We start from the raw sequence: 57,671 nt of genomic DNA on the forward strand, positions 1-57,671 counted from the left end.
TCCGGTCGATGGACCCGGCGACCGCGAAGATCCTCGAGAACAAGGACCTGATCGCGCTCGATCAGGACTGGGGCGGCAAACAGGGGCACAAGATCCGCGACGACGGCGACGTCGAGGTGTGGGCCAAACCGATGTCGGACGGGTCCGCGGCGGTGGTGCTGTTCAACCGGGGCGGTGCGGCGGCCGACGTCGCGGTGCGGGCGGCCGACCTCGGCATCCGCCACTCCGGGCAATACCGGGTCCGGGATCTTTGGTCGGGCGAGGAAAGCCACAGCGCCGGCGACCTGCACGGGACCGTCGCGGCGCACGGCGCGGTCGTCTACCGGGTGTGGCCGGGCGGCGGCGCGCGAACGCCGTTGACCACGCTGGCGCTCAGCGCGCCGGAGGTCACCGCGACCGATCACGCGTTCACCGTGACGACGACCCTGCACAACGACGGATCGCCTGCGCTGCAGGGAGGTTCGGCGCGCCTGACGGTTCCGTCCGGCTGGGCCGTCGACCACGGCGCGACTGTGCCGGTTCCGCGCACCACCAGTGCCTGGACGCACCAGTGGACGGTCCGGCCCACGGGTGCCCAGCCCGCCGGTCCGCTGGCGCTGAGCGCTGAGGCAACCTTCAGCGTCGCGGGCGAGACCGTCACGCGGACCGCGGCGGCCCCGGTCCTGGCCGCGACCGTTCCCCCGGCCGGGCAGTCGCAGGTTTCCGCCCTGCCGTTCGTGTCCAGCGACAATGGCTGGGGACCGGTGGAGCGCGACACGAGCAACGGCGAGACCGCCGCGGGCGACGGGCATCCGATCACCATCGCCGGGGTCCGCTATCCGACCGGGCTGGGAGCGCACGCTCCGTCGTCGGTGCGCGTCTTCCTCGGCGGAGGATGTCGTGCCTTCACCGCCAAGACCGGCGTGGACGACGAGTCCGGCGGCGGCACGGTGACCTTCGAGGTGTGGGGCGACGGCAAACGCCTCGCCTCGACCGGCGTGCAGCGCCACGGTGCGGCGGCCGCGCCGCTGACCGCGGACCTGACCGGCGTCACCGTGGCCGACCTGCGAGTCACCGATGCGGGCGACGGAAACACCTACGACCACGCGGACTGGGCGGACGCGGCGATCGACTGCTGACCGGACGCGGGGAGCTGGCGGCCGGACGGCCGTCGGCTCCCCGCGCCCGGTGCCGGTGACCGGTACGCGAAGGCGGCAACGGGGAACCGCCGAGGGGACTTCCGGGCACACTTTTGATCATGGGCCGATCGTGTGGGGTTAACTGCCCGGAAAGAGCAAATCTCCGCTGCGCCCGCTCGAAGCAGCACCGCCCCACCCGGAAAGGCCGTCCTCGATGCGCCTGTTCGCACCGTTGTCGTCCGGACAGCAGCGTCTTTGGACTGTTTCCCAGCTGGACGGGGCCGGCGCGGCCTACAACGAATCGATGGCCTTCGCCCTGCGGGGGCCGCTGGACCGCGAAGCCCTGCAACGAGCCTTCGCCGCGCTCGCCGACCGGCACGAGGCGTTGCGCACTCGGATCGTCGTGGAAGACGGCAGTCCGGTCCAGGTCGTCGAACCGGCCGGGCACGGGTTCCCGCTCATCGTCACCGAGGTCGCCGGTCGGCCGGAAGAAGTGGTGGAGCGGGAGCTGACCGCGCCGTTCGACCTGACGCGGGCTCCGCTGGCCCGCGCCCGGTTGCTCGTGCTGGGCGAAGCCGACCACGTCCTGCTCATCACCGTGCAGCACGCCGTTTTCGACGGCTGGTCCCGAAACGTGCTGCTGCGCGAACTGGGCGCGTTGTACTCGGCGCAGCAGCCTGGCGATCCGGCGCGGCCGTATCGCGAGCATTCCCAGGTGCAGCAGGACTGGCTCGCCGGCGACGGACCAGCGCCGCACGAGAAGTACTGGCGGGAGCAGCTCGGCGAAGTCCCGCCGGTGCTCGAACTGCCCGCCGACCGCCCGCGCCCGGCTCAGCAGGACTATCGCGGCGCACGGGTACCGGTTTCCCTTGGTCCAGACCTCACCGCCCGGCTGAAGACGGTGGCACGCGAGCACGGCGTCACGCTCTACTCCACGATCCTGACCGGCTGGTTCATTCTGCTGTCCCGGCTGTCCGCGCAGAAGGACCTCGTCGTCGGCGTCCCGACTGCCAACCGCGGCGGCGAGTACGCGGAGACGATCGGCTTCTTCGTCAACACCCTGGCGGTGCGGGCCGAACTCGACCGGGCACCCACCGCAGGCGCGCTGCTCAAGCAGGTCCGCGCCACGCTGCGGGCCGCGATCGACCACGCGGAGCTGCCGTTCGAACGGGTCGTGGAGCTGGTGAACCCGCCGCGCAGCCCGGCGCACACCCCGCTGTTCCAGACGATGTTCGCCTGGGTGCCGACCATGCACGATCTGCTGGACTTGCCCGGAGTCGGGGCGGAGCCGCTCGACATCGAGCACGCTCCGGCGAAGTTCGACCTCGCGCTCGGTCTCGCCGACGAGCAGGGCGACGTCCGCGGGCACCTCGATTACGCGGTCGCGCTGTTCGACCAAGCCACCATCGAGCGGTACGCGCGCTATCTCGTGCGGGTGCTCGACCAGCTGGCTTCCCGGCCGGAAGCCGACATCACCAGCTACGAGCTGCTGAACGACGCCGAGCGCCAGGAGATCCTCACGGCCTGGAGCACCAGCCCGCGCGGCGAATGCCGTCCCGGCGGCCTGGCCGACCGGTTCACCGGGCACGCCGATGCCGCCCCCGACGCTCCTGCGCTGGTGTGCGACGGCCAAACTCTCGCCTACGGCGAGCTGGACCGGCGTTCCACGAAGCTGGCGAACGCTCTGCGCGAGCGCGGAGCGAAACCGGGCACCGTGGTGGGCATCCACAGTGGACGGTCGGTCGAGCTGGTGGTCGCGGTGCTGGGCGTGCTGAAGACTGGCGCGGCTTACCTCCCGCTCGACCCGGCTCAACCGCCCGCCCGGCGGGCGGCGATGGTCGAGGACGCGCGTCCGGTGCTGGTCCTGGACGGCGACATCCCAGCCCTGGAAGCCGACGGCGACGAGACCCGAAGACCAGTCGCGACCGGCCTCGGCGATACCGCCTACGTCATCTACACCTCCGGCTCGACCGGGCGTCCGAAGGGCGTCGCGGTGTCCCACCGCAGTGTCCTCGCCCTGTTCGACCAGTGGCTGGACCGGTTCGGCGCGACGCCCGGCGAGGCGACCTCGGCCTGGTCGAGCATCGGTTTCGACGCGTCGGTGCACGAACTCCTGCTGCCGCTGACGAGCGGCGCGGTACTGCACGTCGTGCCCGAGGCCATCCGCCCTGATCCGGCCGCGCTGATGGCGTGGCTGCGGGAACACCGGGTGGTGCAAGCGTTTCTGCCGCCTGCCTACATCCGATGGATCGACGAGGACCCGGGCCGGGCGGCCGGGCTCGCGCTGCGCCAGGCCCTGACCGGAGTGGAACCGCTGCCGGAGGCCGCGCTGGCCCGGTTCGCTGCCGCGTTGCCTGGCTTGCGGATCTGTTTCGGGTACGGACCGACCGAAGCCACGCTGTACGCCACCGCCTGCTTCGATCCGCAGCTGGTCGACCGGCCGGCCCCGATCGGACGGCCGTTGCCCGGGTCGCGGCTGTACCTGCTCGACGAGCGACGCCGCCCGGTTCCGCCGGGTGTGGCGGGCGAGGTGTTTCTGGCCGGCGAGTGCCTGGCGCGCGGCTATCTGCATCGTCCGGACCTGACGGCCGAGCGGTTCGTCGCGGATCCGTTCGTGCCCGGCGAACGCATGTATCGCACCGGCGACCTGGCTCGATGGCGTCCGGACGGCCAAGCCGAGTACGTCGGGCGTCTAGACGACCAGATCAAGCTGCGCGGTTTTCGCATCGAGCCCGGCGAGGTGACGGCGGCGCTGCTGGCCGTGCCCGGGGTCCGCGAGGCGGCGGTGCTGGTGGACCGCGAAGGCGAGCCGCGGCTCGTCGCGGGCGTGGCCGGCGGCGAGCGGACTCCGCACGAATGGCGCGCCGCGCTCGCCGGCCGGCTGCCGGATTACATGATCCCGTCGGTGTTCGCGGAGTTCGACCGGTTGCCGGTGAACCGCAGCGGCAAGCTCGACCGCGACGCGGTGCTGGCGCGGGCTCGGACGAACGCGCCCGCCGCCGTCAACACCGCCGCGCCGCGTGATCACGTCGAGCTGGCGCTGCTGCGGATCTGGCGGAATCTGTTGCTGCACCCCGCGATCGGCGTCTCGGACGACTTCTTCGACGTCGGCGGCACGTCGATCTCGGCGATCAAACTGGCGCACGCCATCGGCACGGAGTTCGGCCGCGAGCTGCCGATCCGCGACGTCCTCGTGCACCCGACCATCGAGGCGCAGGCGGCACTGCTGCGCGCGGACCGGCCGGCGGGCGACGACGGCAGCCTCATCGAGTTCCGCCGCGGGGCCGGCCAGGCGCGCGTGGTGTGCGTGCACCCGGCGGGCGGGACCGCGTTCTGCTACCTGCCGCTCAGCGCGCTGCTGCCCGAGGAGGCCGGCGTCGTCGGCATCCAGTCTCCGGGGCTGAACCCGGGGGAGGAGCTGCTGCCGAGCGTCGAAGCGATGGCGGAGGAGTACCTGCGGCTGGTCGACCCGCGGCCGGAAGAAACCCTGGTCCTTTGCGGACTCTCCTACGGCGGGCTGGTCGCCTACGAAATGGGACGGCGGCTGGCTGCCCGCGACTCCCGGGTCAGCGTCGTGCTGCTCGACACCAACGCCACCGACGACCCGGCCGGCCGGGCCGCGATCGCGCCGGTCTCCGCCGCCGAGTTCCGCGACAAGCTGGTGCGGTTCAACGGAATGTATCCCGGCATCGAAGACGCCCAGATCGAGCGTTACCACCGCACGTACAACCACAACCGGCTGACCGCACGCGAGCACGACCCCGGTGAGACGCGGGCGCGCGTCGTGTTCGTCCAGGCGGTCGGCGAGGACCCGCTGCCGGACGCCGCGCAGTTCTGGCACCGTCGCGCTCGCGGCGAGTTCGAGGTGATCCCAGCCGATTGCGGGCACTGGGACATGCTCGAAAGCGACGCGCTGCCGCTGGTCGCCAAGGTCATCACGGCCGAGCTGGCGGGCCGATGACCTCGATCGCCCGCCGCGTCCACGACCGGGCCTCGCGGCATCCGGACGCCCTCGCCGTGTCCGACGGCCCTCGCCGGCTGACTTACGCGGAGCTGGCGGGCGGAGCCGCCGCCGTCGCGGAAGCGTTGTCCCGCCGGGGAGTCCGGCCGGGGGACGCGGTCGCCGTCGGTCTGCCGCGCTCGCTGGACCTGGTCCAGGTCATGCTCGGCGTGCTCTATCTCGGCGGCCAGGTGGTGCCGCTGGACCGGCAGAGCCCGCCCGCGCGCCGGGACGTGATCCTCGCCGACGCGGGCGCGTTCGCGGTCGTCCACGACGGGCTGCCCGGCCTGCCTCCGCTCTCCGCGGCCGAACTCCTCGCCGAATCCGCGGAGCGAGCGCCCGCCGACCCCGCACCCGCGTCGTTCCTCTTCTACACCTCGGGAACGACCGGACGGCCCAAAGGCGTCGAGGTCCGGGACGCCGGCGTCCTTCGCCTGGCCGAACCGGGCTGGCTGGACCACGGCACGCGGTTCGCCTGCTTGGCCAACCCCGCGTTCGACGCGCTCAGCTTCGAAGTGTGGGTGCCGCTGCTGACCGGCGGCGCGTGCGTGATCCTGGACGAAGCGACCGTGGGCGACCCGCAGGCGTTCTCCGACGCCTTGGTCCGCGAACGCATCGACACGATGTTCGTGACCGCGACGCTGTTCAACGCGGTCGCGGAGACGGTGCCGGGCAGCTTCGCGACGGTACGCCGGGTCGTCATCGGCGGGGAGCAGCTGAACGCCCCGCTGATCCGCCGGTGGTACCAGGCCAACCCGGATTCGCCGACGACGCTGCAGAACGGTTACGGCCCGACGGAGACGACGACTTTCGCGCTCAGCTACGCCATTCCGCGCGACTTCGACGCCGACGTGGTGCCGATCGGCCGTCCGCTGCCCGGCACCGGTGCGGTCGCGGTGACCGCGGACGAGCGGGTGGCGGCGGAAGGCGAGGTCGCCGAGTTGTACCTGTCCGGGGCCGGGGTCGCACTGGGCTACCGCGGCCTGCCCGCGGAAACCGGCCAGCGGTTCGTCCGGCTGCCGTGGCTGGACGACGGGCGTGCGCGGTTCTATCGCACCGGGGACCTGGTCCGCGTGCTGCCGGGCAAGCGTTACGCCTACGTCGGGCGCACCGACCGGCAGGTGAAGGTCCGCGGGTTCCGGGTCGAGCCGGGGGAGCTTGAGCAGCGGCTCCTCACGCATCCGCGGATCCGGCAGGCGCACGTGGCGGTGCGCCGCGCGGCGACGGCCGAACTGCTCGCCTTCGTAGTGGCGGATCAGCTGACCTTCGAGGCGTTCGAAACCCATCTGGCCGAAACCGTTCCGGTCTATCTGCGGCCGCACCACGTGTTCCGGCTTGGCGAGCTGCCTCGGAACGCGAACGGCAAAGTGGACGAGACCGCGCTGCTGGCCGGGGGTTTCGCGCCGTGGCGGCCGGAAGCCGGCGGTGCGGCGACCGCGTGGGAGCGCGAAGTCCTGGCCGTCGTTTCGGACGTTCTCGGCATCCCGCAGGCCCGGCCGCTCGACACCTGGCTGCGGTCCGGCGGCGACTCGCTCAAGGCGTTGCGGCTGCGGTTCGCGATCCGGGAACGCTGGGGCGCGGACCTCGCGCCTTCGGTCGTGCAGCGGGGCACCTTCGCCGACCTTGCCGCCGCGATCTCGGAAGCGGGCCGGGCGGACTACCCGGAGCCCGCCGCGCCAACCACTGCCGCCACTGCCCCGGCTACCAGTGAACAGCAACGGCTTTGGCTGCTGCAGCAACGGAATCCGGCGTCCACTGCCTACCAGGTGCCGCTCGCTTTCCAAGTCACCGGCTCTCCGGATGTCGAGGCATTGCGCCGGAGCGTGCGCGACGTGGTCGAACGGCACCCGGCGCTGCGGACCGCGTTCGAGGCCGCCGCGGACGGCTTGCGGCAGGTGGTGAAAGCGTCCTACGACCCGTGGACCGAGGCGTCCGACGACTTCTTCACCGCCCCGTTCGACCTCGCCGGTGGCCGGTTGCTGCGCGCCGCGTGGCGATCCGACGGCACGTTCTTGCTGTGCCTGCACCACATCGCGGTCGACGGCTGGTCGCTCAACGTCCTGTTCCGCGAGCTGTCCGGCGCCGCGCCGGAGCCCGAGGCCCACACCCCGCTCGACTTCGCCGCCTGGCAGGCCCGCTGGTTCGCTTCCCCCGGTTACCGCGCTCAGCTGACCGAGCGCTCCGACGACGCAGAGCCGCTCGCCGAAGCGTCGCTGGCCGGACGGCTGCGCACGACCCGCATCGACCGCGCGCGGGTCGACGAATGGGCCGCGGAGCTGGGCCTGACCCGGTTCCAGCTCCTGCTGGGCGTGTTTTCCTGGAGCCTGTACGCGGTGACCGGGCGAACCCGTCCGCGAATCGCCGCCCCAGTGGCGAACCGGCCGGTCCAAGCGTTCGAGAACAGCGTCGGGATGTTCGCCAACACGGTGCGGATTCCGTTGTCGGTCGACCCGGACGAAGAGCTCGGCAGCCAGCTTCGCCGGCTCGGCGCGGCCTCGGGGGCGGCCCTGGACGCGCAGGATGTCGCGTTCGCCGACCTCGATCCCGACTACGCGGCCTTCGATTATTTGTTCGTCCTGGAGAACACGGAATTCGACGCTTTGCGGCTGCCCGGCTGCACACTTAGTCCACAATGGATTGAAGCTGCCGAAGCCAAGTGCGCGCTGACGCTTTCGGTGGTGGAGCGCGCCGGCGGTTTCGACTGCCTGTGGGAGTACGGGGCGGGGCACTTCACCGAAGCCGAAGCGGCGGTCCTCGGCGACGTCTTCGAGAGGGCGCTGCACGGCACCGCCCGGACCCCGGCCGAATTGGCCGAGCCGTACCGTCGCGAGCACGGCCGGGGCCCGGCGACGGATCTGGCTTGGGAAACGGTGGCGGACGGCTTCGCTCGTCAGGTCGCGCGGACGCCGGACGCCCCAGCGCTGGTCGGTGAAACGACGCTGACCTATGCCGAGCTGGACGCGCACGCGGCCCGCCTCGCCGCGACCTTGCCCGCCGATGCGACCGACATCGCGCTGTACTTCCGGCCGTCCGCCGAGCACGTCGTCGCGCTTCTCGCGCTGGCGAAGCGGAACATCACCGCCGTGCCGCTGGATCCCGGATATCCGCCCGGGCTGCTGCGCGACATGCTCGGCCAGGTTCAGCCGCGCTGCGTGCTGCTCGCGGCGGGGGAGACCTTCGAGACCGACGTCGAGCGGCGATTCGTGACGCTCGCGGACGGGCCGGTGCCGGACGTCCCGGTGCAGCACGCCGGCCGTCCGCTCTACACGTTGTTCACCTCAGGCTCGACCGGATCGCCGAAGGGCGTGCGCGTCCCGGACCGCACGCTGGCCAATTTGGTGCAGTGGCAGGACTTCCCGCCCGCCGCGACGCAGCAGTTCTCGATGCTGTCCTTCGACGTGTCGTTCCAGGAGATCTTCACGACTCTCTGCGGCGGCGGCGCCCTGCATCTGGTCCGCCCAGAGTGGTGCCGGGACGTCCCGGCTCTGCTGGACCAGCTGGAAACCGCCGGCATCGAACGGATTTTCCTGCCCTACGTGGCCTTGCAGCTGCTCGCCGAGCACGGTGCCCGGCTCGGCCGGTACCCGTCGCGGCTGCGTGACGTCGTCACCGCCGGCGAGCAGCTGGTGTGCACCCCGGCGATCCGGCGCTGGTTCGCCGGGCTGCCCGGTGCGCGGTTGCACAACCACTACGGCCCGACCGAAACCCATGTCGTCAGCGCGCTGACCCTGGACGGCGATCCGGCGGACTGGCCCGAGCGGCCCGCGATCGGCCATCCGGTGGCGAACGCGAAACTCCGGGTCGCGGACGCTGCGGGCGCGCCGTTGCCGCCCGGGCAGGTCGGCGAACTGCTGATCGGCGGTCTCGCGGCGAACCGCTGCTACCTCGGCGGCGCGGGTGCGGAGAAGTTCGCCGAACTGCCCGAGCTGCACTACCGCAGCGGCGACCTCGCGCATTTCGACCGGGCCGGCCTGCTGCACTTCGACGGCCGCGCCGACCGGCAGGTCAAGCTCAGCGGGCACCGGCTCGAACTCGGGCAGGTGGAGGCGGCGCTGCTGCGGCATCCCGACGTCGTCAACGCGGTCGTCGTCGCCGAGGACGAGCGGCTGGCCGCGTTCCTCGAATGCCGCCGGATGACGACCGCGGCGGAACTCGCGGATTTCGTCGCGCCGCTGCTGCCGCCGCACGCGCGGGTCGAGCGTTTCCGCGTCGTGGCCGCCCTGCCGCGCACGCCCAGCGGGAAGCTGGACCGCGACGCGGCGCCCGCCACCCCGGGGACAGACCTCCACCGGACCTCAGCGGCGCCGTCGAGCGAGCTGGCCGCACTGTTCGAGGAGGTGACCGGCGCGGCGATCGGCCCGGACGAAACGTTCTTCGCCGCGGGGGCGACCAGCCTGTCGCTGATGCGGTTCCACCTGCGGTGCGCGGAGGCGGGCTACCGGTTCACGGCTTCCGATCTCTTCGAACACGTCACCCTCCGGGACCTGACGCACCACCTCGAAAGCGGTCCGGCCCCGGCCCGGACTGGCGCGGAGGTCGTGCCCGACGAGCCGGTGGCAGTCGTCGGGATGGCGGTGCGGCTGCCGGGCGCGCCGAACCTGGCCGCGTTCTGGGACCTGGTCGTTTCCGGCCGCCGGGGCATCGAGGAGTTCCCGGCCGCCGATGGGCTGGTCGGTGCGCGCAGCCTGCTGGCCGGGCCGCTGGAATTCGACCCCGGGCACTTCGGCATCAGCCACCGCGACGCGGCGCTGATGGACCCGCAGCAGCGGCAATTGCTGATGGCGTGCGTCGAAGCCCTGTCCCACGCCGGGATCGCCGGGCGCGAGAGCCGGATCGGGCTCGTCGCGGGATGCGGCGAGAACACCTACCTGCGGCAGCTGCTGCGCGAGGCCGATCCCGCCGCGCTGCCGGACGACTTCCAGCTCGCTCTGCACCACGAAAAGGACTTCCTGGCCACCAAAGCCGCCTATCACCTGGATCTGACCGGGCCCGCGCTGACCGTCCAGACCGCGTGCTCGAGTTCGCTGGTCGCGGTCCACCAGGCCGCCGGGATGCTCCGCGGCGGAGAGGCGGACGTGATGCTGGCGGGCGGAGTGCTCGTCGACGTCACCCTCGCCGAGGGCTACCGATACCGGCCGGGGCACATCTTCTCGGCGGACGGCCACTGCCGCCCGTTCAGCGACGACGCCGATGGCACGGTCGGCGGCAGCGGAGTCGGCGTCGTGGTGCTGAAGCCGCTGAGCGCGGCTCGTCGTGACGGCGACACGGTGTATTCCGTGCTGACCGGCTCTGCGCTGACCAACGATGGCGCGGTGAAACAGGGCTACAGCGCGCCGTCTCCGGCCGGGCAGCGAGAGGCGATCCGGGCCGCCCTGCGCCGAGCCGGGCGCACCGGCGCGGAGGTCGGGTACGTGGAAACCCACGGGACAGGCACGCGGCTCGGCGACCCGATCGAGGTCGCCGCGCTGCGCGAGGCGATGCCGGACGCTTCCTCGTGCGCGTTGTCCTCGGTGAAGAGCCAGATCGGCCACCTGGGCGCGGCGGCCGGGGTGACCGGCCTGATCCGCGCGACGCTGGCCGTCCACCACGGCGTGCTCCCGCCCACGGTCGACTTCCGCGCCCCCAACCCGGCGCTGGACTTGGGTCCGTTCCGGGTGCCGACTCAGGCCGAGCCCTGGCCAACCGGACCTCGGGTCGCCGGAGTGAGCAGCTTCGGCATCGGCGGAACCAACGCGCACGTGCTGGTGGAGTCGGTCCGCCCAGCGCCGCCGGAACCTCCGGAACCGTTGCGGTGCATGGTGCTTTCGGCGCGCAGCTCGGCCGCACTGCGGATCGAGGCGTCCCGGGTGGCGGAGTATCTGACCTCGCACCCGGAGTCCTATGCGGACGTGCTGCGACACCTGCAAACCGGCCGCCCGGCCGGCCGCTGGCGTATCGCGGCGGCGTGCGAAGACGCTGCGGAGGCGGTCGCGTGGCTGCGCACGGCCGAGCCGCGCGAGGTGCCCGGAGAAGCGGCTGGGTCGGGCGTGGCGGCGGGAGAAACCGCGTCGAACCGCACCGATCCGGCCGCCGCCTGGCTGGCCGGAGAACCGGTCGGCTGGGGCCACTCCCATGCCCCCGCGCCATGGGACTTCCCGCCCCCGGCCTTCGCCACCCAGATCTTCGACTTCCCCCGGCCTCCGGCGATCACCCGGCTGCCGGAAAGCGAGTGGCTGCACCAGCCCACCTGGATTCGCCTCCGCCGCGCCGCCACCGCGATTCCGCGAAGCGACCGCCGCCTGCTCGTCATCGCCGGCGACGGCCCGCTGACCGCCCCCGCGCTCGACGCCGCGTACCCCCGCGTCGTCCGGGTCCACGCTGCCGAACGGTTTGCTCGCCTCGGTCCCGACGCTTTCGAAGCCGACCTGGCCGACCCGGCGTCCCTCCGGAAAGTCCTCGATACCTTGCCGGACGACGGAATCGACTGGCTCCATACCCTCCCTCTCGGCGTCACCGGTCCGCTCGGCGAAGCGTCCGTGCACCGCGCGACGTGGGCCTGTCTGGACACCCCGGCCGCCCTCCTGCGCGCGGCCCACGACCGGTCAGTCCGGACCTGGTGGGTTTCCTCCGGCGCAGCACCGGCGAACGCCGCCGTCACGCGCCCCGAAGCTGGGCTGCTGGCCGGAGTGACCGCGGTCGGCCCGCAGGAAAGCGGCGTGCCCGGCCACTGGATCGACCTCCCGACACCGGAGCTGGCTCCGCTCGCCGATCTCCTCACCGGGCCGACGCCGCCGGAACGCGTCGCCCTCCGCGCCGGGTACTGGTGGACGCCGGACAGCGCGCCGGTCCGCGCCGCCGAACCGGTCGCGACCGACGGGACCCACCTGGTCCTCGGCGGCACCGGCGGCATCGGCACCGCGGTCGCCGAAGAACTGCTGACCCGCACCACCGGCCACGTCGTGCTGCTTGCCCGCGACCCGCACCTGCCCGACGCACTCCGGCCTTGGGCGGATCGCGTCGAGCTGCTGGCCGCCGACCTCACGACCGTCACCGCCGACGAGATCGACGCCCGCCTCGACGCGCCCCTCGCCGGAATCGTGCACGCGGCCGGAAACCCGGACGGCAGCCTGATCGCGACCCGCAGCGAGGCCACCCAAACCGTCAAACTCGCGGGCGCGCTCCTGGCCGAACAACTCATCGCACGCCGCCAGCCCGCCTACGTCGTCTACTGCTCCTCGCTGTCCGCCCAGTTCGGCGGAACCGGCCAGCTGGACTACGCGGCCGCGAACGGGTTCCTCGACGCTCTCGCCCATCTGGAAGGCCCGACCGCTCGGCTCTCCATCGGCTGGGATGTCTGGCGCGACACCGGAATGGCCGTCACCGCACTGGAAGCCGACACCCGGCACCAAGCTCACCTGGCTGTCGGCCTGAGCGTCGAAGAGGGCCGCCGTGCCTTCGCACGAGCCTTGGCCGCGGGCCTGCCGCAGGTCCTGGTCGCGACAACCGGACTGGAAAACGCGCGCGCGTTCCACGAACGCGAGGCAACGGTCATGACCACCCCGGCCGCCGAGCCCGAGGCGGAGCTGGCCGAGGAAGTACGCGCCCTCCTGGGCGTCGCGGAGCTGGACCCGGACGTCCCGCTCTACGACCTAGGCGCGGATTCCCTGACGCTGCTGGACGTCGTCGACTCGGTGAAGCGGCTCTTCGGCGTCGACCTCGACCTCGCCTGGCTCGGCCCGGAAGTGACGGTGGCCGCGATGCTCGCGAAGCTCACCGAAACCGGCGACAGCGGCGAAGTGACCGTTCAGGTCTGGCGGCAGGGGACTGGCCGCGCCGCAGTCTGTCTCGTGCACCCGGTCGGCGGCGACGTCCACGCGTACCGCGCGCTCGTCGCGGCACTGGACCCGAGCCTCGGCGTCTGTGTGATCGCCGACCCGGCGCTGAGCTTGCCCGAACCGCCCGGGTGGTCGGTCGCGGACCGATCCCGGCGGTATTACGCGGCGCTGCGAGCGAAACTGCCCGGCCGCAGCTGGCAGCTGGCCGGCTGGTCGTTCGGTGCCTGGGTCGCTGCCGGCATGGCCGGCGAAGCCGAGGCAGCCGGGAATCCGGTGCGGCGACTGCATCTTCTCGACCCGCCGCCGCCCGGTGCGAGCGCCGCCGACTACACCGACGCCCAGCTGGAAGCGGTTTTCGAACGCGAGCTGGGCGCGTCCGGCGGCACCGCGGGCGAGCACGCCCGACGGCTGGCCAGCGCGTGCCGGGCCAACCTGCGCAGCATGGCCGGGCACCAGCTGCCCCGCCTGAACGCGACCCCGACCCAGGTCTGGCTCGCCGCCGAACCCGAACCGGGGCTGCCGGTCGCCGACCGAAGCGGCTGGCGCGCGCTGCTGCCCGACCCGAGCCAGTGGCACGAGCTGCCCGCGACCCACTACAGCATCGTGCGCGCACCGCACGTCGCCGCGGTCGCGGCGGCCATCGACCGGTGAGACCCGCCGGAGGAAAGGAAACCATGGAGCAGTACGAACTCGACGCCATCAAGCGGATCACTACGCGGCCGGCGCGCGACTACCGGACGCTGGCGGTGCGGGGACTGACCCCGGTGATCGGCGCGGAGGTCACCGGGCTCGACCTGACCCGGGAACTGACCGAAGACCAGCTGGCCGAGCTGAAGACCGCGTTCCTGGACCACCACGTGCTGGTGTTCCGAGACCAGGACATCTCGGTGGAGGACCACAAACGCCTCGCCGCCTGCTTCGGCGAGCTGCGCCCGGTCAATCCGCCGCCCGAGCACGGCGACCCGTATGTTCTCGAAGTCGCGACCGCGCCGGAGTCCGCCAACGTGTTCGGCAACGGCTGGCACGCCGACGGCACCGCGGACGCCGAACCGTCGCTGGGCTCGATGCTGCACATCACGCGGATGCCCGAGCCGGGCAGCGGCGGCGACACCCTTTTCGCGAACATGCACCTCGCATACGACATGCTGTCGCCGAAGCTGAAGGAACTGCTCGCCGGGCTGACCGCGATCCACGACGGCGCGCACGCCTTCCGCGGCCACCGGATCCCGGACGGCTACCTGCCGCCGGTCAGCGAGCACCCGGTGGTCGTCCGGCACCCGGAGACCGACCAGCCGCTGCTGTACGTCAACCCGGCCTACACCTCGCGCATCCCGCAGCTGTCCGCCGACGAAAGCCAGGCGGTGCTCGACCTGCTGTTCTCGGTCGTCCCGAACCGGCCGATGCTGGCCTGCCGGGTGCGCTGGGCGCCGAACACGCTGGTGTTCTGGGACAACCGCTGCGTCCAGCACCACGCGACCTACGACTACTACCCGCACACCCGCTTCGGGCATCGCGTCGCGATCAACGGCGGCCCGCTGAAGGGCTGACGCCGCCGGTGAAGGAGTTCTGCCCGATGCCGCCCGAAACTGTGCCGCCCGAACGCGTGCCACCCGAACCCGTGCTGGACGTTCGCGATCCGGCCGTCCTCGCCGACCCGATGCGCGGATACGACCGGATCCTCGCCGAAGCACCGGTCTGCTGGGCCCGCCTGCCCGGCGGCGAGGAGGGCTGGCTGGTGACCGGCAGCGCGGAAGTCCGCGCGGTGCTGTCCGATCCGGCCGTGCGCAACGACCCGGCCGGGCTGCCCGGACAGGGCGCGCGGACGCAGGAGGAGACGTTCCTCGCGCTCGGCACGCCTCCGGAGCACCTGCCGTACCTGCGGGCCAGCCTGCTGAGCCTCGACGGCGCCGAGCACCAGCGGCTTCGCCGCAGCATCAGCCACGCGTTCGGCGCGGCTCGGGTCGCGACGCTGCGCCCGCGGGTGCAGGAGATCGTCGACGGACTGCTCGACGACCTCGATGCCCGGCCGGGAACGGTGAACCTGATCGACGAGTACGCCTACCCGCTGGCGATGGCGGTGGTGTGCGAACTGGTCGGGGTGCCCGAGCGAGACTGGTCGGACTGGTGGCGCTGGGGCAAGACGCTGGTCGAAGGCGATCCGGCGCGGATCACTCCGACGCTCGGCGAGATGTTCGCCTACTGCCACGCATTGGTCGATCAGCGCCGGGCCGAACCGCGCGAGGACCTGCTGAGCGAAGTCGTCGCGCAGGACGACCTGACCGATGTCGACGCGGTCGCGCTGGTGGTGTTCCTGGTGCTCGCCGGGCACGAAACGATGGCGCACCTGCTGTCGAACGCGGCGCTCGCGCTGATGCGCGACCCCGCGCAACGGGAGTTGCTGCGCAGCGAACCGGAGCTCTGGCCGGCCGCGGTGCGCGAGCTGGCCCGCACCGACGGACCCGTGCAGTTGGCGCGACTGCGGTACGCCGCGACCGACCTCGAAGTAGGCGGCGTGCGGATCCGCGCGGGCGACCCGGTGCAGGCGGTCCTCGGCGCGGCGAATCGTGACCCGGCCCAGTTCGCCAACCCGCGTCACTCCGATGTGCGCTGGCAGGCCGAGCACGGCGGCCGCGAAGGCAGTGTCGGATTCGGCTGGGGACCGCACTTCTGCCTCGGTGTCGCGTTGGCGAAGGTGGAGGCCGAGGTCGCGCTGCGCACCCTGTTCGACCGGTTCCCGCAGGTGCGGCCAGTGGCCGAGCCGGAGTGGGTGCCGTTGCCGCGCGGCCGCCACCGGACCGGCCTGCAGGTGCGGCTGCGCTGAGCCGTCCCGCGTCCGTGCTCCCGACTGACCGAACTGCGAGGGCTCTCTCGATGGCTGTTCCCGCGCCTGACGTCTCGATCATCCTTCCGTGCGCCGGATTCGGCACCCGATTCGGCGCGCCGTACGCGAAGGAGCTGCACTGCCTGGCTCCTGGCGCCACCGTGCTCGACCGCAGCCTGGAGGCCGCGGTCGAGCTGGTGAAGAGCGGGCTGAACGTGCGCGTGGTCGTCGTGTTCGGCACGCACAAGCTGGACACCGTGAAGTACCTGGCGCGCTACGTCGGGACCTTCCAGCTGGTCTTCGTCTACCAGGACGACGCCGCCGGGCCGGGACTCGACGGCGCGATCCGGTGCGCGCTGCCGATGACCGAGGGACCGGTGGCTCTCGTGCTCCCGGACATCGTGGTGAGCGACGTGGGCAGCCTCCGCACTGCGCTGCGGCTGACCGAAGCGTCCGGCTGGGGCGTGGTGGCCGCGAAGGAGCGGGATCCCGGTGTGCTGCGGCAAATGGGCGCGCTCACCGTGTCCGGCGGGGAGCGCGTGGTGACCGTCGAGGCGGCCGCGGAGAAACCGGCCGATCCGGCCGGGCACAACGCGCTCTGGGGCATCGTCGCGGTCACGGCGGAAGAGGCGCACCGGTTGCCGGACGTGGCGCGGCGGGACGCGGACAGCCCGCTGGCCGGTGCGCGCGCTCTGTTGGTGGACCAGATCGTCAACTACAACACCACCGAGGGCTGAACCGTCCGTTGTGGACGACCTCGTGCGGCGCTGGACGCCCGGCGCGCGTGGCTGTCCGTGAAGGGCCCCTTGAGGGACTCAGATTCCCGCAAGGGGCCCTTCACGGACGGTAGCGATGAGACCCACTCTTGACCTGGCTAGGAGAGACATGCTCGACGACGTGATGGCGGCGCTCGAAACCGTCCTGCCCCGGCTGTCCGCGGTGACCGGCACGCCCGGCGTCGCCGTCGCGGTGGCGACGAGCGACGAACTGCGGACCGCCGCGACCGGGTTCGCGGACCTGGCCGCGAAGACGCCGATGACCGCGGAGACCGTCGCACCGGCCGGCTCGCTCACCAAACCCGTCACCGGCCTGGCTTTCCTCCAGCTGGTCGAAGCCGGAGCGGTCGAGCTGGACACTCCGGTGGACCAAGTCCTGCCCGCCGGACTGCGCGGTCCGGACGCGGGTCCTGTCACCGCCGCGATGCTCGCCTCGCACCAGGGCGGCTACTACAGCGACATCGTCACGGCCACCGCGCCTGCCGCGCCGGCAGAGCCGATCCTCGATTACGTCCGGCGCCGACACGAAATCGGCCGTGCCGTCGAGTACGGCGGAATGCTGCCGCTCACGAGCGCGCCCGGTGCCTACTCGTACTCCAGCTTCGGCATCGGCGTGCTCGGCGGCGTGGTCGAACACCTGGCAGGCGAGCCGTACCGCGCCCGCGTCCACCGCGACGTATTCGCCCCGACCGGCATGACGGCCACGAGCATCGACGACGGAACGCAACGCCCGCCCAGCGGAGCTGCCGGATATATGGCGTTCGGCGACTGGTGCCTGCCCAGCCCGCCGCTGCGCACGTCGGCCTATCCCGGGGTAGGGATGTACACCAGCGCCGCGGACTTCGCGCGCCTGCTGCAATCGCTTCTTCGTACCGGGCAGGGAAACCGGGGCCTCGTCGGACCGGATTCGCTCGCCGCGATGGCCGCCCCGCGCGTCGAACGCCCCAGCCCGCACGGCGTCCGCTCGTTTTCCGGCCTGACCCTGGAACTCGCCGACCCGGATCTCGGCGACGACTGGTGGTGGGGGCACACCGCGGCGTTCCCGTGGGGATTCTGGTGGGAGGCAAGGGTTTGGCCGCATCGCGACCTGGCCGCCGTCGCGGTGGGCAACCGATGGGACATGGCCCGGTTCCACAATCCGGCCAGCCGCAGCGCCCCGGGCCTCGCGGTGGACTGGGCGGGCCGCTGGGCGCGTTCCGGCGCTCCGGCGAAACTCCCGGACATGGACGGCCGTCCCCGGTGGACCGGCCCCCGCCCGACCCCGGAAAGTTCGCGCTGGATGGGGGTTCTCGTGGGGGAGCGGACCCACGGCCTGCTGGCCGTGCCCGACCCGCTGCCGCTTGCCAGTCTCACCGCGGGCGCGCGCTCGCTGGGCGGCGACCCGGCGGGATGGGACCCGGCCGCTTTCGCCCGCGGCGTCGAGCAGGCACGAGCGGTGGCGCCGGACCCGGCCGCGCTCGGCGTGCTGGGCCGCGAACTCGGCCCCGCCGCGGCGTTGTGGATGCTCGAATGCGGCGCGTCGAGCGCGGACGTCACGATGCCGGTCGGGTTCTACGCCAGCGCGCCGCGGTGAGTCTTTTCGCCGCACGGAAGGAGATGCGAATGCGAGTGCTGCTCTCGACGTACGGGACCCGAGGCGATGTCGATCCGCTGGCGGCGCTGGCGGTAGAGCTGCGGGGGCTCGGCGTGCAGGTGCGGATGTGCACTCCGCCGGACGAGGAGTTCACGCGGCGGCTGGCCGGGCTGGGCATCGAGTCGTTCCCCGCCGGGCCGCCGGTACGGGACCTGATGCGCCGCGCCGCGCCGCCGTCGCCGGCGGAGCTGGCCCGCTACCGCGCCGATCTGGTCGACACCCAGTTCGCCGTCCTGCCGGCCGCCGCGGAAGGCTGCGACGTGCTGATCGCGGCCGGACTGGCCCAGGTCGCCGCGCGATCAGTGGCCGAGGCCGCCGGCATCCGCTACGTGTACGTGACCTACTCGGCCGTCAACCTGCCTTCGCCGCATCACGCGCCGCCGCCGCGGCCCGGCTGGCCAGAGCCGGAGGACGCGGACAACCTGACGCGGTGGGACCTCGACGCCCGCGCGGTCGACGCCCAATTCCGGGAACCGCTGAACCGGCACCGCGCCGGGCTCGGCCTGCCACCGGTGGAGAACGTGCGGGACCACGTCTACTCGGACCAGCCCTGGCTGGCCGCCGACCCGGTACTGGGACCGTGGCCGCGGACGCCGGGGCTCGACGTGATCCAGACCGGCGCGTGGGTCCAGCCGGACGACCGCCCGCTGCCCGCGGACCTGGTCGCCTTCCTCGCCGCCGGACCGCCGCCGGTCTACGTGGGCTTCGGCAGCATCAGCCCGGCGCCGGGGATCGCCCGCTGGGCCGTCGAGGCCAGCCGCGCCCGCGGCTATCGCGTCCTCGTTTCCCGGGGCTGGGCGGACCTGGACCTGGTCGACGGCCAGGAAGAGTGCTTCGCCATCGGCGAGGTCAATCACCAGCGCCTGTTCAGCGAGCTGGCCGCAGTGGTGCACCACGGCGGGGCAGGCACGACGCAAACGGCCGCCCGGGCCGGAGTTCCGCAGGTGGTGGTCCCGATCCGGCTGGCGGACAATCCGTACTGGGCGCGCCAGGTGGCGGTGCACCAGATCGGGGCCACTCTGGACGGTGCGGCGGCGACCGTCGAGACCCTGGGCGCGGCGTTCGATGCCGCGCTGGCGTCCCAGGAGCGGGCCGCGGCGCTGGGCGCGGAGATCCGGACCGACGGAGCGGCGGTGGCAGCGCGATTGGTGGTCGGGACGCTCGGCTGACGACCGGTCCGCACCGCTTCGGGCGGCAGGGAGTAGTTTTCCCTGACGACCGATGGGAGCTGGCGGAAGTGGCACGTCTTCACGTCGGCTGCGCGATGTGGACGCACAAGGCGTGGCCCGGCCGGTTCCTGCCGCCCGCGCTGCCCGCGACGGACCGCCTGCGCGCCTATGCCGGCTGGTGCAACGCGGTCGAAGGCAACACCACCTTCTACGCGACGCCCGCCCGGGACACCGTCGCGACGTGGGCACAGCAAACCGGGCCCGAGTTCCGGTTCGTCGTCAAGCTGCCCAAGATCGTCACGCACCAACGCCGGTTGGCAGGCGTGGAGAATGAGATGCGCGCGTTCCTCGACGCGATCGAGCCGTTGGGCGAGCGTGCGGTCCTGTGGACCCAGCTGCCCGGATCGTTCAGCCCGTCGGATGTCGACGCTCTTCGGCGTTTCCTGCGCCGCCTCCCCGCCGCACTCCGGCGCGCCGTGGAGGTGCGGCACCCCGATTTCTTCGCCGACACCAGTTCGGCCGCGCAGCTTGAGCAGGCCCTCGGCGACGCGGACGCCGAGTGGGTCCCGTTCGACACCACCGTGTTCTTCCAACGTCCGCCCAGCAGCGAAGCAGAACAAGACGCCTGGGCCAAGAAACCCCGGCTGCCGCGCCGCCTCCGCGCGCTGACCGACCAGCCGATCGTCCGCTACCTTGGCCGGGACTCGGTGGCCGAGACAGTCGAGGGCTGGCAGCCGTGGACCGAGGCGGTCGCAGCCTGGCTGCGCGAAGGCCGTACGCCGACGATCTTCGTGCACACCCCCGACAACGACGAAGCCCCCGCATTGGCACGCCGGTTCCACGACGAGGTGCGCGCGCTGGCACCCGGTGTCGAGCCGCTGCCCGAACCCGAGCCGGTCGAGCCCGCGACCCTCTTCTGAGCCTCGCCCGGCGAACCCTCGCCCGGTCAGCCCTCGCGCGTGCTCGTGGTACCCCGCCACAGCGACCCAAGTCCGTGAAGGACCCCTTGAGGGAATCTGAGTCCGGCAAGGGGCCCTCCGCGGCAGTTCCGCCGCCGAAGACTCCAGCGCGCCTGTCAGAGCTCCTCGGCGACAAGGAACTGGCGCGCGACCGGGGAAAGCTCACAGCCGCACCTGCTTGACTAACTTGTTTGGATAGGCAAACCTAACCGCGTCTCCTCGAAGCGGAAGGGCAGTGCATTCCATGTCTCGTCAGCGGTTGTTCGGCGCGCTCGCGCTCTTGACGGCGGTGTCCTGCGGGCTCGTCGCGTGCGGCACCGTCCAGGACTCGTCGTCCTCCCCGGCCGCTCCGGCGGGAGCGGCGGCCGATCCGGCCGCGTTCCCGGCGAAGATCGTCCACAAGTTCGGCACCACGACCGTGCAGAAGGCACCCGCACGCGTGGTGGTGGTCGGGACGTCGAGCGACGATCTCGACGCGGCGCTCGCGCTCGGCGTCACGCCGGTCGCGTTCTTCACGAAGTCCGGCTCCACCGAGGCACCGTCGTACCTGAAGGGCAAACTCGACCCGGCGAAGACGCGCATCGTCGACGCGGCCAACGGGGTCAACGCCGAGGAGGTCGGCAAGCTCCAGCCGGATCTGATCCTGGCGACCGCGGACTACGGCCTGGACCAGGAGTACGCGAATCTGTCGAAGATCGCGCCCACGGTCGGCTACGCGACCGACTGGGGCGCCCAGACCTGGCAGGAACACGTGAAGGTGGTGGCGCAGGCACTCGGCAAGACCGCGGACGCACAGCAGGTCATCGACTCGACGCAGGCGTCGATCGACAAGGCCAAGGCGGAGTACCCGAAGGCCGCCGGCAAAACCTTCACCGCGTCGGTGGGGAACGCGCCGGGCAAGCTCTTCACCTTGGTGTCGCAGAAGGACTTCGCGGTCCAGCTGATCCAGTCGCTCGGCCTGAAGCTGAGCCCGGCGGTGCTCGACGCGAGCAAGAACGAAGCGGGCAGCCCGACCGGCACGCTCACCCCGGAGCAGTTCGACAAGGTGGCGGCGGACGCGGTGATCATCGCGTTCACCTCGCCGGACCTGCGGCAGGCATTCGAGTCGAACCAGCTGGTCGCGCCGGTGAAGGCGGGCAACTACCTGGTGACCGACATGGAGACGATCTCCGCGCTGCGGTATCCCACCGTGTACGGCATCCCGTTCGTGCTGGACAAGCTCAAGCCCGTGCTGGCGAAGCTCTCCTGACCGACGCGGAAACGGGGCCGGTCACCGGAATCCGGTGACCGGCCCCGTTTCGCTGGTCGAGTTCACCCGAGTTCGGCGTCCACCTCGGCCTCCGTCAGGGCCTCGACCTCCAGGCAGATCTCCGCGACCTGCTCCAGCCGCCCCGGCACCGCTTCGTCGGCGAGCAGCCGTGCCGCCATCGCACCGACGGTGCGGGTCGCGAACAGCGTCCGCACGGTCACCTCGGTGCTGTCCAGCGCCTCCCGGAGCCGGCCGACGATCACCGTCGCCAGCACGGAATCCCCGCCCAGTGCGAAGAACGGATCGTCGAGGCCGACCCGATCGACGCCCAGCACGTCCGCCCAGACCTTCGCGAGCACCCGCTCCAGCGCGGAGTTCGGTGCCGCATAGGAGTCGGTGTCCGCGGTCCAGCGCGCGGCGACGGCGCGCCGGTCCACCTTGCCGTTCGCGGTGAGCGGCAGGTCGTCCAGCACGACGACCCGAGCCGGGATCATGTGCGGCGGCAGCAAAGTGCGGGCGAACTCGCGCACCTCGTCCGGCGTGACCGGTCCGGCGACAGCGGCGACGAGCTGGTTGCCCGCGACGCCGGCGACACCGCGCCGGACGCCGGGGTGCTCGGCCAGTGCGGCTTCGACCTCGCCGAGTTCGATCCGCATCCCGCGCACCTTGACCTGATGGTCGCGGCGGCCGAGGAATTCGAGCGTGCCGTCCGGCCAATAGCGCGCCCGGTCGCCGGTGCGGTACCAGCGCCGTCGCTCGTGCTCGACAAAGCGGTCGGCGGTGCGGTCCGGGTCGCCGCGGTAGCCGAGGGCGACGCCTTCGCCGCCGATCCACAGCTCGCCGCTCACCCAGTCCGGGCAGTCGTGGCCGCGGCCATCGACCACTCGGCAGACGACGTTGCGCAGTGGCGCGCCGTAGGGGACCGACCGCCAGTGCGCGGGTACGCCGTGCACCTCGCAGACTGTCGAATGGATCGCCGTTTCGGTAGTGCCGCCGAGTCCCGCGAACCGGCAGCGCGGCGTGTGCGCGGCTACTCGGCCGGGCAGGTCGGTGCCGACCCAGTCGCCGCCGAGCAGGACCGTGCGCAGGCCGGCCAGTTCGCCCGGCGCGGCCGAGACGAGCAGCATGTCCAGCAACGCCGGAACGCAATTGACGAGTGTCACGCCGCGAGCGGCGATCAGCTCTGCCCAGACACGGGCGTCCTTGCGGTCGGCCTCGTCGACAAGCGCGACCGTGCCGCCAGCGCTGAGCAAGCCGAAAATGTCGTAGACGGAGAGGTCGAACTCCAACGCGGACACCGCGAGGCACCGATCGGCCGGGCCGATGCCGAAGCGTTCGTTGAGGTCTTCGATGGTGTTCATCGCGGCGCGGTGCGGCACCTCGACGCCCTTGGGCTCGCCAGTGGAGCCGGACGTGAAGAGCACGTAGGCGATCGCTTCCGGGTCGCCGAGGACCGGCTCGGCGAGCGGCTCGGCCATGGTGTCCACTGTGGTCAGTGTGGTGGCGAGGCCAGCGAGGCGGCGGATCCGGTCGGCGCGCGCGGGCGGCTGGTCGACGCCTATCGGTACGTAGGAAGCTCCGGCCGCGAGCACCCCGAGGACAGCGGCGATCTGATCCGGGCCCTTCGGCAAGCTGACGCCGACCGCGGCACCGGGCTGGACGTCCAGCCCGGCCGCCACTCGCAGCGCTCGGTCCGCCAGCTCTCCGTAGGTCAGCTGGCCGTCCTGGCCCCACACCAGCGCGACAGCGTCCGGATCCTGCCGGGCGTGCTCGAAGAATCCTTGGTGCAACAGCTTTTCGCTGCGCGGGCCAGCGGTGTCGTTCGCCTTCTCGCGTACTGCCGCCTGCGCGACGGGCAGGTCGCCGCCGACCGGCAGGTCCCACGTCGCGTCGTGCTGTCCGAGCCGCGTGACCAGCTGGGAGAACCCGGCGAACATGTCGTCGACCAGCCCGGCCGGGAACGCGTCTTCCCGCACGTCCCAGTTGATCAGCAGGCCGTCGTTCACCTCGGTGACCTGGGCGTCCAGCAGGACCTGAGGACCCTGGGAGATGATCCAGACCGCCTCGCCGAAGAGCCGGCGGACGCTTTCGTCGAACAGTTCGCCGAGGTTGAGCGCGCTGGTGAAGACGAACGGAGCGAGGACCTGTTCACCCTGATGCCGGGACAGATCGCGGAGTACCTCGACACCGGAGTACGCGGCATACGCGGCGTCGGTGTGCATCCGCTCCTGCAATGCCTTCGCATGGTCGGCGAAGGACGCTTCGGCGATCAGGTCGACGTCGAGGAGGACGGAACCGGTGAAATCGCCGACCAGCTGATCCACTTCGGGATGGGTGCTCTCGCGGTCGAACATCGGCACGTTGAGCAGGAACCTCGGCTGTCCGCTCCACCGGGAGAGCGTTTCGGCGAACGCGGTCGCGACCGTCATCGCCGGGGTCAAACCGTGCTCGTGCGCCCGTGCGGCGAGCTGTTTGCGGTCCTCCGGCGCGAGCCAGCAGTGCCGGCGGGCCACCCGGGTCGCGTCACGGCGCTCGTTGTCCGGCACCAGCGGGAGGTCCGGGGCGGAGGGCAGCTCGGGGATCCGGTGCTGCCACCAGTCTTTCGCGCGATCGCGGTCGGCAGCCCGGGCGGGTTCCCGTTCGGCGAGGTAGCGCGGATAGCTGTAGCCGATCGGCGGCAGTTCGGCGTCCTCGTAGAAGCGGGCGAGATCGGCGAGCAGGACGCGGTAGCTCACCGCATCGGCAGCGAGCATGTCGACGTCGACGTGCAGCCGGGTCCGTCCGTCGCGGCGGCGGCTGAGCTGGATCCGGAAGACCTCGCCGTTGGCCACGTCGAGGCGGGCGTGCGAGGACCGGTCGCGGATCAGCTCCAGTTCGGCCTCGTCCTCGATGTCGTGCACGATGAGCGCCGGCTGCGTTCGTTCGGCCAGGATCCGCTGCCATCCGTTGTCGTCGAAGGCCGCGCGCAGCATTCCGTGGCGCTGCACGAGCTTTCGGACCGCGGTTTCGAGCCGGACCGGGTCGACTCCCACGCCGTCGAACTCGACGTAGAGGTGCGCGGCGACGGAGCCGAGCGCGGTCTCCCCGCCGCGGCCGATCCAGTACGCGTGCTGCATGAGCGCGAGCGGAAATGGCTCCGACTCGTCCACTTCGACCGCGGTGACCGGCTCCGGCGCGACGCCCGCGGCGTCCGCGAGCACGCCACGCCAGCCGATGAGCGTCGGGTTCTTCAGCAGTTCCGCGAAACTGACTTTGATCCCGCGCCGCCGCCACGCGTTCGCGACGTGCATGAGCCTGATCGAGTCCAGGCCCCACTCGATCAGGCTGTCCTCTTCGGACAGATCAGCTGCCTCCGGGCCCAGCAGGCCGGTGACCTCGCGCAGCAGGTCTCCCGTCGTCGGCTGCTCGTTCACCACGTGCCCAGCTCCTCTTCGAACTCGTCGATGTCGTCCTGGCTGACGTCCACCAGGGAAAGGTCCAGCGCGGGCCCGCCGTCGGCGAGGGCGTCGCGCAGCCGCGCGGCCAGCGCGCGCACGTCGGTCTGCCCGGTCAGGGCGATCCGCAGGCCGCCGTCCACCGCGGCGGCGTTGATTTCGAGCGCCCAGTCCCCGGCCCGGCCGGGCCGGGGCGGCACTCGCAGCATCGGGGCTTCGGGCGCGACGGTCCATGGCGTGCCGTCGCCGGTGTCCACCCGGCCGAGGTAGTTCAGCACGATCGTCGGCTCCGGCAGTCCGAGCGGACGGAGCAGGCCGTAGCCGAGGCCGTGGTCGGGCAGATCGTGCAGGGAGTCGTTGGCGCGGACTGGGAAGACAGTGGTGAACCAGCCGACGGTCGCCGACAGGTCCACCCCTGCCGCGATCTGTCCCTCCCGGCCGTGCCCTTCGACCGCGACGACCGCGTTGTCCCGCCCCAGCGCCCGGCCGAGGGCAGTGAGCAGTGCCTGCTGGACGTCTCCGCCGGGCAGCGGCACCGTGCACTCGGTGTGCTCGGGCACCGCGTCGGTCAGCGGCAGCACCGGGTCGGCACCGTCGAGAATTCGTTGCCACAGCTCGCGTTCGGCGCTGCGGTCCTGCTCGCGGAGCAGTTCGCTCCAGCGGCGGTACGACGTGCCGGTGCGGACCAGTTCGCGGCCCTGCCACGCTTCGGCGAGGTCGTCGAGGAGGATCCGCCAGGAGACGCCGTCCACCACCAAGTGGTCGGCGACGATCAGCACTCGGCCGGGGAACCGAACGACCTGGACGAGTTGGTCGTCGCTGAGCCGGTCGCGGGCGGCGAGGAGCTCGTCATCCAGCGAACCAGTGGCGCGGGCGACGATTTCCTTGGCAGCGAAGGATTCCTGGGGCACGACCAGGGTTTCGCCGTCCCAACGGGCGCGAAGCACGTCGTGCCGGTCCAGCACCGCCTGCACGGTGCGCACCAGCCCGGGTTCGGTGAGCCCGGGCGGTGCGGTCACCAACATCGCCTGGAACAGCCCGCGGAATCGCATGATCGGCATCGGCGGAACCCGGCCGTAAGGATGGTCGGCGTGGACCGCGAAATCACCGGCCGCGGCGAGCCCGGCGGGAGTGCGGTGTTCGAAGACCTGGCGCGGGGTCACCGTGATCCCGGCCTTCCGGGCGCGGCTGACGAGCTGAACCGAGACGATGCTGTCGCCGCCCAGCTCGAAGAAGCTGTCGTGCACGCCGACTTCGGGCAGCTTCAGCGTCTCGGCGAACAGTGCGCACAGCAGGCGCTCGCGCTCGGTGCTCGGTTTCGCCGTGCCGGTGCGGGACTGGAAATCCGGGTCCGGCAGGGCTTTCCGGTCGAGTTTGCCGTTCGCGGTGAGCGGGAGTTCGGGGAGCTCGACAATCGCGGCAGGCACCAGGTGCTCGGGCAGCTTCGCCCGGAGATCCGGAGCGGTGCCGACGACGTACCCGATCAACCGGTCGTCCCGGACGACCGCGGCGGCCGCTTCGACGCCGTCTTCCGCGGCGAGGGCGGCTTCGATCTCGCCGAGTTCGATGCGGATGCCGCGGAGTTTGACTTGGTGGTCGGTGCGGCCGAGGTAGTGCAGGATGCCGTCGGGGTCGCGTTTGACGAGGTCGCCGGTGCGGTAGAGGCGTTGTCCGTTGGGGGCGGCGACGAATCGGGAGGCGGTCAGGCTGGGGCGGTTGAGGTAGCCGCGGGCGAGTTGGACGCCGCCGAGGTACAGCTCGCCGGGCACACCGGGAGGGACGGGCCGGAACAGCCGGTCGAGGACGTGCGTCTCGGTGTTCCACACTGGCCGGCCGATGGCGACGTGGTCGGTGACGGTGTGGTGGGTGACGTCGACGGCGGTTTCGGTGGGGCCGTAGAGGTTGTGCATGCCGGGCCGGGCGATCTCCGCAGGCAGCGCTTCGCCGGAGGTGATGACTCGGCGGGGGAGTGGCCGGTCGCCGTAGGCGCGGAGCATGGACGGGACGAAGTGGACGGTGGTGATTGCTTCGGTCTCGATGAGCTGTGCGAGGTAGTCGGGGTCTTTGTGTCCGTCGGGTTTGGCGAGGACGAGGGTGGCGCCGGTGATGAACGGCCAGAAGAATTCCCACACCGAGACGTCGAAGCTGGACGGGGTTTTCTGCAGTACCCGGTCCTGCGCGGTGAGGCCGTACTCGTGTTGCATCCACAAGAGACGGTTCACAATGGACCGGTGGGTGACCACCACACCCTTGGGGTGCCCAGTGGAGCCCGAGGTGTAGATGACGTACGCCGCGTTGTCCGGGCCGGCCTCCGTGGTGTGTGCGGTTTCTTCGAGGGTGGCGGGGAGGACGACGACAGGGTTGGCGTCCTGGATCATGAAGGCGAGTCGTTCGGCGGGGTAGGACGGGTCGAGCGGGAGGTAGGCGCCACCGGCCTTGTGGACGGCGAGCAAGGAGACGATCAGGTCGAGTGAGCGGTCTTGGCGGATGCCGACGATGCGATCCGGACCCACACCGGCCGCGGCGAGTTTCCCGGCGAGGACGGTGGCCCGGGTGTCGAGTTCCGCGTAGGTGAGCGAGGTGCCCTCGAAGCGCACGGCCTCGGCGTTCGGGGTGCGCGCGACCTGCGCGGCGAACAGCTCGGCCAACGTCGTGTCCGGGACGTCGGCGGTCGGGAACTCCTGGATTCGTTCGTCCTCGGCCAGCACGGCGGTCGCCGACAGCGGCCGATCCGGTTCGGCGGTGAGCGCGCTCAGATAGCGGACGAACCGGGCAGCTATATCGTCCACAGTGGAATGGTCGAACAGGTCGCGGGCGTAGACGAGCCAGCCGTCGATGCCGTCTTCCCGCTCGAACAGATGCCACGAAAGGTCGGTCCGCGCCGGGTAGAAACCGACGTGCTCCTCGCGCAGCGACGCCCGGCCGAACGGCGCCGCGTCCCGGTTCGCCCGCTGATAGGCCAGCATCACCTGGAACAGCGGATGCCTGCCAAGCGAACGGGCCGGATTGACGGCCTCGACGATCCGTTCGAACGGCAGGTCCTGGTGCCCGAACGCGGCCAGATCCGCGCCGCGGACCCGGTCCACGAGCTGCCGGAACGTCGGGTCGCCGGTCAGGTCGGTGCGCAGGACCAGGGTGTTGACGAAGAAACCGACCAGGCCGTCGAGCGCGTCGTCGGTGCGGCCCGCGACCGGGCTGCCGAGCGGGATGTCGTCGCCGGCGCCGAGCGCGCCCAGCAACGCGGCGAGCGCGGCTTGCACGGTCATGAAGACCGTCGATCCGGTCTCGCGGGCCAGCGACCGCACCGCGGCGAGCGTCTCGGCGCCGAGCCGGAAGCGGACGGCGTCCCCGGCGAAGGTGGCGTTCGCAGGGCGAGGCCGGTCGGTCGGCAGCTGGATCTCTGCCGGAAGGTCCGCGAGAGCTTCGCGCCAGTACGCGAGCTGGGTAGCCAGCAGACTGTCCGGGTCATCGTGGTTGCCGAGCAGGTCCCGTTGCCACAACACGTAATCCGCGTACTGGACGGGCAGCGGCGGCCAGTCCGGCCGCCGGCCGGCGCAACGCGCGGTGTACGCGGTGGTGAGGTCGGCGACCAGCCGTTCGGTGGACCAGCCGTCGGACCCGATGTGGTGGGTGAGCAGGGAGAGGACGTGGGTTTCGCCCTCGCGGATCAGCTGGGCGGCGAAGGGCGGCTCTCGATCCAGCTCGAACTTGCGTTGCGCGGCCTCGCGGAGGGTGCCGCCGCTGCCCAGCGTCGGCGTCCAGTCCAGGACTTGCTGGTAAGGCTTGCCTTCGAACTCCGGGTAGACCGTGCGCAGCACCTCGTGCCGTCCGACCACATCGGACAGTGCGGCACGCAATGCGTCGAGATCGAGCGGTCCGTCGAGCCGGATCGCGAACGGGACGTTGTAGGTCGCGCTGGCGCCTTCGAGGCGGTAGAGGAACCACAACCGCTGCTGGGCGAAGGACAACGGCAGTCGGCGCGGACGCGGCATCGGCGTCAATGCCGGCCGCTGCCGGCCGCTGTCGTCGAGGAGTGCGGCCAGGCGGGCGACCGTTGGCGTGTCGAAGACGGTGCCGATCGACAGCTCTGCGTCCAGTTCGGCGCGGACCCGGCTGACCAGTTTCGCGGCGAGCAGCGAATGCCCGCCGAGGGCGAAGAAATCGTCCCGCACACCGACCCGGTCGAGCCCGAGCAGATCGGCGAACAGACCGGCGAGCGCTTGCTCTCGCTCGGTGCCCGGCGCGTCGTCGGTGACCTCGGCGATCGGTTCCGGCAGTGCGCGGCGGTCGAGTTTCCCGCTCGGAGACAACGGAAGGGCGTCCAGTTCGACAAGAACCGACGGGACCAGATGGTCCGGCAGCGTCTTCGCCAGCTGGACTCGGACGCCGGTCGCGTCGCCAACGACGTACGCGACGAGCTGCTGCTTTTCCGGCCGCAGCACGACGACGGCGCTCTCGATCCCGGGCAGCGCGGTGAGCGCGGCTTCGACTTCGCCGAGTTCGATGCGGATGCCGCGGAGTTTGACTTGGTGGTCGGTGCGGCCGAGGTAGTGCAGGATGCCGTCGGGGTCGCGTTTGACGAGGTCGCCGGTGCGGTAGAGGCGTTGTCCGTTGGGGGCGGCGACGAATCGGGAGGCGGTCAGGCTGGGGCGGTTGAGGTAGCCGCGGGCGAGTTGGACGCCGCCGAGGTACAGCTCTCCCTCGACGCTCGGCGGCACCGGCTGAAGGTTGCGGTCCAGCACGTGAAGCTGTGTGTTCCACACCGGCCGGCCGATGGCGACGTGATCGGTGACGGTGTGGTGGGTGACGTCGACAGCGGCTTCGGTGGGGCCGTAGAGGTTGTGGATGCCGGGTCGGGCGAGATCGTCCGGCAGAGCCTCGCCGGAGGTGATGACGCGTTTCGGCAGCGGCCGGTCGCCATAGGCGCGGAGCATGGACGGGACGAAGTGGACGGTGGTGATGGCCTCTTCGGTGATGAGCCGGGCGAGGTAGTCGGGGTCTTTGTGTCCGTCGGGCTTGGCGAGGACGAGGGTGGCGCCGGTGATGAGCGGCCAGAAGAACTCCCATACCGAGACATCGAAGCTGGACGGGGTCTTCTGCAGTACCCGGTCCTGCGCGGCGAGGCCGTACTCGTGCTGCATCCACAGCAGACGGTTCACAATGGATCGATGGGTGACCACGACGCCCTTGGGCCGTCCGGTGGAACCGGAGGTGTAGATGACGTAGGCCGCGTTGTCTGGACGAGCCGCAGTGACCCGCGTGCCGGCGTCGAGGGGTGTGGGCAGTACGAGGACGGGGTTGGCGTCCTGGATCATGAAGTCGAGTCGTTCGCTCGGGTAGGACGGGTCGAGCGGTAGGTATGCGCCGCCTGCCTTGTGTACGGCGAGCAGGGAGATAATGAGTTCGAGTGATCGGTCTTGGCGGATGCCGACGATCTGGTCGGCGCGGACGCCTGCTGCGGCGAGTTGTCCGGCTAGTGCGGTGGCGCGGGTGTCAAGTTCGGCGTAGGTGAGTGAGGTGCCTTCGAAGCGCACGGCCTCAGCGTCCGGCGTGCGTGAGGCCTGCGCGGCGAACAGTTCGGCGAGGGTGGTCGACGGCACCTTCTCCACGGGCCCGGCCAAGCCCGGCGTCGAGTGGTATTCCAGCTGTGAAACGGCCGTGTCCGGGGCTGCCAATGCCTGCTGGAGCAGCATTTCCAGGTGCGCGAGGAACTGTTCTACCGTCGCTGCGGCGTACAGGTCGGTCGAGTACGTCGCCTCGATCCGCATCTCGCCGCCGGTCAGGAACACTTCCAGCGCGAGATCGAACTGCGTGGTGTCGTTGTGCACTGTCCGCCAGTTCGCTTCGACGCCCGGCAGGTCGAATCCCTGCAATCCTTGGGCCAGGAACAACAGCATGACGTCGAACAGCACCGAGCGCCCCGCCGTGCGCGGCGGTCGCAGCCTCTCGACCAGCAGGTCGAACGGAAGGTCCTGGTGGGCGTAACCGGCGGTGCAGACCCGCTGCACCCGCGCGACCAGTTCAGCGAACGACGGCTGCCCGGTCAGGTCCGCGCGCAGCACCAACGTGTTGCCGAAGTTCCCGATGAGCCGTTCGACTTCGCCCGCGTCGCGGTTCATCGACGCCGAACCGACCGGCACGTCCGTCGCACCGGTGTAGCGGTGCAGCAGAGCGGCGTACCCGGCGAAGACGACCATGAACGGCGTCACGCCGCGTTCGTGCGCGAAGCCGGCGATGCGCTCCGTCACGGCCGGATCAAACCTCCTGACGCGGCGGTCGCCGCGGCTGGATCGGACGGCCGGGCGTGGGAAGTCGGTCGGCAGCGGCAGGTTGTCCGGCATCGGGTCGAGCGCGCCGCGCCAGTAGTCGAGATCCTTCGCTAGCCGGTCGTCGGTGAACGTCTTCCGTTGCCAACAGGCGAAGTCCGCGTATTGCACCGGGAGCGGTTCGAGCCCGGCGGGATGGCCGGTGGTGTCTTCGCGGTAGAGCGCGGACAAGTCCCGCGAGAGCGCATTGAAAGTGAAGCCGTCCCATGCGATGTGGTGCACGGTCAGGACGAGTACGTGGTCGTCGTCCGCGCGACGGAGCAGCTTCAGCCGCAGCGAGTGTTCCGCTGTGAGGTCGAAGCCGTGCGCCGATTCCGCTCGCGCGGCGGATTCGGCCGCAGTGCCCCGCTGCTCCGCCGGCAGACCTCGCAGGTCCGTCTCGGCCATCGTGACCACCGCGAACGGATCCACCACCTGACGCGGCTCCCCGTCGGCTCCGGGCACGTATCGGGTGCGCAGGATCTCGTGCCGTTCCACGAGCCGCTGGAACGAACGGTGCAGCGCGGGCCGGTCCAAATCGCCGCGCAGCTCGATGGCGAGGCACACGTTGTACGCCGCGGTGCCCGGTTCGAGCTGTTGCAGGAACCACATCCGCGACTGGGCGGACGACAGCGGCAGGTCGTTCTCGCGGTCGGCCTTCGGGATCTGCCCAGTGCTCGCCAGCCCGGCCTCGGCGAGGCGGCGGCGGAGCAGTTCGCGCTTGCGGGCGGCCAGGTCACTCACCGGAAATCTCCTTCAATGCGGCGAACCACGCGGCGGACAAGGCGCGGATCCGGTCGTCGGTGAACAGCGCGCCCGGCCACTGCCAATCGGCGTGCAGTTCGCCGCCCTCCACCAGCGAGTTCAGCACCAGGCAGTACGGGGCGGGCTGGGCGTCGTCGACCCCGCCGCCCAGCGCGCCGGTTTCCGGCGCACCGGTCCACGGCGCGCCGCTCGTCTCGCCCGCGGTGAACTGGCCCAGGTAGTTGACCTCGATCTGCGGCTCGGGCAGCGCCGCCAGCTCGGCGGCGGCGGCCGAGTCGAGGTAGCGCAGCAAACCGTGCCCGATTCCGTTGTCCGGCAGCGCCAGTTGCCGGGCGACGGTGTGCACGTCGGCGGGATCGAGCCGGACCGGGTGCACGCTGGTGAACCAGCCGACGGTGCCGGACAGGTCGGCACCCGGCACCAGCTGCTCCTCTCGGCCGTGGTTCTCCACCGCCAACAGGACCGGCCCCGGTTCTCCGCGCCATCGCACGACGGCGCGCGCGAACGCGGTGAGCAGCACGACGTCGACTGGCACGCCGAGCCGTTCCGGCACGGCCGTGAGCAGTGCTCGCGTCAGGTCCGCGTCGAGAACGGTGCGGATCGAGCGCACTGTGGCGCGGGTGTCGACGGCCGGATCGAGCCGCCGGGCGCCGAGGACCGGGTCCGGTCCGGACCGGATGTCCCGCCACCGGTCGAGTTCGGCGGCCTTGCGTCGCGCGGCCTCGGGCAACGCCTGCGCCCATTCCCGGAACGACGTCCCGAGCGGCGGCAGCTCGCGCCCGGCCCAGAGATCGGCCAGCTCCGGGACCAGGATGCCCCACGAAGCGGCGTCGACCACCAGGTGGTGCAGAAGCAGCAGCAGCCGCCCGGCCCGGTGGGGGCCGCCGTCGAACCACACGAACCGGGCCATTTGGCCGGCCGCCGGATCGAGTTCTCGCAGCTCGGCCTCCATCACGTCGGGCAGTTGCGCGGCGACGTCGGTCAGTTCGACGCGCCGCACCACCGCCGCCGCCGCGCCGCGCGGGCGGACTGTCATCGTCTGGTCGAAGGTGGCCCGCAGGACGTCGTGGCGGTCGAGCAGCGTTTGCAGCAGCTGGGTGAGCCGGTCCTGGGTGAGCTCCGGGGGAGTGCGGACCAAGCGGGCCTGGCTGAGCCGGTCGTACGGCGGGTGGTCGGTGAGCCAGGCGAGCATCGGCGTCAGCGGAACCTCGCCGATGCCGGCGTCCGGGTCGCGCTCCACCGGTGCCGCCGCGGTCAGCTGAGCCAGTCCGGCGACGGTCCGGCGTTCGAACACATCGCGCGGGCTGAACCCGAATCCGGCTGCCCGGGCCTTGCCGACCAGCCGCATCGAGACGAGGCTGTCGCCGCCGAGCGCGAAAAAGCTGTCGTCCGCGCCGACTCGCGATAGGCCCAGCACCTCGGCGAACAGCTCCGCGAGCCGCGTCTCGGCCGCGGTCTCCGGTTCCCGGGTCGTGCCTTGGCAATCCGGGACCGGCAACGCCTTCACGTCGAGTTTGTCGTTACGGGTCAACGGGAACGACTCGACGGCGACGATCGCCGCCGGAACCAGGTACTCCGGCAGCTGCGCGGCGACCTGCTCCCGAAGGCCGTCGACACTGCCGTTCCGGAGGACGACGTAAGCGACCAGCCGCCGGATCCCCGGCGTGTCCTCGCGCGGCACGACGACAGCGCGTTCGACCCGGTCGTCCCGGGACAGCACCGCCTCGACCTCGCCCGGCTCGACCCGGAAGCCGCGGATCTTGACCTGGTCGTCGACCCGGCCGCGGCAGTCGAGGAACCCGTCCGCGGTCCACTTCGCGAGGTCGCCGGTCCGGTACATCCGGCCGCCGTGGAACGGATCGGCTACGAACCGCTCCGCCGTGCTGCCCGGCCGGCCGAGGTAGCCGCGCGCCAGCCCATCGCCGGACAGGTACAGCTCGCCTTCGACCCCGACCGGGCACGGCCGGAGCCGTCGGTCGAGCACGTATGCGCGGGCGTTGCCGACCGGCGAGCCGATGGACGGCGTCGGGCTGTCGGCGAAGTCGGCCACTGCGGAGTCCACAGTGCACTCCGTCGGACCGTACAGATTGTAGACGGCCAGGTCCGGCTCGCTGCGCAGCGCTCGCCACAACTCGGCGGGCACCGCTTCGCCGCCGACGCCGAGAACCTTGAGCGAACCGCGCCAGGGCTCGGCCGCGACCTGCGCCAGCAGCGACGGGGAAAGTTCGACGAACTCGATCTCGTGCTCGACCAGGAACGCCCGCAGCAGGTCCGCGTCCCGGCGTACGTCCGGCGGCACCAGGTGCAGCTCATGCCCGGCGAACAGCCACAGCATCGGCTGCCAGGACGCGTCGAACGCCATCGGCCAGGCGTGCGCCGCCCGCAGCGGACGGCCGGCTTGCGCCTGTGCCGGATCGAACAGGTCGGTCCGGTGGCTGACCAGGAGGTTCGCGATCGACCGATGGGGTACGACGACCGCCTTCGGCATGCCGGTCGAACCAGACGTGTAGATGACGTACGCCGGGTTTTCCGGCCGGGCGCGCTGCGGCAAGTCCGCGGCGGTGCCGGAGGGCAGCTCAGTGAGCGTCACGATCGGCTGGGCGTCGGCGAGCATCAGGTCGATGCGCTCAGCCGGCCAGTCCGGGTCCAGCGGCAGATACGCGGCCCCCGCCTTGAACACCGCCAGCAGCGCGATGATCAGGTCCGGACCTGGAGCGAGCCGGAGCGCGACGATCTCTTCCGGCCGCACGCCTCGCGCGGCGAGGTCCCTCGCGACCGCGTTGGCCCGGGAGTTGACCTCGGCGAAGGTCAGCCGCTCCGGACCGGAGACGATCGCGACCGCGTCCGGCGTCGCCCGGGCCTGCGCCTCGAAGACCTCGGACATCGTCGTCGGCTCGGTCGGCAGCCGCTTCCCGGTGCCGAATTCGGCCAGCCGGCCGGCGTCCTCTTCGGACAGCAGCTTGAACGGGTTCTCGGCCGCGAAGCTCTCGACGGCACGAGCGAAGTAGCGGGCGACACTGTCGACCCAGTCGCGCTCGAACACGTCCGGCCGGTACTCGAAGGTGACGGAGAGCTGCTCCTCCGCCGCGATCGCCAAGGTGAGCGGGTAGTGCGTCGCGTCCTCGACATCGACACTCGTGATGCGCAGCCCGGCGGCACGTTCGCTCTCGCCGACCGCGCCGGAGTCGACCGGGTAGTTCTCGAAGACGACCAGCGTGTCGAACAGGTCCCCGGCGCCCGCCGCACGCTGGATCTCGGTCAGCCCGAGGTACTGATGATCGAGCAGCCCCGCCTGCGCGGCCTGCACCTCGCCCAGCGCCGCCTCGGTGCGGACGCGCACCGGGACGGTGTTGATGAACAGGCCGACCATCGAGTCCACTCCGGACAGCTCGGCCGGCCGGCCGGACACGGTCGCGCCGAACAGCACGTCGTCGCGGCCGGTCAGCCGTCCGAGCACCCGCCCCCACAGGCCCTGGACCACTGTGTTCACCGTAAGACCTTGCTGCCGGGCGCGCGCGTAGAGCTGTTCCGCGGGTAGGTCGATCCGGACTTTGCCCGGCCGCGTCGGTACCCGGGACGCGGCGGGTGCGAGCAGCGTCGGGTCCACTCCGGACAGTGCGTCGGCCCACGCTTTCGCCGAGTCGTCCCGGTCGCGTTCGGCTAGCCAGGCCAGATAGTCCCGGTACGGGCGCGGCCTCGGCGGCGTGGTGCCGCCGTAGAGCGCGAGCAGTTCGCTGATCAGCAGCGGCAGCGACCAGCCGTCGAGCAGAAGGTGGTGGTTGGTCAGGACGAGCCGGTGGTCGGTGCCGCTCAGATGCACCAGTGAGAACCGCAGCAACGGCGGCTCGTCCAGGACGAACCGCCGCGCGCGGTCGCGTTCGAGTACCGCGCCCAGATCGCCGTCGGACTCGTCCCACGGCAGGTCGACGTGGTCCAGCACTACCTGGACCGGCTCGTCGACGTCCTCGTGCACGAACGCGGCGCGGAGATTCGCGTGCCGCGCCAGCAGCTGTTCGGCGGCGGCGCGCAGCCGCGGACCGTCCACCGCGCCCTCCAGACCGAGGACGAACTGGACACAGTAGACGTCGTCGGCGTTGGTGTCGTACACCGCGTGGAACAGCATTCCCTGCTGTAGCGGGGAAAGCGGCAGGACGTCCTCGATCACTTCTTTCCCCACTTCGCGGCGAGCTTGTCGAGCTGGCCCTGCTTCAGCGACACCAGCGGTACGTCGGACGGGGTGAGCCCGGCGTCGTTGCCGCCGCTCAGCGCACGTACCCACGCCCGCGCGTACCGGGCGACCTCGTCCGGGCGGTAGCGATCGGTGAACGACCAGGTGGCTTTGAGAACCGGGCCGTCCTCGACGAGCGCGTCGATCTGCAAAGGACGGTGCTGCACCGCCGATTCCGGCAGTTTCTCCGGGCCGGGCACCCAATAGCCATCGCCGGCCTCGAAGCGGCCGAGGTAGTTGAAGCTCACCTCGGAGTCCGGGATCGGCATGCCGAAGCCGTGGTCCGGGACAGCCCGCAGCCGTTCCTTGACGTCGTTGACCGAACCGGTCAGCGCGAACGGGAAGATCGTGGTGAACCAGCCGACTGTGCGCGACAGGTCCGCGCCCGGTACCCGTTGTTCCTCCCTGCCGTGTCCCTCCAGCGCGACCTCGAGTGGGCCGAGCGCGGAGCCGAGCGCCGCCAGCAGTGTCTCGTGCACCCGGGCGTGCTTGTTCTCCAGTACCTTCCGGGTCTCTTCGACGGTCAGCTCGATCGTCGTGCGCCCGGAGACGGGCAGGGCGCGCCCGTGCGAGGGCTCGGGCTGGTCCGCGGTCGCGAGCGCCCAGGTGCGGAAGGAGGTGGGGGCTGGGGCCAGTCGCGGTCTCCTCCCGGCGGCGCGGGCTTCCCAGGCCGTCGCCAGGTCTTCGGTGAGGATCCGCCACGAGACGCCGTCGACGACCAAGTGGTGCAGCACGAGCAGCAGCCGTCCGTCGAAGGCGACCGCCTTCAGCATCGACTCCGCCGGATCCAAAGTGGACACCACAGCGGCGTGCTTGGCGGCGGAGTACGGGCCGTCGACATGCTCGACTTGAGCCTGTTTGGTGTGCGGCACGTGCAGCACGCCGTCGCCGAGGCGGGCGCGCAGCAGCTGGTGATGGTCCAGGACGTCCTGCAGCACCTGCTCGAACGCATCCGGCGCGAACGGCGCCGGCACGCGCAGCAGGGCGGCCTGATGCATCGTGATGTCGCCCGTGGTGGTCCACCAGCGCATGATCGGCGTCAACGGCACTTCTCCGGTGCCGTCGTCGTGCTGAACCGCGGCCGCTGTCGCGTCCAGGACCCGGGCCAGCGCGGCGGCGGTCTGGTGTTCGAACACCTGCCGCGGCGAGAGCTGGAAACCGGCGGCACGGACCCCGCTGACGAAGCGGATCGACAGGATGCTGTCCCCGCCAAGAGCGAAGAAGTTGTCCTCCGCACCGATTTCGTCGCGTTTCAGCAGCTGCGCCATCAGTTCGCAGAGCAGTTTCTCGGTCGCGGTCACCGCGGCGCGGCTTCCGGTCCCTTCGGGCGGCGGGGCGGGCAACGCCTTCCGGTCCACCTTGCCGGAGGGGAGCAGCGGGAACTCGTCGAGGAACACGAACTGTTGCGGCACCATGTGTTCCGGCAGCCGGCCGCGCAGCCAGTCGCCGACGCCGTCAGTCTCCGGGCCGAGGCAGTAGCCGAGCAATCCGGGCTGCTCGGCGCGCACCAGCACCACCGCGCGGCGAACCTGCTCGTGCTGCTCCAGGACGGCTTCGATCTCTTCCGGTTCGACGCGCATCCCGCGGATCTTGATCTGGTTGTCCGCCCGGCCAAGAAACTCCAGGCTGCCGTCGGCCTGCCAGCGCGCCAGGTCGCCGGTGCGGTACAGCCGGGCGCCGGGCGGGCCGAACGGATTCGCGACGAACCGTTCCGCCGTGCGGCGCGGGTCGCCGAGGTAGCCGCGACCGAGGTAGATGCCCGCGGCGTACAACTCGCCGGGAACGCCGACCGGCACCGGCAGCAACCGCCGATCCAGCACGTACAGCTGGGTGTTGCCGTTCGGCTTGCCGATCGACACCGCTGCGCGCAGCGCCTCCGGGTCGCGGTAGACGACGTGGCTGACGCCGATCGTCGCCTCGGCGGGACCGTAGCCGTGGTACATGATCGCGTCACTCGCCCGGCGGAACCTGGCGAACAGCTCGGGGGTGAGAACTTCGCCGCCGCACCAGACGTGCTTGAGCGAACCTGCCTTCGGCCCGAAGCCCGGCAGCTGCAGCAGCAGGTCCAGAATGGACGACGGCAGGTAGGTGAAGGTGACCGAGTGCCGGTCGATCAGGCCGAGCAGGTAATCGGGGTCGCGTTCGCCGTCCGGTTCCGCGATGACCAGCTTCCCGCCGTTGACCAGCGGCAGGAAGATCTCGTTGATCGAGATGTCGAAGCCGAGCGGGGCCTTGAACAGCGACGCGTCGCCCGGTCCGAAGCCGAGCAGTTCGCGTTGCCACAGCAGCCGATGGGCGATCGCCCGGTGGCGGATCATCGCGCCCTTGGGCTTGCCAGTGGAACCGGAGGTGTAGATGACATACGCCAGGCCCTCCGGATCGACGGCCACCGTGGACCGGTCCGGAGTGGACTCGGTGCCGACGTGGACGACCGGAACTCCGAGCCCGCGAACCGGCTCGTCGTGCTCGGGCCCGCTGAGGACGGCCGACAGCGCGGCGCTCTCGCAGACCTCGGCGATCCGCTGCGCCGGCCAGGACGGCTCCAGCGGGACGAACGCGCCGCCGGCCTTCTCGACGCCGAGCAGCCCGACGACCAGTTCGACCGACCGTTCCCAGTGCATCCCGACGGTCTTCTCCGGCCCGACGCCGTTCTCCCGCAACGTTTTCGCCACGTGATTCGCGCGCGCGTCCAGCTCCGTGTAGGTGAGCCGGACGTCGTGGAACTCGACCGCGATCGCGTCCGGGCTGCGAGCGACCTGCTCCTCGACCATCGCGGTCAAGGTCGTCGCGGGCCGGTCTTCGTCGGTGTTGTTGAACGCGGCCAGTCGCGCGCGGTCGTCGGCGTCGAGGATGTCCACCAGATCGACGGGCAGCTCCGGCTTCGCCGCGAAGGCGGTCAGCAGGGTCGCCAGCCGCCGGCCGAACGCCTCGACGGTGGTCTTGTCGAAAAGGTCGGTGCGGTAGGAGATCGCGCACTCGCCCGCTCCGAAGTGGAACGCGAGATCGAACTTCGCGCCGCTGACGCCCGGGTCCAGCGGCGTCACGGCGATACCCGGCAGGTCGAGGTCCGTGGGGCGGACTGCCTGGTGCGACACCATCGTCTGGAACAGCGGGTGCCGGTTGGGCGACCGGACCGGGTTGACGGCCTCGACGACGCGCTCGAACGGCGTGTCCTGGTGTGCGTAGGCATCGAGGTCGGTTTCGCGGACCCGGGCCAGCAGTTCGCGGAACGTCGGGCTGCCGCTGAGATCAGTACGCAGCACGAGCGTGTTCACGAAGCAGCCGACGAGGTCGTCCAGAGCTTCGTCGGACCGGCCGGCGGACGGGGTGCCGAGCGGGATGTCCTCGCCCGCGCCGAGCCGGTGCAGGAGAACCGCGACCGCCGCCTGTCCGACCATCAGCTCGGTCACGCCGAACCTCCGCGCGAGCCGGCGGGTGTCCGGAAGCTCGACTCGCACGCTGCCGGCTTCCCCGGTCGGCTGCGGCGGCCGGGGCCGGTCGGTCGGCAGCGGCAGTTCCTCGGGGAGATCGGCGAGCTGGCGGGACCAGTACCCGATGTCGTCGCGCGAGTTTTGCTGCTGCCAGAGCGAGTAATCCGCGTACTGCACCGGCAGCGGGGGCCACTCGGGCGCGCTGCCCTCGATCCGGGCCGCGTAGGCCCGCGCGAGATCGCGCAGCAGCGGGCGCGCGGACCATTCGTCGGCCGCGATGTGGTGCACCACCAGGGTGAACTCGTGCTCGTCCGGGCCGGTCCGGCGCAGGTCGTAGCGGATCGGGAGTTCCTCGTCGAGCCGGAACGCGTGGTCCGTCCCGCCTCGGGCGAGCGGTCGCGGGGCCAGAATCTCCTGACCGGATCGGTCGCCGGGGAAGATCGTCCGCAACGCTTCGTGCCGGGTGACCACGTCGAGCAGCGCGGCAGCCAATGCCGCAGTGTCGAGCGGTCCGGTCAGCCGGGCGGCGAAGGGCAGGTTGTACGTCGTGGTCGGACCGTCCACTTGGTACAGGAACCAGAGGCTGCGCTGCGCCGCGGACAACGGGATTTCCGACGGACGAGGCTGCTTCGTCAGCGGGGCTCGCCGGTTGCCGCCGTCGAGCAACCGGGCGAGCCGGGCCGGGGTCGGGGCGTCGAACACCGCGCGCAGCGACAGATCGACGCCGAAGGTCCGGCGCAGGCGGCTGATCAGTCGCGTGGCGAGCAGCGAATGCCCGCCGAGTGCGAAGAAATCGTCGGCGCGGCTGACCCGGTCGAGGCCGAGAACGTCGGCGAACACCTCGCAGACGATCTCCTCGCGCGGATCGCGCGCCTGCGCTTCGCCTGTCTGAAACTGCGGCTCAGGCAGGGCGTTGCGATCGAGTTTTCCGCTGGGTGTCAGGGGAAGCTTGCCGAGCGGAACGAGTACCGCGGGGATCTCGTGCTCAGGCAGCCCGAGAGCGGCCAGGTCCACGGTGACCCCCGGGTCGGTCACCACGTAGCCGACGAGCTGCTGCTGGCCCGCCCGGACGGTGACGGCGGCGGCACGCACTCCCGGCTGTGCGGTGAGAGCGGCTTCGATCGCGCCGAGTTCGACGCGGAACCCGCGGATCTTGACCTGATCGTCGGTGCGCCCGAGGTAGTGGAGCGCGCCGTTTTCCCATTGGACGACGTCCCCGGTGCGGTAGAGGCGTTGCCCGTCCGGTGCGGCGACGAAGCGGGACGCGGTCAGCCCAGGCCGGTTCAGGTAGCCGCGTGCGAGCTGCACGCCGCCCAGGTACAGCTCGCCGGGCACGCCGGGCGCGACCGGACGCAGCACCGGGTCGAGGACGTGCACGGTCGTGTTCCACACCGGAACGCCGATCGCGACCTCGTCGGTGACGGTGTGATGGGTGACGTCGACGGCGGTTTCGGTGGGGCCGTAGAGGTTGTGCATGCCGGGCCGGGCGATCTCCGTGGGCAGCGCTTCGCCGGAGGTGATGACTCGGCGGGGGAGTGGCCGGTCGCCGTAGGCGCGGAGCATGGAGGGGACGAAGTGGACAGTGGTGATGCGTTCGCGGGCGATGAGGTCGGCGAGGTAGTCGGGATCCTGGTGTCCGCCCGGCTTCGCGAGCACCAAGACCGCGCCGGTGATGAGGGGCCAGAAGAATTCCCAGACGGAGACGTCGAAGCTGGCCGGGGTTTTCTGCAGGACCCGGTCCTGCGCGGTGAGCCGGTACTGGTGTTGCATCCACAAGAGACGGTTGACGATGGCGCGGTGGGTGACGACCACGCCCTTGGGGCGGCCGGTGGAACCGGAGGTGTAGATGACGTAGGCCGCGTTGTCCGGCGAGGCGGGCGTGATCGGCGCGGACCCGTGGAGTGCGGCGGGCAGGACCACCGCGGGCTGGGCGTCCTCGCGCATGAAGTCCAGCCGCTCCGCCGGATAGGACGGATCGAGCGGCAGGTACGCGCCGCCGGCCTTGAGCACGGCGAGCAGCGAGACGACGAGGTCGAGCGAGCGGTCGTGGCGCACCCCGACGATCCGGTCCGGCCCGACCCCCGCCGCGGCCAGGCCAGTGGCCAGCGCGGACGCCTGTGCGTCGAGTTCGCGGTAGGTCAACGAGTCGGTGTCGAACCGCACCGCTTCGGCGTCCGGGGTCCGCCGGGCCTGCGCTTCGAACAGGGCGGCCAGCGTCGTCGCCGGAACGTCGGCGTGCGTCGAGTTCGGTGTCGCGAGCGCGTCGTGCTCGGCCTCGGTGAGCACGTCCAGCTGCGCGACGGGCAGTTCGGGGGTGACGGCGAATCGACGCAGGATCTGCTGGAAGCGCTCCGCGATCGGCGTCGCGTCCGGGCACTGGGTGCGGTCGTGATCGATCCGCAGCGTGAGATCGTCGCCTGGAACTACCAGTAGCGCCAGCGGATAGTGCGTCGAGTCGCGCACGGAAACACCGGCCAGCAACGGGATCGCCTCATCCATCGGGTAGCTCTCGAAGACCAGGAGCGTGTCGAACAGGTTCGGGTGCCCGCTGGCCCGCTGGATGTCCGCGAGCCCGAGATGGTCGTGCTCCAGCAGCCGGGCCTGCTCGGTCTGCACTCGCGCGGCCAGCGTCGTGAGCGACTCGCTGCCGGACAGCCGGACGCGCACCGGGACAGTGTTGATGAACATGCCGACCATCGACTCGGCGTCGGGCAGATCGCCGCTGCGCCCGGAGACGGTCGCACCGAACACGAGGTCGTCGCGGCCAGTCATCGCGGCCAGCGTCAACGCCCATGCGCTCTGCACGATGGCGTTCAGCGTCACGCCGTGCCGGCGCGCGGTCTGTTCCAACGCGGCGGCCGGGAACCGGAACTCGCTGCGGCACGGAAATCCGCTTGTCCCGCCGCCGATCAGCGTCGGCTCCGCGAGACCGGAAAGCGCGCTCCGCCAGGCATCTTCCGCGGCTCGGGTGTCCTGTTTGGACAGCCAGGTCAAGTGGTCCCGGAACGGCCGCACCGGCGGCAGCCGCTCGCCGCGATAGAGCGCGAGCAGTTCGCGGACCAGGATCGGCGCCGACCAGCCGTCCCACAGCAAGTGGTGCGCGGTGAGCACGAGCGTCCGCCCGCACAGCGTGAACCGCAGCAACGGCGGCCGTCCGAGGTCGAACGGCTCGGCGCGGTCCGCGTCGAGATCGAGCCGGTCCGCGACACGGAACGGGACCTCGACGGACCGGCGGATCACCTGCACGAACTGGCCGGAGGCCTGGGTGCGGAACGCCGCGCGCAACGGCCCGTGCCGGCGCACGAGCGCTTCCGCGGCGGCCCGGAGCCGGTCCGGCTCGACGTCCTCGGTCAGATCGAGGACGGTCTGCACGGTGTAGACGTCCGGCCGGTCGCCGAGCAGGGCATGGAAAACCATGCCTTGCTGCAACGGGGTGAGCGGGAGGACGTCCTCGACGCTCGAACTCACGCGCCGGGCTCGCCGTCCATCGCACGGACCAGGCTGAGCGGCCGGAGGTCCGTCCAGTGCTGCTCGATGTAGTCGAGGCAAGCCTGCCTCGACTCCTCGCCGAACTCCACCCGCCAGCCGGACGGGACCTCGGCGAACGCCGGCCACAGGGAGAACTGGCCCTCGTCGTTGACCAGGGCGTAGAACCGGCCGCTGTCGTCGTCGAAGGGGTTCGTCAAGGTAGTCCTCCTCGGCAGAAGTTAGCTGAGGCTTACCTTAGTGCGAAGGTGATCACGGTGTCCACCCGCGAACAACGTGACGAGGACTTCGTTGACCGCGCCCGGGGAGTTCCCGGGTAGTCGTACTGCTCGCGCAGTACGGCTCGTCGGCGGTGTCGCGCTAGCCGACCGCGGCTGAGCTCGCGCTGCTGACCCGACCGCGCAGGTCCGTGAGGGGTCCCTTGAGGGAATCTGATTCCGGCAACGGGGCCTTCACGGAGCCAGTGCAAGGTCGGCGATCCGAGCCGACACGTCAGCTGGTGAGGTTCGTTGGCCGACTTCAAGGCGAGCCCACCCGCGACGGGGGATCCGTCGCCAAGGAGCCCCGCCGCAGCTTCGGCATCGTCAACGCGACCAGCAGTACGCCCGCCACGCAGACGAGCCCGCCGGCGACCACCGCGCTCGAACTGCCGAGCAGCTTCGCCGCAAGTCCGGCTTCCGCGTTGCCGACCGCCGGGCCGGTCGTCGCCTGCGCCAGCCAGACGCTGGACACCCGGCCCTGCAGCCGATCCGGCGTGTAGTGCTGCAGCAGGGCGCGGCGCAACACCTCGGAGACCGCGTCCGCCGCGCCGCCGATCGCCAGGAACAGCAAGCCCAGCCACAGCTGCCCGGACAGTCCGAACCCGGTGATCGCCAAGCCCCACAACAGCACCGCGCCGATCAACGCGCGCCCGCTCTGCCGGGTACGACTGGTCCAGCCGCTCATCAACGCGCCGAGGAAGGCGCCGACCGCGGGCGCGGTGTAGAGCAGCCCGACGGTCGACGGTCCGCCGTGGAACACCTCGATGCCCAGCTGCGGGAAGAGCGCGTACGGCATCGCGAAGACCATCGCCCAGACGTCGATCAGCAGCAGGCCGGCGACGACCTGGTGGTGCCGGACGAAACTGAACCCTTCGGCGATGGACTTGAGCGGGTGCGCGGGCTCCTCGTCCGGCGGCAGCGGCGGGATGCGCCACATCAGCGCGACCCCGGCGAGATAGCCGAGCGCGTCGATCCCGAAACAGGCGGCCACGCCCGGCCCGGCCGCGACGAGCCCGGCGATGGACGGGCCGAGCATCGCGCCGAACTGGCTGGTCACGGTGAACAGCGCACCGGTGGCGGCGAGCTGGCGCTGGTCCACGATCGCGGGCACGACGGCCATCAGCGCCGAGCCGCCGAGCCCGTTGATCCCGCCGGCGAGCACCGCGGCGACGTAGACGAACCACGGCATCGGATGCGGCAGCGCCGCGTTGACCGCGAGACCGGCCAGCACGATCGCGACGATCAGCCGGGTGCCGAGCACCAGCGCGCGCCGATCGCCCCGGTCCGCCGCGACGCCGCCGGCGAGCAGTCCGGTCAGCAGTGCCAGCCCGAACACCAGGCTGACCAGTCCGACCTGCACCGAGGATCCGGTGAGCTGGTAGACGTGCAGGTTGATGCCGACGTTCGTGAGCGCCGTCGTCAGCACGGTCAGGGTCTGCGCGGCGAAGACCCGCCGGAAGCCGCTGCTGGTGCGAAGCGGGGATACGTCGAGGACGAGTTCGCCGAGACGCACTGGCACCCTCCTTCCGAGCCCGAACAGTATCGGCTAGCCTAACCTAAGTTTTCTGGCGAGACGCAGGGAGTGGCGATGCTTGAGGGGTGCGTGCCCTGGCCGGCCGAGCTGGCGCAGCGGTACCGGGACGCCGGCTACTGGGCCGGCCGGCCGCTGGATCGCCTGATCCGCGACGGGGCCGAACGGCATCCGGACCGGATCGCGCTGATCGGCACCGACGGCGCCCGCTGGACGTATGCGGAACTCGACGCCTGGATCGCCCGGGCGGCCGCCGGCCTCGCTCCGTCGATCGCGCCGCGCGAACGCGTTCTCCTGCAACTGCCGAACATTCCCGAGTTCGTCGCGGTGTTCTTCGCGCTGCTGCGGATCGGCGCGCTTCCGGTGCTGGCGCTGCCCGCGCACCGGGAAGCGGAGATGGTGCCGCTGGCCGAGCTGAGCGAAGCCGTCGCGTACTTCATCGCGGACGACGAAAGCTTCGACTACCGCGCACTGGCCAAGACCGTCACGAGCGCGGTGCCGGGTGTCCGGCAGGTGTTCGTGGCGAACGCCGATCTGCCACTGGCGGACCCGGTTCCGCTGCCGGAGCCGGATCCCTCGGATGTCGCGCTGTTCCTGCTGTCCGGCGGAACGACGGGCACGCCGAAGCTGATCCCGCGCACGCACGACGACTACTCCTACAACGGCCGCGCCAGCGCGGAGGTCTCCGGGTTCGACGAGTCCACTGTGTACCTGGTGGCATTGCCCGCTTCGCACAACTTCGCGCTGTGCTCGCCCGGCCTGCTCGGCGCGTTCGCCGCGGGCGGCACCGTCGTGCTTGCCGCCGACCCCAGCCCCGGCACGGTTTTCCCGCTCATCGAACGGGATCAGGTGACGGTCACCGGCGTCGTTCCGCCGATCGCGCTGCTGTGGATGGACGCCGCGGAATTCGCGGACGAGGACCTCTCCAGCCTGCGGCTGCTGCAAGTCGGCGGCGCGAAGCTGAACGCGGAACCGGCCGCGCGGGTGCGCCCGACGCTCGGCTGCGCGCTGCAGCAGGTGTTCGGGATGGCCGAGGGACTGCTGAACTTCACCCGGCTGGACGATCCGGAAGACCTGATCGTCGAGACGCAGGGCCGTCCGCTGTGCCCGGACGACGAGGTGCGCGTGCTCGCCAACGGCGAACTGCTCACTCGCGGCCCATACACCCTTCGCGGCTACTACCGCGCGGAGGAGCACAACCGGCGTTCCTTCACCGAAGACGGTTTCTACCGCAGCGGCGACCTCGTGCGGCAGCTCCCGTCGGGACACCTGGTGGTCGAGGGACGGCTGAAGGACCAGATCAACCGGGGCGGCGAGAAGATCCCGGCCGAGGAACTGGAGAACCACCTGCTCGCGCACCCGGCGGTGCACGACGCGGCGGTGGTCGGGATGGCCGACGAGGTGATGGGGGAGCGGACGTGCGCGTTCCTCGTGGTGAACGGGCCGGTGCCGAAGCTGCGCGAGGTCAAGGCTTTCCTGCGGGACCGGGGCGTCGCGGAGTTCAAGCTGCCGGACCGGCTGGAGATCCTGGACGCGTTCCCGCTGACGAAACTGGGCAAGGTCAGCAAAGCCGACCTGTCGCGCAGGCTGGCCGGGTGAAAGGTCGCGCTGCGGGCCTCGTCGTCGCGTGCGGCGTGCTCGTTTTGGTGGCGTTGCTGAGCCTCGCCGTCGGCGCCCGGTCTCTCTCGCCGGGAACGGTTTTCCAGGCGCTGTTCGACCGCGACGGCTCGGACGCCTCGTTCGTCGTCTGGTCGCTGCGGATTCCTCGCACGCTGATCGGGATCGCGGTGGGTGCGGCGCTAGGTGTCGCGGGCGCGGTCATGCAGGCGCTGACCCGGAACCCGTTGGCCGATCCCGGTCTGCTCGGCGTGAACGCCGGTGCGTCCGCGGCCGCTGCGCTTTCGGTGACGCTCTTCGGGTTCACTGACTTGCGCACGTTCGTCTGGTTCGCGTTCCTCGGCGCGGCGATCGCCGCCGTCGTGCTGTACGCGATCGCCGGCCGCGGCTCGGCCTCCCCGGTGCGGCTCGCGCTGGCGGGCACCGCGGTGTCGGCCGCGCTGACCGGGCTCACCCAAGCGATGACGTTGCTCAACCAGCAGACCCTCGACCAGATGCGGTTCTGGACAGTCGGCTCGCTCAACCGTGCCGACGGTGCGACGCTCGTGCGGGTGCTGCCGTTCCTGGCTGTCGGATTGGCGCTGGCGCTGGTGCTCGCCCGGCCGCTCGACGCACTGGCGCTCGGCGACGACGCCGGGCAGGCGCTCGGCGCGCACCTCGGCCGCACCCGCGTGCTGTCGTTGGCGGCGGTGACCTTGCTGGCTGGAGCTGCTACCGCCGCCGTCGGGCCTCTCGTGTTCGTCGGGCTGGCAGTGCCGCATATGGTGCGCGCGTTCACCGGCCCGGCGCAGCGGTGGGTGCTGCCCTACTGCGCGGTGCTCGCACCGGTCCTGCTGCTCGCGGCGGACGTGCTCGGCCGGGTGATGGCGTCGTCGGAGATCGACGTCGGAGTGGTGACGGCGCTGGCCGGAGCGCCAGTGTTCATTTGGCTGGTGCGTCGGAACAAGGCGGCCCGGGCATGAAGACGCGTCGGTCCTTCGCGGTGTCGCTCGGCTTGGTCTTGGCTCTTGCCGCGGTGGCGGTCGCGGCGCTGAGCGTCGGGGCGATTTCGGTCGCGCCGGCCGACGTCGTCCGGACGTTGCTGGGCAACGGCAGCCGGCTGACGAACTTCGCGGTGCTCGACCTGCGGTTGCCGCGGGTGCTCATCGCCGTCTGCGTCGGCGCCGCTCTCGGGATGAGCGGCGCGGTTTTCCAGAGCCTGACCCGGAATCCGCTGGGGAGCCCGGACATCATCGGCTTCAACTACGGCGCGACGACCGGCGGCCTGCTGGCGATACTGGCGTTCGGCGGCGGGCTGGCGGGCATCTCGCTGGGCGCGCTGGCCGGCGGCCTGCTGACCTCTCTGGCGGTGTATCTGCTGGCCTGGCAGCAGGGGGTGCGCGGAAACCGGCTGGTGCTGGTCGGGATCGGGATCAGCGCGATTCTGCAAGCGGTCAACTTCTACCTGATCGTCAACGCGAAACTCGCCGACGTTTCGCGGGCGACGGTCTGGCTCACCGGCAGTCTCGACAACCTGGGCTGGGACCACGTGTGGCCCGCCGCGGCGGCGCTCGCCGTCGTCACCCCGGCGGTGCTGCTTGGCGCGCGGTGGCTGAACATCCTGGAAATGGGCGACGACACGGCGCTCGCTTTGGGGGTGCGGGTCGAAGCGAGCCGGCTGTACTTGCTGATCGTCGGCACGGCCGCGTGCGCGCTGGCGACCGCGGTGGCCGGCCCGATCGCGTTCGTCTCGTTGACCGCTCCTCAACTGGCGAAACGGCTCACGAAGGCATCCGGCGCGAGCCTGCTGCCGGCTGCCTGGGCGGGGGCGGTGCTGGTGCTGGCCGCGGACTTCGCGGCCCAGCGGATCGCCGGATCGGGGACATTGCCGGTCGGGGTCGCGACGGCCGCGCTCGGCGGCAGCTACCTCGGCTGGCTGCTCTGGTACCGCCGCCGACGCTGACCGAACTGGGGGGGCGGGCCTCACCGGACCAGGCCCGCCCACCGGTCAGGCTGGCACCACGTGCGGAGCGACGCTGCCGAGCTTCTCGCAGGTCTCTTCCAGTTCCCGTTCCGGAGTGGAGTCCGTGACGATTCCGGCCCCGGCGCGCAGCCACGCCCGCCCGTTCTCCTGATAGATCGCCCGCAGCACGAGCGCGGCGTCGAGGGAGCCGTCGTGGGCGGCGGTCAGCACCGCGCCGGAATAGAGGCCGCGCTCCTCGTCCAGCCGGCTGATCGCTTCGAGAGACTGGCGTTTCGGGATGCCGGACGCGGTCACCGCGGGAAACACTGCCTCCAGCGCGTCCCACGGCGTGCGACCCTCGGCGAGGTCCCCGCACACGGTGGACGCCAGGTGCTGCACGCTCCCGCGTTCCTTGACTCCCATGAAGTCCCCGACCCGCACCGATTCCGGACGGCACACGCGGCGCAGTTCCGCTTGCGACGTCCGCACGGACACGGCGTGCTCGAAGACCTCCTTCGGGTCCGACTCGAGTTCTCGCCGCGCCGCCGCGTCCAGTTCGGTGCCGCGGCCGAACGCCCTGGTGCCGGCGAGCGGCTGGGTGAGGACGGCACCTTCAGCCGACACGGTCACGACCACCTCCGGGCTGAATCCGGCCGCTTCCGCCCCGCCGAGCCGCAGCAAAAAGGACCGGGCCGGCGTGTTCGCGCGGCGGCCCGCCGCGTAGGTCGAGGCCAGGTCAACCGGAAACGGGATCGGCACGCGGCGCGACAGGATGACCTTCTGGTACCGGCCCTGCCGGATCTCCCGCACCGCTTGCGCGACGCGTTCCCGGTACCGCTCGTTGTCGGGCCGGACCTCGATCGGGCGTGCGGGCGAGGCAGGCGGGACTGCCGGGGAGTCGAGGATTTCCCTGATCCGCCGGGAGTCTTCGCCGCGGATCTGCACGTCGTCCTCGGTCAGCCGGACCTCGGTGCGCGGGATGAGCAGCCGGGCCAGGGGCTCGGACGGCGCGGCCTCGCCCCGAGATCCGAAGCCCGCCAGCGCCTCGGCGTAGCCGAAGCGGATTTCGCCGTAGGCACGCCATTCCGGCAACGGGAGCGAGTCGAGTGCGCGCTGCAGCGCGGCGCCCGGCGAGCCGGACCACTCGGTATCGGAATGTGCGATCCCGCGTACGCGGACGTGCGTGGCGTCCAGCGTGACGGTCGCGAGCGCGCCGCCGGCGAAGGTCCAGGTTTCGCCGTTCTCATACAGGACGTAGTCCTCGAAGCCGGCCTTGGCGAGGGCAGCTGCCTGCGCCACGGGGTCTGCTCGGCGGGAAAGCCCAGTCGTCATGCCGATTCCCGCACTGCGCACTCCGAGGACCAGTCAGCCGCGTCCAGCCGGCCGAGCACCGAGGCGAGGATCTCGCCTGCCCGCACCGCGGTGTTGGACAGCAGCGACGACGTGATCCCGTGCGTATGCTCCGTCCCGCCCTGGAGGTAGATCGCGCCCGGCAGGTCCGGGGCGACGAGCCGGTAATCCCGTTCGACGCGCAGCCGGCCGTGTTCGTCGCGGCGGCAGCGGCCGTCGAGGTCGCCGAGCAGGCTGCTCGGATCGGCGGGCCGGTACCCGGTCGCGTAGACGAGCAGATCGGCTTCGAGCACCGTTTTTTCTCCGGTGGTCAACGATTCCACGGTGACTCGGACGGCTTCGTCCTCGACGACGTCGGCGAGCCGGGAAGCCGGGAAGATCCGCAGCCGTTCGCGGCCCTGGACGTTCTCGCGGTACCTGCGGCGGTAAAGGTCGTCGATGAGGTCGATGTCCACCGCGGAGTAGTTCGTGTTGCCGTGGTAGTTCATCAACCGCTGCTTGACGTCTTCCGGGGCGGAGTAAAAGGCGTCGACGCCGGACGGGTCGAAGATGCGGTTCGCGAACGCGCTGTCGTCGGACGGGCGGTAGCCGTAGCGCGCGAACACCGAGCAGATTTCCGCCTCGGGGAACCGGTCGTGCAGGAACGCCGTCGTCTCGGCGGCGCTTTGCCCGGCGCCGACGACGACACACCGATCCGGTTTTCCGACGGTGTCGACGCGGTGCAGCAGCTCGGTGTTGTGCCAGGCCCGGTCGCTCGGCACCGCGCCGTCCGGAAGATTCGGCCGCAATCCGGTGCCCAGCACCAGGTTTCGCGCGCGGCAGACGTCGCCGTCGCTGGTGCGCACCTCGAAACAGCCGTCGCTTTCGCGCACCGAAACGACTTCGCGGTGATAGCTGACCTGGTCGTCGACCTTCGCCGCGGCCCATTCGAGATAGTCGTGGAACTCGGTGCGCAGCGGGAAGAACGTCTTGTGGTTGATGAAGTCGACCAGCCTGCCGCGCTCGTGCAGATAGGGCAGGAAGCCGAAGCCGCTGACCGGGTTCCGCATGGTCGCCAGGTCCTTCAGGAACGAGACCTGCATGGTCGCGTCCTCGAGCAGCATTCCGCGGTGCCAGCCGAACGACCGCTGCCTTTCGAGGAAGTGCGCGGTGAGCGGTTCCGCCGCGGTCGCGTTGTGCTCCGCCACGGCGATGGCCAGCGCGAGGTTCGAGGGCCCGAAACCAACCCCTGCCAGGTCGAACTCCGGAGGTAACGGCATGCCAGTCCCATCTCTCGTTCTCGGGGGAGGTTATCCTAACCTAACTTAGGCATGCCTCAAGTAGTGCATCCGGGCGTGATCTTGATCCCGTATCCGAGGAAGAGAGCGTCGTGGAGTGGCGCGGCCCGGTCGAAAGCGTGGTGCCGGGGCAGCGGCAAGGGCCGAGGGCGGTGTTCAGGAACCGCCGGACGACGAGAAGTAGCCGCCGCCCGAATCGCCGATCGCGGGGGCCTGCTGAGGCGGCTGCAGTCCGGTGTTGCCGGTGTTGTCGGCCGGTACCTGACTTTGCGGAGCCGGCTTGGCGGCCCCGGCCGGGCTGGCGGTCGCGGTCAGCGCGCCGGCGCCGAGCGCCAGCCCGCACGCGGCGGCTGTCCCGATACCGGCCGCGACGCCCCAGCGCGTGGCCCGGCTGACCGTTTCCCGGGCCCGCGCACGAGCCTGGATTCGCTGGCGCTGGTCCATCCGCCTCGCCTCCGATCGCCGGTCACTGTCCAGGATCGGCCGTCCGGCTGGGAATTTCCTGGGAACCGCGGGCGGCCAGCGGCAGCGTCAGGGTCAGCAGCGCGCCGCCGCCGGGTGCGGTGCCGGCGGTGACATGTCCGCCGTGCCGGCCGGCGATCTCGCTGACCAGCGCGAGCCCGATCCCGTAGTGGCGGCGCGGCGACGCGGTTTCGCGCCGGGTAGAGGAGAACCGCTCGAACAGGCCGGGCAGCACCGCCGGGTCGATGCCGGCGCCGTCGTCGGCGACCTCGACGACCCCGCTGCCGCCGTCCTGCCTGGTAGTGATCGTCACCGAGGACTGGGCGTGCGCGACCGCGTTGTCCACCAGCGCGGTGACCGCGCGGAGCAGCCCGCCGCGGGTGCCGCGCACCAGCAGTTTCGGCGTCGTCGGACGGGCTTTCAGGAGCACCCCGCGTTCGGCCGCGGCCGGGGTGCCCGCCGCGGCAGCGTGCGCGGCGAGTTCCACTAGGTCGATCGTCGCGGTCAGGCCGTCCGCGCGGACGTCCGCGGCGAGCAGCAGGTCTTCGAGGATGTCGGTGAGGTTCCCGGCGTCGGCGACGACTCCGTCGACCTCGGCGGTGAGCCGTTCGGCGGGGGCGCCTCGCTGCAGGTGCCGCCGCAGCACCTGCGCACGGGTGGACAGCAGCGTCAGCGGGGTACGGAGTTCGTGACTGGCGTCGGCGACGAACCGCCGTTGCATCCCCAACGCGGTGGCCAGGGGAGCGACCGCGCGCCGACCGAGCCACACGCCGAGGCCGACCGCGAGCACCAGCCCGAGCCCGCCGCTGACGAGCATCGCGGCGAGCAGCCGTTCGCGTTCGTCGTTGTTGCTGCGCAAGTCCATTGCCGCCTGCACGGTTTCCGTGTTTCGCTGCGCGGTGTACAGCTGGTAGGTCGCGCCGTTGCCGTGGACCTCGTCGGTCCGCGCGACGCCGGTCTGCGCGACCGTGGCCAGCGCGGCCCGATCCGGCAGGATCGCGGGGGCTCCGGTGGTGGTGCTCAGTCCGCGCGGGCCCTGGATCGACAGCCAAACCCCGGCGGGCGGGTCCTGCACGTCGTCGGCCTGCGACGCGGCCTGCTGCAGCAGCGCGGTGCCGGCGCTCTGCTGGCTGCGCAGCACCATGAACACCGCCAGCCCGGACAGCAGCACGACGATCGCCGCGACGGACAGCCCGATCTGCAGCCCCAGCCGCCACGCGGCGCGGCGCAGCAGGAGGGCCTCGGTGGACGCGGGCGGGCGGCTCACGGAGTGCCCAGCTGGTACCCGCGCCCGTGCACGGTCGCGATCACCGCACGGCCGAGCTTCCGCCGCAGATACGAGACGTAGGTGTCGACGATCGCCTCGCTGTCGGCTTCCGGGAAAGCCAAACCGAGCAGGTCGCGCCGGGTGAACACGCGCGACGGCCGTCCGGCGAGGGTGGCCAGCAGGGCGCATTCCCGCTCGGACAGCCGGACCGGCTCGCCGTCCGGGCCCGGCTCGACCTGCCGGGTGTCCAGGTTCAGCCGCAGCGGGCCGACCGGCAGCACCCGGGCGGCGTCCAGGTGCCGGCGCCGCAGCGCGCGCAGCCGGGCCAGCAGTTCGTCGACGTCGAACGGTTTGGGCAGATAGTCCTCGGCGCCCGCGTCGAGCCCGGCCACCCGGTCGGCGGGGTTGCCCAGCGCGGACAGCACCAGCACCGGCGTGGTGACGCCCTGTCCGCGCAGCCGGGCCAGGACGTCGAGCCCGTCGAGGGCGGGCAGGCCCCGGTCCAGTACCAGCACGTCGTACTCGCGCACCAGGCCGAGGTGCAGGCCGCGGTGCCCGTCGGCGGCCGTCTCGACCTCGTAGCCCTCCTCGGTCAGCAGGTCGGTGAGGAGCGCGACGAGATCGGCGTTGTCCTCGACCAGCAGAACCCGGCCGGCGCCGGGATGCGCACTGTCCATTCCGCCATCGTGCCCGTTCGGGCTGTTCCCGGCACCTGAACGGCACTCCCAGATTTTCCCCAGGACTGGCGCCGAGACTGGCAGCACCCCGACCAGAAGGAGATCCGCGTGAATCACCGGCAGCGCATCCGGACCCGCGCCCGAGGCCGCCGCCGCATCACGGTGGCGACCTGGACCGCCGGCCTGGGCGGCGCGGCACTGGCCGCGGCTTTCGGCGTGACGCTCGCCCAGCAGGCGAGTGCCGAGACCACCGCTCCCAGCACGCCGGCGCCTGCCGCGAAACCGCAGGTCACGCCCCCTGCACCGGCCTCTTCCGCGCCCCCGGCCCCGGCCGCGCCGACGGCTTCCTCCACGCCGGTCGCGCCCTCGACGTCTTCCGCTGCCCCGGCTCCGCGGGTCATCGCCCCGCCCGCGCAGCCGCCGGTCGTCAGTCACCGGAGCCAGGTGCAGGCGAAGTCGGGCGGATCGTGACGGCGCCCACACTGGCGAGCACCCGGTTCCCCGCTCTGGGCACCACCGCCGAACTCGTCGTCTCCGACCCGGCCGGGCTGCCCGCCGCCGAGGAACTGCTTCGTGCCGAACTCCAGGCCGTCGACCAGGCGTGCAGCCGGTTCCGCGACGACTCGGAAATCGCCGGACTGCACCGCCGGGCCGGTGCCGCGGTCCGGATCAGCCCGCTGCTGGCCGAGGCGCTGCAGGTCGCGCTCCGTGCGGCCGAACTGACCGACGGCCTGGTCGATCCGACCGTCGGCCAGGCCGTCCTCGACCTGGGCTATGACCGGGATTACGCCGCACTGGACCGGGACCTCGCCGCCCCCGCCCGGACGGGCGGCGAAGCACCCGGATGGTGGCGGATCACCCTGGACCGCGTCCGGTGCGAGGTCGTCGTGCCGCGCGGCGTGCGGCTGGACCTGGGCGCCACCGCGAAGGCGTGGGCGGCCGACCGGGCCAGTGCCGCGATCGCACGCGAACTGGGCTGCGGGGTGCTGGTCGGGCTCGGCGGCGATCTCGCGGTCGCCGGCCCGGCCCCGGCGGCCGGCTGGCAGGTCGTGGTCGGCGACGACCACGCCACCGCCGACCCGGAGCGCGATCCGGTGCTGTCCCTGCGCAGCGGCGGCTTGGCCAGCTCCAGCACCGTATGCCGGACCTGGCGCCGCGCCGGGCGGACCGTGCACCACATCGTCGACCCGCGCACCGGCGACCTTCCGGCCGCGTGCTGGCGCACCGTCTCCGTCGCCGCCGCCAGCTGCGCCGACGCGAACACCGCCAGCACCGCCGCGATCGTGCTCGCCGAACGGGCACCGGAATGGCTTGCCCGGCAAGGACTTCCCTCGCGGCTGGTGGCCTTGGACGGGCGCGTCACGCAGGTCGCCGGGTGGCCGGAGGAGAGCGTCGCATGAACGCCCTCTGGTACGTGAGCCGCGCGACCGGACTGGCGGCGCTGGTGCTGTTCACCGCCGTGGTGGTGCTCGGCGCGATCACCAGCGCCCGGCTCGCCTCGCCGCGCTGGCCGCGGTTCGCGATCGCAGCCTTCCACCGCAATCTTTCCCTGGTCACGCTCGGCTTCCTGGCCGTGCACATCGCCACGTCGATCATCGACACCTACGCCGGCATCCAGTGGATCAGCGCGGTGGTCCCGTTCGTTTCCTCGTACTACCCGATTTCGCTGGGCCTCGGCGCGATTTCCTTCGACCTGCTGCTGGCGGTGCTCTTCTCCAGCCTGCTGCGGCCGCGGATCAGCGCCCGCGTCTGGAAAGCGATCCACTGGACGAGCTACCTGTGCTGGCCGCTGGCCGTCGTGCACGGCTTCGAGATCGGCGGCGCCGATTCCCGGCTGACCTGGGTCCGGGTGCTGCTGATCGGGTGCGTGGTGGCCGCCGCGGCGGCGGTGATCTGGCGTGCGTCGGTGCGGCATCCCGACACCGAGGCGCGCCGCGGCACCCTGGGAGGCATGTGATGACGACCGCGCGCCACCACCGGACCGGCCTTCCTCCGGCCGGCTCCCGGCGGCTGCTCGAAGGCTGGCTGGAATCCCGGCGAGCCGCCGGTTTCGCCGAACACCAAGCCAGGTACGGCCCGGCCCCGGTCGAGTTCTACGCCGACCGGAACGGCCGCGCCCGCCTGCTCGCCGCCGTGGACGCTTCGGGCCTGCGCGGGCGCGGCGGCGCGGGCTTTCCCACCGGCCGCAAGCTGCGCGCCGTCGCCAAAGGGCGCCGTCCGGTCGTGGTGGCCAACGGCTGTGAGGGCGAGCCGGTCAGCAGCAAGGACCACGCCCTGCTGACTGTCGCGCCGCACCTGGTTCTCGACGGCGCGGTACTGGCCGCGACCGCGATCGACGCGACCGAAGTCATCCTCTGCGTGCACCGCGACGATCCGATCGCCGGGACGGTCGCGGCAGCAGTGGCCGAGCGGCCCAGCGGCGAGATCCCGATCCGGCTGGTGCAGGTGCCCGGGCGCTACGTGGCGAGCGAGGAATCCGCGCTCGTCAACTTTCTCGACAACGGCGACGCCCGGCCGACCGCGAAGCCGCCGCGGCCGTTCGAGCGCGGGGTCAACGGCCGTCCCACGCTGATCGACAACGTCGAGACGCTCGCCCATCTCGCGCTGATCGCCCGGTACGGCTCCGAATGGTTCCGCGGATGCGGCACCGCGGAGTCCCCGGGCAGCACCCTGGTCACGCTCGGCGGCCGCGTCGCGCGTCCCGGGGTGTACGAGGTCGCGCTGGGCACCCCGGTCGCCGAAGTGCTGGACCGGGCAGGCGGTCCGGACGAACCGCCGCAAGCCGTTCTCTTCGGCGGTTACGGCGGCACTTGGCTTCCCGTGCAGTCCGCTGTCCGCACGCGACTGTCGCATGAGGACCTTCGGGACGCCGGAGCCACGCTGGGCGTCGCGTCGTTGACTGTCCTGCCCGCCCGGGCGTGCGGCCTCGCCGAGACCGCCCGGGTGCTCCGCTACCTGGCCGGCGAATCGGCCCGGCAATGCGGGCCGTGCATGTTCGGCCTCCCGGCCATCGCCGACGACTTCACCGCGCTGGTGCTGGGCGGGCGAGCCGCCCAGCAGGCAGAACAACGGCTCCGGTACCGGCTTTCGATCATCCCCGGCCGGGGAGCCTGCGCGCATCCGGACGGCGCGGTCCGGCTGGCCGCCAGCGCCCTGCGGTGCTTCGGCACCGACCTGCGCGCGCACCTTGCCGGGCGGCCGTGCGCGTGGGCGGCGCAGCCCGCGTTGCCCTTGCCCGGCTGGGACCGCCGAGGCGGAGATTGGGCGTGAAGCGATGACGGAACGGCACCTGCGCGTCAACCCGATCACCTGCCGCGCGCATGGAATCTGCGCCGAGCTGCTGCCGGAGATGATCAACCTCGACGAATGGGGCTATCCGATCCTCGTCGACGGCGCGGTGCCCGGCTCGGTGTTGTCGGACGCGCGGCAGGCGGTCGCCGCCTGCCCGACGCTGGCGCTCAGCCTGGTCGCCCGCCGCCGGTGAGGGTCAGGCCGACACCGATTCGCGGCCGGCCGGCCGGCGTGCCCAGAGCCGGTCGAGCGCCAGCTTGCCCGGGCCGACGAACGCGACGAGCAGCAACGCCCAGCAGAACATCGCGGACGCTTCGCCGCCATTCTCGATCGGCCACAAACTGTTTCCGGCATGCACGGTGAAATACGCGTACGCCATCGATCCGGACCCCAGAATCGCGGCCGTCCGGGTCAGCGCGCCTACCGCCACGAGCACGCCGCAGACCAGCTGAATGGCCGCCGCCCACCAGCCTGGCCACTGACCGACTGGGATCGCCGCGTGGGCTCCGAGCAGGCCGAATACGCTTTTGACGCCGTGGCAGGCGAAGAGAAACCCGATGACGATCCGGTAGAGCCCGACGGCGTGCTCGCGGGCGAGTTCGAAGCGGCGCATATTCTCCTCCGAACGGGCGGCGGGCGCACGGAAATGCCCGCGGTGAACCAGGGGAATCGGATCGCCGGTTCCCGGGAAAGCGTCCGCGGGAATCGGCGCGACCAGGTATACCGGTGCCGGACCGGAGCGCGGACCCGTCGAAAGTCGGGCCGACCGTACATTCTTACCCGCCTCTTACCGAGAACCTGGGCGTCGG

The 57,671-nt window shown here is 71.4% G+C and carries 30 protein-coding genes (1 of these 30 cut by a window edge); 18 read left to right on the forward strand and 12 right to left on the reverse strand.

Annotated features, from left to right (window positions below):
- The 10 genes from AMYBE_RS0107860 to AMYBE_RS0107905 all read left to right on the forward strand — a co-directional run.
- Nucleotides 1-1,118, forward strand: the 3' portion of a protein-coding gene (locus AMYBE_RS0107860) for an NPCBM/NEW2 domain-containing protein (protein ID WP_020658808.1). 829 nt of this gene lie to the left of the window's left edge; only the last 1,118 of its 1,947 coding nucleotides appear in the window; its start codon lies off the left edge, out of view; its stop codon occupies nucleotides 1,116-1,118.
- Nucleotides 1,119-1,332: 214 nt separating this feature from the next.
- Nucleotides 1,333-5,079 (forward strand): non-ribosomal peptide synthetase, encoded by a 3,747-nt coding sequence (locus AMYBE_RS0107865; RefSeq protein ID WP_020658809.1) that lies wholly within the window; start codon nucleotides 1,333-1,335, stop codon nucleotides 5,077-5,079.
- Nucleotides 5,076-13,583, forward strand: a complete 8,508-nt coding sequence (locus tag AMYBE_RS0107870) for an AMP-binding protein (RefSeq protein ID WP_020658810.1) — start codon at nucleotides 5,076-5,078, stop codon at nucleotides 13,581-13,583. The genes AMYBE_RS0107865 and AMYBE_RS0107870 overlap by 4 nt, the downstream gene beginning before the upstream one ends.
- A 23-nt stretch (nucleotides 13,584-13,606) precedes the next feature.
- A complete protein-coding gene (locus AMYBE_RS0107875) occupies nucleotides 13,607-14,479 on the forward strand; it encodes a TauD/TfdA dioxygenase family protein (RefSeq protein ID WP_020658811.1) in 873 nt (290 codons plus the stop codon).
- A gap of 26 nt (nucleotides 14,480-14,505) precedes the next feature.
- Entirely contained in the window at nucleotides 14,506-15,753 is a 1,248-nt protein-coding gene (locus tag AMYBE_RS0107880; RefSeq protein ID WP_020658812.1) for a cytochrome P450 family protein, read from the forward strand.
- Nucleotides 15,754-15,803: 50 nt separating this feature from the next.
- Nucleotides 15,804-16,490 (forward strand): glycosyltransferase family protein, encoded by a 687-nt coding sequence (locus tag AMYBE_RS0107885; RefSeq protein WP_020658813.1) that lies wholly within the window; start codon nucleotides 15,804-15,806, stop codon nucleotides 16,488-16,490.
- Between the two features lie 148 nt (nucleotides 16,491-16,638).
- The gene (locus tag AMYBE_RS0107890; RefSeq protein WP_020658814.1) at nucleotides 16,639-18,102 is read left to right on the forward strand and encodes a serine hydrolase domain-containing protein; all 1,464 of its coding nucleotides are present in this window, start codon (nucleotides 16,639-16,641) and stop codon (nucleotides 18,100-18,102) included.
- A 29-nt stretch (nucleotides 18,103-18,131) separates the two neighbouring features.
- Nucleotides 18,132-19,331 (forward strand): glycosyltransferase, encoded by a 1,200-nt coding sequence (locus AMYBE_RS0107895; protein ID WP_020658815.1) that lies wholly within the window; start codon nucleotides 18,132-18,134, stop codon nucleotides 19,329-19,331.
- 95 nt (nucleotides 19,332-19,426) lie between these two features.
- Nucleotides 19,427-20,251 (forward strand): DUF72 domain-containing protein, encoded by an 825-nt coding sequence (locus AMYBE_RS0107900; RefSeq protein ID WP_020658816.1) that lies wholly within the window; start codon nucleotides 19,427-19,429, stop codon nucleotides 20,249-20,251.
- A 283-nt stretch (nucleotides 20,252-20,534) separates the two neighbouring features.
- Entirely contained in the window at nucleotides 20,535-21,539 is a 1,005-nt protein-coding gene (locus tag AMYBE_RS0107905) for an ABC transporter substrate-binding protein (RefSeq protein ID WP_027927473.1), read from the forward strand.
- Between the two features lie 62 nt (nucleotides 21,540-21,601).
- On the opposite strand, the gene AMYBE_RS0107910 is transcribed toward AMYBE_RS0107905, so the two are convergent.
- The 6 genes from AMYBE_RS0107910 to entS form a co-directional block, all read right to left on the reverse strand.
- Complete coding sequence (locus AMYBE_RS0107910; RefSeq protein ID WP_020658818.1) at nucleotides 21,602-24,955, reverse strand: non-ribosomal peptide synthetase; 3,354 nt, start codon at nucleotides 24,953-24,955, stop codon at nucleotides 21,602-21,604.
- Nucleotides 24,949-32,022, reverse strand: a complete 7,074-nt coding sequence (locus AMYBE_RS0107915; RefSeq protein WP_020658819.1) for a non-ribosomal peptide synthetase — start codon at nucleotides 32,020-32,022, stop codon at nucleotides 24,949-24,951. The genes AMYBE_RS0107910 and AMYBE_RS0107915 overlap by 7 nt, the downstream gene beginning before the upstream one ends.
- Nucleotides 32,015-36,220, reverse strand: a complete 4,206-nt coding sequence (locus AMYBE_RS0107920) for a non-ribosomal peptide synthetase (protein ID WP_027927474.1) — start codon at nucleotides 36,218-36,220, stop codon at nucleotides 32,015-32,017. Before AMYBE_RS0107920 ends, AMYBE_RS0107915 begins: the two co-directional genes overlap by 8 nt.
- Nucleotides 36,205-43,170: a non-ribosomal peptide synthetase gene (locus tag AMYBE_RS0107925; RefSeq protein WP_020658821.1), complete on the reverse strand. Its 6,966-nt coding sequence runs from the start codon at nucleotides 43,168-43,170 to the stop codon at nucleotides 36,205-36,207. The genes AMYBE_RS0107920 and AMYBE_RS0107925 overlap by 16 nt, the downstream gene beginning before the upstream one ends.
- Nucleotides 43,167-43,388, reverse strand: a complete 222-nt coding sequence (locus AMYBE_RS0107930) for an MbtH family protein (protein ID WP_020658822.1) — start codon at nucleotides 43,386-43,388, stop codon at nucleotides 43,167-43,169. Before AMYBE_RS0107930 ends, AMYBE_RS0107925 begins: the two co-directional genes overlap by 4 nt.
- A 319-nt stretch (nucleotides 43,389-43,707) precedes the next feature.
- A complete protein-coding gene (gene entS, locus AMYBE_RS0107935) occupies nucleotides 43,708-44,961 on the reverse strand; it encodes an enterobactin transporter EntS (protein WP_020658823.1) in 1,254 nt (417 codons plus the stop codon).
- A 75-nt stretch (nucleotides 44,962-45,036) separates the two neighbouring features.
- Between entS and AMYBE_RS0107940 the strand changes: the two genes are divergently transcribed.
- From AMYBE_RS0107940 to AMYBE_RS0107950, 3 genes are read left to right on the forward strand one after another with little or no spacing between them, the layout of a single operon-like run.
- On the forward strand, nucleotides 45,037-46,578 hold the full coding sequence (locus AMYBE_RS0107940; protein WP_020658824.1) for a (2,3-dihydroxybenzoyl)adenylate synthase: 1,542 nt from the start codon (nucleotides 45,037-45,039) through the stop codon (nucleotides 46,576-46,578).
- Complete coding sequence (locus AMYBE_RS0107945) at nucleotides 46,575-47,558, forward strand: FecCD family ABC transporter permease (RefSeq protein WP_027927475.1); 984 nt, start codon at nucleotides 46,575-46,577, stop codon at nucleotides 47,556-47,558. The genes AMYBE_RS0107940 and AMYBE_RS0107945 overlap by 4 nt, the downstream gene beginning before the upstream one ends.
- Complete coding sequence (locus AMYBE_RS0107950) at nucleotides 47,555-48,538, forward strand: FecCD family ABC transporter permease (protein ID WP_020658827.1); 984 nt, start codon at nucleotides 47,555-47,557, stop codon at nucleotides 48,536-48,538. Before AMYBE_RS0107945 ends, AMYBE_RS0107950 begins: the two co-directional genes overlap by 4 nt.
- A 45-nt stretch (nucleotides 48,539-48,583) precedes the next feature.
- Here AMYBE_RS0107950 and AMYBE_RS0107955 read toward each other — a convergent pair whose 3' ends face one another.
- The 5 genes from AMYBE_RS0107955 to AMYBE_RS0107975 all read right to left on the reverse strand — a co-directional run bounded on the left by AMYBE_RS0107955 (nucleotide 48,584) and on the right by AMYBE_RS0107975 (nucleotide 53,571).
- Nucleotides 48,584-49,837 (reverse strand): salicylate synthase, encoded by a 1,254-nt coding sequence (locus AMYBE_RS0107955; RefSeq protein ID WP_020658828.1) that lies wholly within the window; start codon nucleotides 49,835-49,837, stop codon nucleotides 48,584-48,586.
- A 29-nt stretch (nucleotides 49,838-49,866) separates the two neighbouring features.
- Nucleotides 49,867-51,147, reverse strand: a complete 1,281-nt coding sequence (locus AMYBE_RS0107960) for a lysine N(6)-hydroxylase/L-ornithine N(5)-oxygenase family protein (RefSeq protein WP_020658829.1) — start codon at nucleotides 51,145-51,147, stop codon at nucleotides 49,867-49,869.
- A gap of 174 nt (nucleotides 51,148-51,321) precedes the next feature.
- Nucleotides 51,322-51,609 (reverse strand): hypothetical protein, encoded by a 288-nt coding sequence (locus AMYBE_RS0107965; RefSeq protein ID WP_020658830.1) that lies wholly within the window; start codon nucleotides 51,607-51,609, stop codon nucleotides 51,322-51,324.
- A gap of 22 nt (nucleotides 51,610-51,631) precedes the next feature.
- Nucleotides 51,632-52,894, reverse strand: coding sequence for a sensor histidine kinase (locus AMYBE_RS41040; RefSeq protein WP_020658831.1), 1,263 nt, complete (start codon nucleotides 52,892-52,894; stop codon nucleotides 51,632-51,634).
- On the reverse strand, nucleotides 52,891-53,571 hold the full coding sequence (locus AMYBE_RS0107975) for a response regulator transcription factor (RefSeq protein WP_020658832.1): 681 nt from the start codon (nucleotides 53,569-53,571) through the stop codon (nucleotides 52,891-52,893). Before AMYBE_RS0107975 ends, AMYBE_RS41040 begins: the two co-directional genes overlap by 4 nt.
- Nucleotides 53,572-53,679: 108 nt before the next feature.
- Between AMYBE_RS0107975 and AMYBE_RS0107980 the strand changes: the two genes are divergently transcribed.
- Genes AMYBE_RS0107980 through AMYBE_RS0108000 form a run of 5 tightly spaced genes read left to right on the forward strand, consistent with a single transcriptional unit; the run spans nucleotide 53,680 to nucleotide 57,055 of the window.
- Entirely contained in the window at nucleotides 53,680-54,042 is a 363-nt protein-coding gene (locus tag AMYBE_RS0107980) for a hypothetical protein (protein WP_020658833.1), read from the forward strand.
- Nucleotides 54,039-54,971, forward strand: a complete 933-nt coding sequence (locus AMYBE_RS0107985) for an FAD:protein FMN transferase (RefSeq protein ID WP_020658834.1) — start codon at nucleotides 54,039-54,041, stop codon at nucleotides 54,969-54,971. Before AMYBE_RS0107980 ends, AMYBE_RS0107985 begins: the two co-directional genes overlap by 4 nt.
- Nucleotides 54,968-55,528 (forward strand): ferric reductase-like transmembrane domain-containing protein, encoded by a 561-nt coding sequence (locus AMYBE_RS0107990; protein ID WP_020658835.1) that lies wholly within the window; start codon nucleotides 54,968-54,970, stop codon nucleotides 55,526-55,528. Before AMYBE_RS0107985 ends, AMYBE_RS0107990 begins: the two co-directional genes overlap by 4 nt.
- Entirely contained in the window at nucleotides 55,528-56,841 is a 1,314-nt protein-coding gene (locus tag AMYBE_RS0107995) for an NADH-ubiquinone oxidoreductase-F iron-sulfur binding region domain-containing protein (protein ID WP_020658836.1), read from the forward strand. The genes AMYBE_RS0107990 and AMYBE_RS0107995 overlap by 1 nt, the downstream gene beginning before the upstream one ends.
- A gap of 4 nt (nucleotides 56,842-56,845) precedes the next feature.
- The gene (locus tag AMYBE_RS0108000; protein WP_020658837.1) at nucleotides 56,846-57,055 is read left to right on the forward strand and encodes a ferredoxin; all 210 of its coding nucleotides are present in this window, start codon (nucleotides 56,846-56,848) and stop codon (nucleotides 57,053-57,055) included.
- Nucleotides 57,056-57,058: 3 nt separating this feature from the next.
- On the opposite strand, the gene AMYBE_RS0108005 is transcribed toward AMYBE_RS0108000, so the two are convergent.
- Complete coding sequence (locus AMYBE_RS0108005; RefSeq protein ID WP_020658838.1) at nucleotides 57,059-57,475, reverse strand: DoxX family protein; 417 nt, start codon at nucleotides 57,473-57,475, stop codon at nucleotides 57,059-57,061.
- Between the last annotated feature and the right edge of the window lie 196 nt (nucleotides 57,476-57,671).

Origin of the sequence: Amycolatopsis benzoatilytica AK 16/65 (genome assembly GCF_000383915.1) — a bacterium.
GTDB lineage: Bacteria > Actinomycetota > Actinomycetes > Mycobacteriales > Pseudonocardiaceae > Amycolatopsis > Amycolatopsis benzoatilytica.

Coding starts and splice junctions, on each gene's coding strand:
- AMYBE_RS0107865 (WP_020658809.1), top strand. CDS start 1,333: ATGCGCCTGTTCGCACCGTTGTCGTCCGGACAGCAGCGTCTTTGGACT.
- AMYBE_RS0107870 (WP_020658810.1), top strand. CDS start 5,076: ATGACCTCGATCGCCCGCCGCGTCCACGACCGGGCCTCGCGGCATCCG.
- AMYBE_RS0107875 (WP_020658811.1), top strand. CDS start 13,607: ATGGAGCAGTACGAACTCGACGCCATCAAGCGGATCACTACGCGGCCG.
- AMYBE_RS0107880 (WP_020658812.1), top strand. CDS start 14,506: ATGCCGCCCGAAACTGTGCCGCCCGAACGCGTGCCACCCGAACCCGTG.
- AMYBE_RS0107885 (WP_020658813.1), top strand. CDS start 15,804: ATGGCTGTTCCCGCGCCTGACGTCTCGATCATCCTTCCGTGCGCCGGA.
- AMYBE_RS0107890 (WP_020658814.1), top strand. CDS start 16,639: ATGCTCGACGACGTGATGGCGGCGCTCGAAACCGTCCTGCCCCGGCTG.
- AMYBE_RS0107895 (WP_020658815.1), top strand. CDS start 18,132: ATGCGAGTGCTGCTCTCGACGTACGGGACCCGAGGCGATGTCGATCCG.
- AMYBE_RS0107900 (WP_020658816.1), top strand. CDS start 19,427: ATGTGGACGCACAAGGCGTGGCCCGGCCGGTTCCTGCCGCCCGCGCTG.
- AMYBE_RS0107905 (WP_027927473.1), top strand. CDS start 20,535: ATGTCTCGTCAGCGGTTGTTCGGCGCGCTCGCGCTCTTGACGGCGGTG.
- AMYBE_RS0107940 (WP_020658824.1), top strand. CDS start 45,037: ATGCTTGAGGGGTGCGTGCCCTGGCCGGCCGAGCTGGCGCAGCGGTAC.
- AMYBE_RS0107950 (WP_020658827.1), top strand. CDS start 47,555: ATGAAGACGCGTCGGTCCTTCGCGGTGTCGCTCGGCTTGGTCTTGGCT.
- AMYBE_RS0107960 (WP_020658829.1), bottom strand. CDS start 51,147: ATGCCGTTACCTCCGGAGTTCGACCTGGCAGGGGTTGGTTTCGGGCCC.
- AMYBE_RS0107965 (WP_020658830.1), bottom strand. CDS start 51,609: ATGGACCAGCGCCAGCGAATCCAGGCTCGTGCGCGGGCCCGGGAAACG.
- AMYBE_RS0107975 (WP_020658832.1), bottom strand. CDS start 53,571: ATGGACAGTGCGCATCCCGGCGCCGGCCGGGTTCTGCTGGTCGAGGAC.
- AMYBE_RS0107990 (WP_020658835.1), top strand. CDS start 54,968: ATGAACGCCCTCTGGTACGTGAGCCGCGCGACCGGACTGGCGGCGCTG.
- AMYBE_RS0107995 (WP_020658836.1), top strand. CDS start 55,528: ATGACGACCGCGCGCCACCACCGGACCGGCCTTCCTCCGGCCGGCTCC.
- AMYBE_RS0108000 (WP_020658837.1), top strand. CDS start 56,846: ATGACGGAACGGCACCTGCGCGTCAACCCGATCACCTGCCGCGCGCAT.
- AMYBE_RS0108005 (WP_020658838.1), bottom strand. CDS start 57,475: ATGCGCCGCTTCGAACTCGCCCGCGAGCACGCCGTCGGGCTCTACCGG.